We start from the raw sequence: 50,717 nt of genomic DNA on the forward strand, positions 1-50,717 counted from the left end.
TCGAAACCACCTTCGCTACTCTCAAACGCCGCATGCGGCTGACCTGCATCCGCTACGTCGGTCTGATCAAGGCGACCGGACAAGTCCTGCTCGCCTCGATCGCCTTCAACATGAGGCGGTGGGCCACGATCGCCGCGTGAGCCGCCCTCCGAGGGCGACAACTACAGATATTGGCAGGCAATTGCCGCGACCAAGGCCTTCTCTCGTGACGTCTTCAGCCTCAAAAGCCAATAACGCAACAGGCCCACAAGGGGAGAAGGATTGGCAGTGTGCCAGAGGCTAGTTCGGCGAACACATCGCCTACAACACCACCCGCCGCCCCTCTTCCGCGGCCCAATACCCCGCGTAGTTCACCTTGATCGTCTCGTAGGCCAGGGCGAGGTCCGAGAGCGGCTGCCGGCCGGTCGCGGCGCATTCCATGAAATCCTGGATCTCCTGCAAATACCCGCGCGTCCACTCCTCCTCGAGGCAGACATATTGCCAGCCGGTTTTGCGGTCGACCTTTTCGGTGATGTAGACGTTCGCGAGCTTCTCCTCGGAGGTCTGGTAGCTCATCAGATGCGTGTTCGGCGTGATGTTGGCGAACAGCGAGCCGCCCGACGTGTAGGTCTCGACCAGATTGCGCACGCCGCCCATGATCATGTCGCCGGAAAATACGGTGGCCTTGGTGCCGTCGGAGAACGTCGCCGTCAGCGTGCCCCAGTCCTCGACATCGACGGGGTTGGCCTTGATGTAGGTGCGCTCCTCCGGCTTCAGGCTGGCTGTGACGTTGCCGACATCGCCGGTGACGCTGGCGACGCGGATGGTTTCGCCGCGCGCCCTGGCTTCAACCTGTTTCAGATAGAGCACGGCGGAGAGCGGGTGGCAGCCCATGCGGATCAGCGAGCCGCCGCCGGTCATCGCCCATTGCGCGGCATGCGCCGCATGCGAGCCGGAATGGCTCTCCTCGCCCTTCATGAACAGGATCTTGTCCCTGGTCGCCTTGATGATCTCCGCGGTCTTGGTCACCGCGGGCGCGTAGATCCAGTCCTCGGCATACATGAACAGCTTGCCGGTGCGCTCGATCGCGGCGCGCGTCGCGTCCATCTCCTCGAGCACGCGCTCATACATCAGCGCCTTCGGCACGTGCTTGCCGATCGGCTGCTGGTCGCCCTCGCGGCCGAAATAACCGGCAAAGGGCTTCTCGCAGATCACGTGCTTGCCGGCCTGCATGCTGGCAACGATCATCCCTGCGTGGAGATTGGGCGGGGTGCAGATGTCGATGACGTCGAGCTCGCGGTCGGCGATCAGCTCGGCGAAGCTGCGATAGACGCGCGGGATTGCGTGGCGGCCGGCGAATGCGACGACATGGTCGCCGCGCGCGGCCACCGCCGTGACCTCGACGTCCACGCCATAGACGCGCCGGAACGCGTACATGTGCAGCTCCGACACGAAGCCGCAGCCGACGAGTCCCACCCTGATCCTGGCCATAGCGCCCCCTCACCCATGCTTTGGGCGGCACTATAGCGCGCTTGGAGGCCTATTCCACCGAGACGCGCACCACGCCGGCGCTCATCATGCCGAGCGCGCGGGCTGCGGGCACCGAGAGATCGACGATACGGCCGCGGATGAAGGGGCCACGATCATTGACGCGGCACTGGATCGAGCGGCTGCCGTAGGACACCCTCAGCACGGTGCCAAACGGGCGCGTGCGGTGGGCACAGGTCAGCTCGGAACCTTTGCCTTTTCCGTACCCGTAATATGAGGCAAGTCCGCTTTCGGCATGCGCCAGAGAAAATGTGGCAAGGCAAAATAATAAAGTGGTCAGCGCTCGCACGGCACCGCTCCCCGGTTGGCCCTGCCCGTGCTGCAAACGTCGCCTTGTTCCCCGAAGTTCCGGGAACACTGCCGGGTCACCCCGGCAGTGCGATCACACATTGTTACTGTTTGTGAAAGACCAGCGTGCGCAGCTCGATGCTCTCGCGCGGCGGCGCATCGGCGGGCGTGGTCGGATCGACGAAGGCGGTGTGGGGCCCGAAGCGGGTGCGGCCGTCGGTCACCGAGTCGTAGCACTTGAGCAGCAACGCCTCGTCCGGCGTCATCTCCGGGAAGTAGAACCAGCGATGGTTCGGATTGTATTTCACCGAATAGGTCTCGCCGCGGCGGTTGGGATAGATCAGGTCGGAGGCGACAAGATCGTCCGGCGCGACCGTGGTGCCGTCGGCCATCGCGAGCGGCGAGTCGCGCAAGGGACCGCGGATCGGCCGCCACAGATTGATCACCTGCACGCGCCCCTTCAGCAGCTCGTCGGCCTCGTCAGGCAGATGCTCGCGCACGCGGTTGGCGCCGGAGACGGCGGTCTGGTCGACATGGACGCGCGTCGCCGGCTGGCGCGGACCACCATCGCGAATATCGGCAGCGCCCTCGACGCGCTTGCGCACGGTATGGTCAAAAATGAGAACGCGATCGGCCTTCAGCGTCGCCCGCAAGAAGGCCTCGACGGCGGGATAATAGACCGCCCTCACCTCCGCGTCGTCGTAGAAGTCCTTCACCTGGGTTGGATGGCGCACCAGCGCAAAGCCCTCGCGATCGAGCGAGATATTGTTCGCGATCAGCCGCGCGTCGAAGATCGGCACCTGATGCGGTTCCGGCAGCGACGTGCTTTTCGGCTCGCCCGGCGGCGGATCGAAGGCGTAGGTGCGCGGCTTGCCCGGTGTCGGCGCAAGGTAGTTGAGTTCGGCGGTGACGAAGGGAAGCGATTCGATTCTTGTTTCTTGCAGGCCCATGGCCGGTCTCCCGATGTGGTCGTCGGTTTGATTTTTGGCGGGGCGCGCGCGGCTGCAAGGGAGGTGGTGCAAATAGCAATGTCACTGTCGCCGTCAGCGCAAAATGCAGAAGGAACATTCCGAGGATGGTCCTACGCGCACTGCTCCCCTTCTCCCCTTGTGGGAGAAGGTGGCGCGAAGCGCCGGATGAGGGGTATCTATCCGCGAGCTCAACAGGGAGATATGAGTGCGCGGAGAGAGACCCCTCACCCGTCTCGCCGCTATCGCGGCGAGCCACCCTCTCCCACAAGGGGAGAGGGGAAGAAGCAGCGTTTCACGCTGCAGCGCATCCGGGACACGTGAGCGTCGTTACAGCCCCGCCTTTGCGATCGCGTCCGCAAAGGAGCGGTCGACGATCTCGGCCGCATCGAGCTTCTGCTTGATCAGGCCCCAGCGAAAATACAAATCGATCGTGCCCTGCTCGTCCACGACCACGCCGTCATCGATTGGCGCGATGCGGATCTTTGCGCGCGATAGCCAGTTTAGCGGCACGGCGGTCGGGATGTTCATCAGCCTGCCCCAGGTCGCGGCATAGCTGTCGACGTTGTTCAGCGACCAGGCCCGCGCGGCGGTCAGGCGGCGGATGAAGTCGGTCAGTTCGGCGCGCTTGTCGCGGATGGCGTCGGGCCGCGCCACCTGGAAGCTCAGGCCCGGCGTCAAGCCTTCCGAGGTGATGATGCGGCGCGATTTGAACAGAACCTCCTCCTGGCTCACGTAAGGCTCCCAGGTCGACCACGCATCGACCGAGCCTTGCGTGTAGGCGATCTTGGCATCCGATGGCGCCAGGAACGCGATCTGCACGTCGGACGCAGCCCAGCCGTTCTTCTCGAGCGCAGCGAGAATCAACTGATGACCGATCGAGCCGCGGCCGGTCGCGATCTTCTTGCCGCGCAGGTCGGCGAAACTCTTGATCGGCGAGGTCTCCGGCACGAGGATGGCGAGCCCCTCGCGCGTCTGCCGGATCGCAGCGATCGCCTTCACCGGCGCACCGGACGCGGCGGCGAAGGTGAAGGGCGCATCGCCAACGAGCCCGGTCTCGATCGCACCGGCGCTGAGCGCCTCGAGCAGCGGCGCGGCCGCCGGAAACTCTTTCCACTCGATCTTGTAGGGGACATCCTTGAGCACGCCTGCCGCTTCCATCACGGCCTGCGCATTGCCCTTCTGGTCTCCAACGCGGAGCGTGGTCTGCGCTGCCGCCAGTTCAAGCGAACCGAACAGCAGCGCGCCGGCCAGCATGAGGCGGATCATTCCGCGGCCTCGCCGCGGGCGACCTGACGCGCGGCGATCAGCTTGCGCGTCAGCGGGATCAGCTCGCGGCCATATTCGATGGCGTCGATCAGGGGATCGAAGCCGCGGATCAGGAAATGGGTGATGCCGAGGTCGTAATAGTCGCCGAAGACTTCAGCGACCTGCTCGGGCGTGCCGACCAGCGCCGTGGTGTTGCTGTTGGCGCCGGTGAGCTTTGCGATCTCGGTCCAGAGCCGCTTGTCGATCCGGCTGCCCTGGTCGGCGAGCGCGAGCAGGCGCCGTGCGCCGGCGGTGGCATGGCCGTCGGCCGGCTTGCGATATCCGGTCTTATCCTGAAGCGCGGTGGCCCGTGCCAGGATCTCCTCCGCCTTCTCCCAGGCCTGCTTTTCGGTGGGCGCAATGATCGGCCGCACCGAGAGGCTGAAGCGCGGCGTCGGCCGGCCCTGCCGGACCGCGGCGTTGTGAACGCGGGAGGTGACGTCGCGCACCTGGGCATAGGATTCACCCCACAGCGCAAAGGTGTCGGCATGCTTGCCGGCGACTTCGATCGCCGCATCCGAGGCGCCGCCGAAATAAACGCGGATGCCCTCGGGACGATACGGCTTCACCTGCGAGAAGGCATTCTCGACCTGGTAGTACCTGCCCTTGTAGGTGAACGGCTTGTCGCTGGTCCATTCCAGCTTGAGGACATCGAGGAATTCGGAGGTGCGGGCGTAGCGCTCGTCCTTGTCGTCGAGCGTGTTGCCGTCCTGCCGCAACTCGGTGGCATTGCCGCCGGTGATGACGTGGAGCGCGACGCGGCCGCGGGAGAACTGGTCGAGCGCCGCGAACTGCCGCGCCAGCAGCGTCGGCGCGGTGAAGCCGGGCCGCTGCGCGATCAGCACGTTGAGGCGGGAGGTCACGTTGAGCACGTGCTGGGCGACCTGGAGCGCGTCCGGCGTGGTCGAATGAAACGCCAGCAGCGCGCGATCGAACCCGGCATTCTCATGCGCCTTGGCCACCGTCTCGATGTGGGTGGGGTTGAGGACCGGCCCCTCGCGGACGACGGTTTCGGACGAATTGTTGTTGCTGATGAAGCCGATGAACTCGACCGACATGATCGTCTCCCTGATTGTTTTGCGAAAAAGCTAGAGGCCCAATGCGGCACGGCCGAGGCCGATGCGCGTGGAATCGTCCTGCGGCGTGTGCACGCGACCGCACAGCACGTCGCGATAGTGCCGCTCCAGCGGATTGGCGCGGGAGAGGCCGTGATTGCCGGTGAGCGACAGCGCGTCCTCGACGGCGGCCACGGCATTGTTGGTGACGGAGAGCTTGATCACGTTGGACTCGGCCGCCGAAAGCTCGACACCGTCGTCGAAGTCACCGGCAAAGGAGGCGATCAGCCGCGCATTGACCGCGAGCCGGGCCTCGATGGCGCCGACGATCTCCTGCGCGCGGGCTAAGGTCGCAAGCGGCGCGCCGAGGCTGGCGGGAACGCGTTGCTTCAGGAACGAGATCAGCCAGTCGCGCGCGGCGCGGGCGACACCGTCGTAAATCGCGGCAACGAAGATGGTGTGGACGGTCGCCTGCGTGACGTCGGGCGCACGCCAGTCCGCCGGCTTGCGAACATCGACCTCGGCATCGAGCGGGATCACGACGTCGTCGAAAATGACGTCGTGGCTGCCGCTGGCGCGCAGGCCGTGATGGTCCCAGGTCTCGACGATGCGGCTGCCTGGCAGTCCTGCCGGCACCAGGAACTGTCCGACCCGCGGCTCGGCCTCGTCGGTCCGGGCCCAGACCAGATACCATTTCAGGATCGGCGAACCCGTCGAATAGATCTTGTGCCCGGTCAGGCGCCAGCCCGTCTCGGTCCGCCGCGCGATCGTCGCCGGCAGGCCGCCGCGCGCGGGCGAGCCGAGTTCGGGCTCGACGCGCAGCGCATTGACGAGCGCGACGCCTTCGACGGTCTCGCGCGCCAGCTTGCGCGACAGCCGCGCCGGCCAGGTCGGGCTGCGCGCCATGACGAGATGGTTGATGTAGTGCATCGACAGCACCAGCGCGGTGGACGGATCGGCTTTGCCGACGATGCCGATGACGCGCGCGGCGTAGCGTGCGCCGGCGCCGGCCCCACCATGAGCTGCCGGAACCGTCAGCGACAGCAGGCCGGCCTCGGAGAGCTCGCGAAAATTCTCGAACGGAAAGCTGCCGGTGCGATCGTGCTCGGCCGCGCGCGCGGCAAAGGCTTCGGCGAGCGCCTCGGCGCGTGCAAGGTAGTCGGGTTCACTATGAGCCGTGCGGCCTTTGGCTATTGAGGTCACCATGTGGCATCCAATCCCAAAAGGCCGAGGATCTGGCGGCGCAGGTCGGCCAGATACGGATCGCCGCGATGACGCGGATAGGGCCGGTCGACGCGGATGTCGGCCTTCACGCGTGCGGGGCGATCGCTGAAGACGATGACGCGGTTGGCGAGCACCAGGGCCTCCTCGGCATCGTGCGTCACCAGCAGCGTGGTGAACCCCTTGCGCTGCCAGAGCGAGACGAGCTCGGCCTGCATGGTGATGCGGGTGAGCGAGTCGAGCTTGCCGAGCGGTTCGTCGAGGATGAGGATTTTGGGATCGTTGACCAGCGCGCGCGCCAGCGCGACGCGCTGCGCCATGCCGCCGGAGAGCTGGTGCGGATAGGCGTTGCGGAACGACGACAGCCCGACGAGATCGAGCGCATCGTCCACGCGCTGCCGCTGGCTCCTCAGGATGCCCTGGGCCTCGAGGCCCAGGGCGACGTTGTCCCAGACCGACCGCCAGGGAAACAGGGTCGGATCCTGGAACACGACGACGCGGGAGGGATGCGGCCGGGTGATGCGGGCCTCGTCCTCACGCAGCGTCCCTGCCCTGGGCTTGTCGAGACCCGCGACGAGGCGCAGCAAGGTCGACTTGCCGCAGCCGGACGGACCGAGCAGCGCGACGAACTCGCCGGGCTCGACCGCGATGCTGACGTCGCTGAGCACCGGCAGCTCGGCACCGTCGATGTCGAAGGCGTGGCTGACCTGCTCGATGTCGAGCGCCGCGCCGGCGGCGGGATGAGTCGCGACTTCGGCCAGTGCGACTGCCGCTACCATTTCACGGTCCCCTTCTGCCAGACCAGCAGGCGGTCGCGGATCGCGAACAGCAGCGTGATCGCGCCGGAGCAGAGCAGCGACATCACGATCAGCGCTGCGTACATGTTGGCGTAAGCGGCCCAGCCCTGCGCCCATTGCAGGTACCAGCCGAGCCCGGCCTTGACGCCGATCATCTCGGCAACGACCAGCACGGCGAAGGACGAGCCGAGCCCCATGAACAGGCCAACGAAGACATGCGGGAGCGCGGCGGGGATCGCGACCTTCAGCACCAGGAAGGACGGCTTTGCGCCCAGCGTGCGCGCGACGTCGTAATATGCGTTGCTGACGCTCGCGACGCCCGACCAGGTCAGCACGGTGACGGGGAAGCCGGTCGCGAGCGCGATCAGGAAGGTCGAGGCACTCCAGCTCGACGGGAAGGTGAAGAACGCAATCGGCAGCCAGGCGGTCGCCGGCAGCGGGCCGATGAAGCGCAGCACCGGATGTACCCAATAGCCAACCGCGCGCGACCAGCCGATCGAGACGCCGGTCAGGAAGCCGACCGTGGCGCCGATCAGATAACCGCCGAGCTGGAGCTTGACCGAGGCGAACACGCTGTCGAGCAGCTTGGGCAGGTCGTCGGTGTAGACCTCGATGATCGACTGCGGCGGCGGAAAGAACGGCAGCGGCAACCAGGCGAACTTTGCGGTGGCGACTTCCCACAAGGTCAGGAAAACACCGAGCGCGACGAGCCAGGGCGCGCGCTGGTGCAACGCCTTGCCGGCCGAGCCGAGATAGTCGGCACCGACGGTGCCGAACAGTGCGACGGCCGCGATGACGAAGGCGGCAATGCCGAGCGAATGCGTGCGCGACCAGTCGCCGACATCGTCCCACCACAGGCAGGACAGGCCGAAGGCGATCCAGGCGACGCTGGCGAGAACGCCGACGCCGGATTCCCGGACCCAGGTCGCGAGCAGCGGTGCGCGCGAGAGGCGCGGCGCGCTGGAGGCGAGGCCGTCAGACAGCGAATACGTCGACATAGATGCGCTCCGCGAATTTGGCAGTATCGGTGCTCTGCTTGAAGACCTGCACGCTCTTCAGGTCGTCGGCATAGGCCTTGAGCTCGCGCTTCAGCACCTCGCCGACCGGATGATGGTGGTGGGTGTGGTAGCGCACCATGCCCTCGATATCGGCGAGCGTCGCCGTCTTCGGCGCGTAGGGCTGGAACGACTTCGCCGTGACGGACGGATTTTGCGAGGTGAACATCGCGGCGTCGAGCAGCGCCTGCGTGATGGCGCGCGCGACTTGCGGCTCCTCGCGCACCAGGCTGCCGCGCAGGCCGAGGATGCAGCAGCTCTTGTCGCGATATTCGCCGTCGAGATTGGAAGCCACCTCTTTGTACTGGGTGTCCTTGAGCCAGAGATAGCCAAGCGGATCAGACGACAGGAAGGCCTGCACCTCGCCCTTCTCGACCGCGACGTTGAGAAGGTTGCCGGGATAGGCGCGCCAGTCGACGTCCTTGACCGGATCGATGCCGAGCCGGGCGAGCTGGATCGAGAAGAAGTTCTTGTCGGGACCGGCGAGGTCGCCGACCGCGACGATCTTGCCCTTGAGATCGGCGAGCTTGGCGACGCCGGAATCGGTGCGTGTCAGCACGCGCATGCAGCCGCCATGGGTGCCGGCGGCGATCTTGACGTCAAAGCCCTGCTCCAGCGGCTTCAGCCAGCGCAGCGCCATGCCGAGGCCGGCATCGCTCTTGCCGGTCGCGATCGCCTCGAGCAGTTGGTCGGTCGAGCCGGAATAGTTGACGAGCTCGACGTCGAGATTGTGCTTCTGGAAGAAGCCGTGCTCGATGGCGACCGGGACCGGCGCGAGGCACACCGCGCCGGCGTTCCACGACAGTTTCAGCTTGCGCGGCGCGCCGGTGAGCGCTGGGCTATCTGCCGCCGTCCGGCACAGCGGGAACTCCGAGAGGTCGACACCGGGCGCGATCGCCTGTGGCGCAAAGGCCTGCGCGCCGAGAGCACCCAGCGGCGCGGCGAAAGCCGCAGCGAGCCCCGCCTGGAGCAGATGGCGCCGGTCGAGACCCGATCCGGCGCGCTTGTTCTCGTTGTTCATCGGCCCCTGGCTCCTGCGCTGGCACGGCTCCGCCATTCGCGCAACGGATGACGTTGCGCATGTTCCGTGCGGAGCTGCGTTGAGAGAAAGTTCTTCCGTCGGCGCTTCCCGCGCCGCGTTGATGCGATGCGCAAATCATGCGGCGCGCCTGCCGCATCGTCAATGAAATGGAATTTCGAATGTGGCGCGAGGCAAAGTCATTCTCTCCACCGGCGCGTGCAGGAACGATGAAACGATTTCCGCCGATGCATCGCTTGGCAGAGCGCCCTTTGCTACTCCCTCCCTTGCTTCATTCTTGCGCAGCATCGGCCGCGCACGCCGCACGTTCTCGAAAACAACGCTTCACTGAAACGTCGTTGCCTGGCGCAGACACAATACGGACGGCCATTTCATTGACTGCGCGTCGCGCGCTCATAGACTTGATCGTCCCGCTGCATCGTTTGCTCACGTGTCGTGAGCAAACCAACAAGACAGATCACATGAGCATCAACTCCTCTTCTCTCGATCATTCGATCACGCGCCGACTTGCGGCCTCGCTGCTGGCCGCCGCCATCACCTTGTCGACGGCGGCCGCATCACTCGCGGCCGACGCCGTCGTGCTGCGCGTCGGCGACCAGAAGGGCGGCAATCGCTCGCTGCTCGAGATCTCCGGCTACGCGAAGGACCTGCCCTACAAGATCGAATGGTCGGAATTCCCGGCGGCGGCGCCGATCCTGGAAGCACTCAACGCCGGTGCGCTCGACGTCGGCTACACCGGCGATCTGTCCTTCCTGTCGGTCTATGCGGCGGGTGCGCCGATCAAGGCGATCGGCGGCACGCGCTCGGATGCGAAGACGCAGGCGATCCTCGTGCGGCAGGATTCGCCGATCAAGTCGGCGGCCGACCTCAGGGGCAAGCGCCTCGCCGGCACGCGCGGCGGCTGGGGCCAGTTCCTGATCGATGCGACGCTGGAGAAGGCGCAGATCAAGCTGGAGGACGCGACCTTCGCGCCGCTCGGCCCCGTGGATGCCAAGATCGCACTGGTCGCCGGCTCGATCGACGCCTGGGCGGTGTGGGAGCCCTATGTCTCCTTCGCGACGCTGAAGGACAAGGCCCGCGTGATCGCCGACGGCGAAGGCCTGACGCCGACCATCACCTTCATCGTCGCCTCCGACAATGCCATCGCCACCAAGCGCGCGGCCGTGCACGACCTCGTGCAGCGGTTGAACAAGGCACGGCTGTGGTCACTGGATCATGTTGCCGAATACGCCAGGAGCACGGCCGAACTGACCAGGCTGCCGGAGGACGTGCTGCTGTCGGCCTACACCGCGCAGCGCACCAGCCCGATCGTGATCGACGAGAACGTGGTGAAGGAGATCCAGGCAGCTTCCGACCGCTCGACGCGCTACGGCATCCTGCCGAAGAAGCTCGACGTCAACCAAGCCGTCGACCGCAGCTTCACCGCCGCGGCCGCGGGATCGAACTAGAGCGTTTTCGAGCGAAGTGGAGACCGGTTCGCGTGAAGGAAACGCGTCAAAACAAAAAGCTAGAGCCCCGTTCCGATTTATCGGAACGGAATCGGCTCTAGCGCGGAGGCGGCGGGATGCACAGGCTTCGCCTCAAGGCCGGCCCGCTGCATCTCGCCGCGATCGTGCTCGCGCATTTCGCCTGCATGAGCCTGATCGTGTGGCTCTCGCTCTAACCGTCACCAATAGGCGCGGTAGTACGGGCGGTAGTAACCGTAATAGGGCCGATAGTACCGACGATAGCCGTAATAGCGGGGATAGGCTGGCCCATAGCCGTAATAGGCCGGCGCATAACCATAGCCATATCCCGGATAACCATAGCCACCGTAATACGGGCCACCGCCATAATAGCCATAGCCGTAAGGCGCGCTGCTGGCGATGGCGCCGCCGATGATCGCACCGGCCGCGAGACCGCCGAGACCCCATCCCCAGCCGCCGCCACGCCAGTGCACCTGCGTGACGTCGTCGCCGGCCGCGGCCTTCATGGCCGCGACGTTGGTCGGCAGCGGGGCTGCCGCCACCTGCCCGATTTGGCTGGCGATGACCACGCCCGCCAGCGAACAGGCAATTGCCGTTGTCCAGATCCTCATCGTCTTGCTCCTTGTCTGACGTTTCATTTGGAAAAGGAACACTCACCATGATCGGGCATCCCGACGCCAAGTCAAAGCCTCGATTTTGCGTGCGGCGCACAAGAGCCCGAGCATGCCTCAAATGTGATCAGCGGGTCGCCGGGAGGCGGCACGCGGCGCGACGACGCCGACGGCCGATCGCCACGGCAAAGCATTAAGCTTCCCGCGCATTCGCAACCAACAACCTCCTTCCCGATTTACTATTCGTACCGTTACTATCGGTTCCAATGGTGCGCGGCCGAGAGGCATCTCGCGAGGGCTCCGGCTTGCGCCCGAGAAGAGTGGGAGGATGACATGAGTGCCGTCGGAAATGAGCCGCTCGCCCGTCAGGCGCTGGCGTTCGTCCTGGCTGGCGGACGCGGCAGCCGGCTTCTGGAGCTGACCGACCGGCGCGCCAAGCCCGCGGTCTATTTCGGCGGCAAGTCCCGCATCATCGATTTCGCGCTGTCGAACGCGGTGAACTCGGGCATCCGCCGCATCGCGGTCGCAACCCAGTACAAGGCGCACAGCCTGATCCGGCATCTTCAGATGGGCTGGAACTTCTTCCGCCCCGAGCGCAACGAGAGTTTTGACATCCTGCCCGCGAGCCAGCGTGTCTCCGAGAACATGTGGTATGTCGGCACGGCGGACGCGATCTACCAGAACATCGACATCATCGAGTCGCACAACGCCCGCTTCATCGTCGTGCTCGCCGGCGACCACATCTACAAGATGGACTACGAGGTGATGCTGCGCCAGCACGTCGACAGCGGCGCCGACGTCACCGTCGGCTGCCTCGAAATGCCGCGCGCGGAATCCTCCGGCTTCGGCATCATGCATATCGACGAGAACGGCTGGATCCAGGAGTTCCTGGAAAAGCCGAAAGATCCGCCGCCGATGCCGGGCAAGCCGGACGTCTCGCTCGCCAGCATGGGGATCTACGTGTTCGATGCGAAATTCCTGTTCGACCAGCTCAAGCGCGACGCCGAGGATCCGAAGTCCAACCACGATTTCGGCAAGGACATCATTCCCTACATCGTCAAGAACGGCCGCGCGATCGCGCACCAGTTTTCCAGCTCCTGCGTCCGCTCCGGCAGCGATCCCCGCTCCTACTGGCGCGACGTCGGCACGGTCGACGCCTATTGGGCGGCCAATATCGATCTCACCGACGTAGTGCCGGAGCTCGACCTGTTCGACCGGGCCTGGCCGATCTGGTCCTACTCGGAGATCACGCCGCCCGCCAAGTTCGTCCACGACGAGGAGAGCCGGCGCGGCCAGGCCGTCAGCTCGCTGGTCTCGGGCGGCTGCATCATCTCCGGCGCCTCGCTGCGCCGTTCGCTGCTGTTCACCGGCGTGCGCATCAACTCCTACGCCAATGTCGAGAACGCCGTGATCATGCCCTATGTGAACGTCGGGCGCGGCGCGCGGCTGAAGAATGTCGTGATCGACCGCGGCGTCGAGATCCCCGAGGGGCTCGTCATCGGCGAGGATCCCGAACTCGATGCAAAGCGCTTCCGCACCACCGAGCAGGGCATTTCCCTCATCACCCAGCCGATGATCGACAGGCTCAATACATGACGCCTGTTCGCGTCCTCGCGGTCGCCTCTGAAGTCTATCCCATCGTCAAGACCGGCGGCCTCGCGGATGTCGCCGGTGCGCTGCCGATTGCGCTGAAGGCGCATGCCGTCGAGATGCGCACCCTGATGCCGGGCTATCCCGACGTGATGCGGCTGGTTTCCGGCGCAGAGGAAATCCGGCGCTGGCCGGACTATTTCGGCGGGCCGGGCCGGCTGCTCGCCGGCGCGCATGACGGGCTCGACCTGTTCGTGCTCGACGTGCCGCATCTCTATGCGCGGCCAGGCAACCCTTATGTCACGGCCGAAGGCGTCGACTGGCCGGACAATGGCGTGCGCTTTGCGGCGCTGTCGCGCGTGGCGGCCGACATCGGCCACGGCCTCGTGCCGGCCTTCGTGCCCGACATCGTGCACGCCCATGACTGGCAGGCCGGGCTCGCGCCGGCCTATCTGCACTACGACAATCGGCCACGGCCCGGCACCGTGATGACGATCCACAACATGGCCTATCAGGGCAAGTTCGCTCCCGAGCTGATCGGTGCGATCGGCCTGCCGTGGAGCTCCTTCGACGTCAACGGCCTCGAATATTTCGGCGGCATCAGCTTCCTGAAGGCCGGCCTGCAATTCGCCGATCGCATCACGACGGTGTCGCCGACCTATGCGCGGGAGATCCAGAGCGACGAGGGCGGCATGGGGCTCGGCGGCCTCTTGCGCGCTCGCGCGGGCGCATTGAGCGGGATCCTCAACGGCATCGACATCGCGGTGTGGAATCCGCAGGCCGATTCGCACATCGCCTATCGCTTCAGTGCGGAAGATCTCGCATTCCGGGCTGCGAACAAGGCGGTGCTTCAGCAACAATTCAATCTCGATTCCTCGGACGAAGCCCCCCTGCTCGGCGTCATCAGCCGGCTGTCCTGGCAGAAGGGGCTGGATCTCCTGCTCGAGGCCATTCCGACCATTTTGGGCGAAGGCATGCAGCTCGCACTGCTCGGCAGCGGCGACCGCGATCTTCAGGACCGCTACCAGGCGGCAGCGCGCGCCTATCCCGGCCGGATCGGGGTCGTGATCGGCTACGACGAGATTCTCGCTCATCTGATCCAGGCGGGCTCGGACGCGCTCATCGTGCCGTCGCGGTTCGAGCCGTGCGGCCTGACCCAGCTCTACGCGCTGCGCTATGGCGCCGTGCCGATCGTCTCCCGCGTCGGCGGTCTCGAGGATACCATCGTCGACATCGGCGAAGCCGATGCGTCCGGCCGCGATGCCACCGGCTTCAAGTTCGGCCCGGTGACGGCGGATGCCCTCGCCGGCACGCTGCGCAAGGCCAACGCGGCCTTCCACGACAAGCTGACCTGGCGGCGCCTGCAGCGAAACGGCCTTGCGACCGACGTCTCCTGGCGCAACCGCGCCGGCGACTATGCCGCGCTGTACCGGAGCCTGATCGAATCACGCCGCGCCTAGCGCATACCGGCTGAGGGCGCGCCGAATCCATGTTATAGGATCGGCATGGACCCGTTCTTGATCAAGCTGATCGGCTTTGCCGCAGCCTCCTGCACCACCGTCGCCTACGCGCCGCAGTTCATCAAGGTCTGGAAGACCCGCGCGGCGCGCGACATTTCACTCGGCATGTTTCTGGTCATGGTGCTGGGCCTGGCGCTCTGGCTCGTCTACGGCCTGCTCAGCGGCGACGCCCCGCTGATCGCCTCGAACGCCGTCACCATGCTGCTCGCCGGCGGCATTCTGGTGATGAAGCTGAGATACGGGTGAGCTTGCTCGCTCCGCGGATCGTTCTTCAGTCGGAAAAACGAAGCCGCTTGTATTGCAACTTCACCGCACGGTAGCATTCGCAGGTGGCCTTGTTGAGCTCGGCGGCGTTGACGATCTCGATGTGACCGCGGCTGAATCGAATGACGTTCGCTTCCTGGAGAGCATGGGCGACGAACGAGACGCTGTTCCGGCGAACCCCGATCATCTCCGCCATCAATTCCTGCGTGAGCTTGAAGCGGTCGCTGCCGGATAGATCCCGAACACGCAAGAGCCATCGCGCCAATCTCGCCTCGACGGTGTGGGATGCATTGCAGCCCACGGATTGCTGGGCCTGAACGAACAGGGCCTGACTGTGACGCGTCAGGCCATCCCGGAACTCGACACTCTGCTGTGCGAGAGCGCGAAGGCGGGCCGCTTCGACCTGCAGAGCCACACCCGGCACCAACACGACCGCGTGAACCAGTGCGACGGGCTCTCCCAATACGCCAAAAGTACCCAAAATGCCGTCAGGGCCGACCAACGCCACTTCGATCCGTTCTCCCGCTTCAAGTTCGACAACGAGAGACACGACGGCTGTCAGCGGAAAATGAGCCCACGCAACGGTTTGGCCAAGCTCGATCACCGAAGCCCCCTCCAGAAGCTCGACGGCCTTGAGATGCGGGCGAATGGCCGCGAAGTCGGCTGGCCTCAGCGACTTGAGAAAAGCGTTCCGGAATGGATCCGCCGATACCATCTAATTCTTCGGAAAATTCGCATAGCAATAGACACAACCATAGCGCGAAAATGAATCGAGCGAAACGGACAGAAATGGCCCGCATAAGCACTTTGGCGTGTGCATGAGCCGTTTTCTGCCGACGGCGCGATGCCCCTACTCAACTATCCCGAAGGACAATCTGGAACTTTCCGCCGATTTCACTTGCGGACGCGCGATTCAAGGCTGGCCGCCGAACATGTACGACGCCATCGCGACGTTTGCGACCTCGTCGACGAAGACGCGGTGGCCGACGTCGCTGCCGGCGGCGCCGGCCGCAACCATCAGCGGCAGCAGATGGTCCTCGCGCGGATGCGCCAGGCGCGCGCTCGGCGCGTTCTCCCAATCGACCAGCATCGCGTTGCGGCGCGCCGCATCCGGCGCGCTGATCGCCTCGTTCAGATAGGCCTCGAAATCGTAGGAGACCGGCCTGGACTCCGGCCGGTTGAAGCCGCGCATGTTGTGATAGGTGAGCCCGCTGCCGACGATCAGAATGCCTTCGTCCCGGAGCGAGGCGATCGCCTGCCCGACCTTGATGTGCTCGGCCGCATCGTAGGTCGATTTCAGCGACAAGAGCACGATCGGCATGTCGGCGTTCGGATACATCAGGCCGAGCGGCACGAAGGTGCCGTGATCAAAACCCTGATTGGCATCTTCGCGGCAATCGAGGCCGGTACCCGCGAGCAGCGCCTTCACCCTAGCTGCAAGCTCGGGCTTGCCCGGCGCCGGATATTTGAGGTGATAGGTATGCTCGGGGAAACCGTAATAGTCGTACACCATCGGCGGATGCGCCGAGGTCGACACGGTGAAGGCGTCGGCCTCCCAATGTCCGGTGATGACGAGCACGGCCTTTGGTCTTTCGGGGAGAAGCTGCGGCAGCCGCCCGAACTCCTCGGCGGTCCTGGCATATTGCACCCGTCGGTCCTCCATGAACGGCCAGGGGCCGCCGCCATGGGACAGGAACAGGGTCGGAAATCGCGTCATGGGCGAAAGCTCGTCTCGTTGACAACATGCGCGTGCGAACTGGCCGCACGATCGGCGGCGAGCATAGGCAAACCCCTATGGTTAGCAAGCCGTTAACGATTTGCCTTTCAAAATCCCCGCCATGGCCGAAGGAGTCGGCCAGAAGACGAGGACGTGAAATGAGGAAGTTTGCGCTGGGGGACGTCGTCAACAGTGACAAGGGCCGCCGCGGCGTCGTTCGCGCCGCCTTCAAGTCGCGGGAAGGCCAGCAGTTCTATGCCGTCGAGAAGGACGGCGCGATGGACTATCTGGAGGAAGACCGGCTGAGCCCGGCACCGCGCGTCGAGCTCGCGGCCTAAGTCCAGCTCATTTTCTGCTCTCACTTGCGAGCCGGTCGAGACGTTCCGCGAAGGGATCGTCTCCACTCGCGATGCGATCATTCGTGATCAGCAGCAGGCGATCGCCGCCTGCCGCCGCGTCCCAGCGTGGCAGGTCGGGACCATTGGGATCGCCGCTCCTGGCGAAGTTGATCCAGTAGCTGCGCATGCGGCTTGCGAGCTCGCGATCGCGCCGCGAGAAGATGCCGGCACCGGGTACGCCTTCCACGCCGAAGATGAACTGCAATTCCCGCCCGTGACCGCCCTCCGGATTGGTGCGCCGGGCCTCCGGCACGTAGGCGAAACGATAGCGGAAGGTCAGCGCGCCGCTTGCGGCGTGCAGACGAGCCAGCAGTCTCACCGGCTCGGAGAAGACCTTGTCGGTATAAAACCTTGCCGCAAGGTCCGAAGCTCTGGCGAGGTCGGGATAGAGCTTGGGCAGGTCATCGCTGGTGATGCCAGACGATGCTAGCGCCTCCGCGATGTCAGCTTCGCTGTCGAAATCCGTCTCGTCATCGTTGGAGCCGACGATCAGGGGAATCCGCCCTTCATGCCCGGCCGCAAAACCTGCGGCGATATCTTCCGTCACGAGGCGTCCATCGATCGTCGGCGCAAAGCCGTGCGGGAATTTCGCGAGCAGCTTCGTTTCGGCGGCAAGCAGCCGTTTGGCCTGGATCGTACGCGCGTTGATCTCCTTGCCATCAGGGCCGAGCGTCGCGACGAATTGCCGGCCCCAGGCCTCCGCCTCCTGCCGCGAGCGCAGGCGCGCCCGGCCAGGCACCGATTGCAGGATGGCTTTCTGAAACAGATCACGCACCTCGTTGCACAGCATCAACAGCGCGATCGACGTCGCGCCCGCGCCACTACCGAACAGGGTGACGTTCCCGGGATCGCCGCCGAACGCCGCGATGTTGTCGTGGACCCAATGCAACGCCGCGATCTGGTCCATCAGTCCGTAGTTTCCGGAGCCGCCTTCCGACAGCGCCGGATGCGCGAGCCAGCCGAGCGCGCCGAGGCGGAAATTCACGGTCACCACGATCAGGCCGGCCTGCGCGAGTTTCGCGCCGTCGAACATCGGATCGTTCGCAGTGCCGCCGACGAAGGCACCGTCATGAATGAACACCATCACCGGCAGCGGGCCATCGACGCCGAAGGGACGGAACACGTTGAGCGTGAGGCAATCTTCGCTCGCCTTCGGCAGCGACGGCTGGAGGCAGGGCGCGCCGTACTCATAAGCGGTGCGCATCTCGGAGCTCTCGGCCGTTGCCTCCGGCGGGCGCCAGCGCAGCGGGCCGACCGGCGGCGCTGCATAAGCGAGCCCCTTGAAGAAGGCCACCTCGCCTTCGACGCCACCGAGCATCTGGCCCTCGCGCGTCAGCGCGAATGGAAACTGTCCGACCGATTGGGCCATGGCCGAACCCGCGAGGCAAAGGAATCCGGAAACCACTGTGAGCGCAAGCAGGGACCGCATCTTTGGGGGATCTCAATGCGCGGAGAAGCTCCCCGGAAGGTTACGTCTACGACTGACGGAGAAGCAAGCTCCGGCCTTGCTTCTCCCCGCATCCGCCTTCGCCCGAAGGCGGGCTTCGGCGGACAAGAGTGCGGGGCGAGGGAGCGCACTGCGGCCAGAGCCCAACTTCATCGCAACAGCGGCTAGCCGCCCTTGCCGATGAGCTCCGCCAGCGCGCGCCGCGCGACGATGCCGAGCTCACCAAGAGTGGAGTGTCCCGCTTGCGCCGCCTCGATCAGGCGCTCTGCGATGAATCTGCGGCTGTCGTGATCGCCGCCGTGCGGCAATTGGCGGCACGTCTCCTCCAGGACGACGTCCATGTTCGCTTTCGTCCGCTCACTCAACTCTGTCATGTCGCCCGGTCGGTACGCGTGGCTTGTAACCGCAAGCATACACAGGCGGATCGTGCCTGATTAGACCGGTAAATCACGGCGATTGTGCATCGCGGTGCGTGCATTGAGGTAACCTTCGCGCGGCCACGATGACGCCGCAAACAGCTACCGAAGATTGCACTTGTTCTGATGACAAGCCCGGCCTGTGGCGATAGCGTGCCGGCAAAACAAAAGGACGGGAGGAATGCATGCCTGACGCAATGGTTGCTGCGCGTGCCTCTGACGCGGCGCGTGGAACACCCCGGCAGGTCGACGTTGCCGTGGTCGGCGCCGGATTTGCCGGCCTTTATCTTCTCCATTGCCTGCGCAAGGCCGGCTTCACGACCGTCGCCCTCGAAGAGGCCGGCGATGTCGGCGGCACCTGGTACTGGAACCGCTATCCCGGCGCGCGCTGCGATATCCAGACCATCGATTACAGCTACACTTTCGATCCGGAACTCGAGACGGCCTGGACCTGGTCGGAGAAATACGCGACCCAGCCCGAGATCCTGCGCTATCTCGGCTTCGTCGCCGACCGCTATGAGCTGCGCCGCGACATCCGCTTCGGGACCAAGGTCACGGAAGCCAAATGGGACGAGGCGACCGAGCGCTGGCAGCTCACCACCGACAATGGCGCGCCGGTCTCCTGTCGCCATTACATCATGGCGACCGGCTGCCTCTCCGCGCCAAAGCCGCCGGAGATCGACGGCGTCAAGGATTTCAAAGGCGAGGTCTATTTCACCGGCCGCTGGCCGCATGACGGCGTCAATCTCGCGGGAAAGCGCGTCGCCGTGATCGGCACGGGCTCGTCGGGCGTCCAGTCGATTCCGCTGATCGCCGAACAGGCCGCGCATCTGACCGTGTTCCAGCGCACGCCGAATTTCGCGCTGCCGGCGCACAACGGCCCCGCGCCCTCGGACCGCATGAGCCTGCTGCAAGGCGACCGCGCGGCCTATCGCGAGCAGGCGCGCCAGTCGATGGCCGGCGTGCCCTATCCGCAGCAGACGGCCGTGAGCTGGCAACTCAGCGACGCCGAGCGCCGGGCGCGGTTCGAGGAGGCGTGGGGCAAGGGCGATCTCGTCTATATCCTGACGCAACTCTGGGCCGACCAGGCGGTCGATGTCGACGGCAACAAGCTGATCTGCGATCTCATTCGCGAGAAGATCGCCGCCGTCGTGAAGGATCCCGAGACGGCGGCGGCACTGATGCCATACGACCATCCGTTCGGTGCGAAACGCCCCTGCCTCGACACCAACTATTACGCGACCTACAACCGGTCGAACGTCACGCTGGTCAATCTGCGCCAGGAGCCGATCAAGGCGATCACCGCAAGCAGCATCACCACGGCCAGGCGCAGCGTCGACGTCGACGTCATCGTGTTCGCGACCGGCTTCGACGCCATGACCGGCGCGATCCGCGCGGTGCATCCGATCACCGGGCGCGGCGGCAAGTCGCTGTCGGATGTCTGGGCACACGGGCCACAGACCTATCTCGGGCTCACGGTCGAGGGCTTCCCGAACTTCTTCATGATCACCGGTCCCGGCAGCCCCTCGGTGCTGTCGAACATGGCGGTGTCGATCGAGCAGCATGTCGACTGGGTCGTCGACCGCCTTGCCGCGCTGCGCGATGCCGGCTTCACCACGATCGAGCCGACCGAGGCGGCGCAGGCCGGCTGGGGCCGGCACATGGCCGACTGCTCGACGCTGACGCTGCACCGGCTCGCCAACACCTGGTACACGGGCGCGAACGTGCCCGGCAAGGTGCAGGGCCTGATGCCCTATACCGGCGGTGTCGGCCCCTATCGCAGCATCTGCGACGAGGTCGTCAGCCGCGGCATGCTCGGCTTCAGGCTCACCGGCCCCCACGTCGCCGCGCAGTGCAATGACGGCGAGGCGGTGCGGCTGCAACCGGATGTGCGGCTGGTGCTGAACCTGCTGGCAACGCTGAACCTGCCGCCGATCGAATCGATGGGCGCGCTCGGCGCCCGCGCCTTCGTCAACGAGTTCAACAAGGGCCGCCCGGCGGGACGGCCGATCGGCGATGTCGAGGACGGCACGCTGCCGGGCACCGACGGCCCGCTTCCCTATCGTGTCTACAAGCCCGCAGCGCCCGGGCCGCATCCGGTCGTGGTCTATTTCCACGGCGGCGGCTGGGTGCTCGGCGACGAGCAGTCGGACGATCCGTTCTGCCGCGACATGGTGCGCCGGACCGGGATGATGTTCGTCAGCGTCGGCTACCGCCACGCGCCGGAGCATCGCTTCCCGACCGCGGCTGAGGACGGCTATGCGGCGACGCGCTGGATCGCCGAGCACGCCGCCGAGCTCGGCGGCAAGCCGGGCCCGGTGCTGGTCGCCGGCTGGAGTGCCGGCGGCAACATCGCCGCCGTCACCTGCCAGCTCGCGCGCGACCGCGGCGGGCCAGACATTGCCGGCCAGCTCCTTGTGTGCCCGGTCACCGACTGCGACTTCGATCGTCCCTCCTACAACGACAATGCGACCGGCTACTTCCTGACGCGCTCGCTGATGGACTGGTTCTGGGACCTCTACTGCTCGCCGGCCGACCGAATTGACCCGCGCGTCTCGCCGCTCCGCGGCAAGGTCGCGGGCCTGCCGCCCGCCTTCGTCGTCACCTGCGAGTTCGATCCGCTGCGCGACGAGGGCATCGCTTATGCCGAAGCGATGGCCGCTGCCGGCGTGCCGGTCGAGCAGCTCAAGGCGCGCGGCCATTTCCACTCGTCCTTCACGATGGTGGACGTGGTGATCACCGGCGCGCCGGGCCGGGTGCAGATGGCCGAGGCCCTGCGGCGCTTTGCCGGGCTTCCGCCGGAGGTCAGCCTCGGCGACGAGCACAGCCACGGTCATACCAGCCCGGGGCACAGGATCGCGGCGGCCGCCAGTTGACAACAATAAGGCAGCCGGGAACCTTTTCCCGACTGCCGCGTTGTGTGCTCGTAGCATTGAGATGCAGCGTTTGGATGTAGGCCCCGGCGCGCAGATTTGCGTGCTGGGGTTCTTTTTTGCGTGAGGCCGGGCGATGGGGGACGTGGTTACGGATTCAAAGGTCGACTTCAGCGCCCGCGCCGCGCTGTATAAATGGCCGTCACTTGCCAACCAGCGCCGGCCGGACCGCGAGTCCTACCAGGTGAGCGAGGGCACGCTCGACGAATGCATCTCGGCGTTCATGGAGAAGCCGGCAGCGACCAGGCATCTCTACGAGATTCGCACGGCGGCGCAGCCGCCGCTGGTCACGGATATCCTCTCGCCCGAGCACATCATCGAGCTCTCGCGCTTGAGAGAATTTCTCTGACGGCGTGCAGACGCCATAGCTGCACATGCACGACAAGCTTCATCGACACCCATAGGAACCTTCTTCCGGTTTTTCCCGTTAACGGGGATCGGAAGCCAAGGCGTGAGTGTCCAAGATGCTTAGAGCTGACGTGCCATCTCCGGTCGTGCCCTATGGCGCAGACCAGACCCTGTTCGTGGTGATCGACCGCCGCGACGAGGCGACTGAAATCCGCATCGAGCGGAACGATCTCGAAGTCACGATCAATGAGCTCGTCGCCGGCTGCTTCAACGATCCGATCAAGGTGATCTCGTTCAACACGCTCGAGCACTGGGTGAAGGATATCTCGCCCGAGATCGCCGCCGAAATCCGGGCGCGCTGTGATATCGACCGCATCACGCTTCCCGATTATCTCAGCGATTTCGTCGAGAGCCACACCTGACCGCGCATCGTTCTCGTCGACGCGCTGCAAAGCGCAGGCAACAAGCGCCGCTCTCGCAGCGTTCGTGGAGGATTAAGCGCGCCGATATCTGCCGGCGATGACCTTGATCTCGCGGCGGCGTTCGTCGGCGAAGGCCAGGAGCCTTTCGATCGTCAGCGTATCCGTGATCCGTTTGGCGAGCCGCTCGGCACGCGCGGCCTGATCTTCGAGATACTGGATCGTATTCAAGCGTCCGCCTCCCCAAAAGCCCCGAATTGTTGGGCATCCATGGTGCGTGAGAAGCGGCTAACAGGCGGTTAAGTGGCCGTGCCTTGCAGCAACGAATCGTCCCTTACCGCACGACGTCGAGCCTGACATTGGCGAGGCCCTTGTCCACCATGCCGAGCGCCTCGGCCGCGGACGGCGAGATGTCGACCACGCGCCCGCGAACGTAGGGTCCGCGATCGTTGACCCTGACGGTCACGAAGCGGCCGGAGGAAACATCGGTGACGCGCAGCTTCGTGCCGAACGGCAGGCTGGGATGGGCTGCGGTCAGCTCGTTCTTGTCGAACCTCTCGCCGCTCGCAGTCTCCGTATCCGAATAGAAACTGGCAATGCCATGCGAGCCTGTCCGCGTGCTGCTCACCGCATCACCGGACGGACGTGCCCGGTTGGTCGGCCGTGGATACAGCGCCGCCACTCTGTGCGGCCGCTCGGCCGTGGCCTGCCGGCTGGTGCCGGCGAGATCGGCCTTCTGGCGGCCGACCGGAGATTGCGCGCAGGCCGCGAGCGAGGCCGCGGCAACGATGGCGAGCAGCAGCCGGAACGAGGTTGCGGGGGAAATCCGGGCACTTTCGGCACGTGCAAAGCGAGACATGATACGCCCCTCCGAACGGCCTCAAGTTTCGGCGGGCAATGAGGGCAGAACCTTGTCGGAAGAAAAGCGGGCCTGAGGCCAGGTTTTTTTCGCACCCGGCTGTGACGATTCCACCACACTGGCGTGTCCTGAATCGGGACAAATCAGCGAATATCAGCCTGATACGATGCGCCAGACCATCGGGCGCGCCTCCGGTTGAGCATCGCTCGCCTCGGCGCCCCCCTTCAGCAGCCGCGCCAGCTCAAGCCGATAGAGCCTTCGCCAGCCGGTTTTCAGGCTGGCGAGAAAGTCGAGCTCCCGTTGTGTCAGTGTGCCCATGAACCCGATCCGGTTTCGAGAGGCGCCGTCAGCCGACGAGGCCTGGCATCGGTTTGACGTCGGCGCTGCCGGGGAAGACCGTCTCGGCGAGCACCTTTTCCTCCACGCGCAGATGATCCCTGAGCAGACCCTTCAGCACGGCGCGCAAGTCGGTGGTCGGCTTGAGATCGCGGTCCTCGAACAGCTGCGCCGGCTTCAGGCCCGGCCAGTCCGCGATCACGCGGCCACCGGCGAGCCCGCCACCGATGAGGAAGGCGACCGTGCCCGTGCCGTGGTCGGTGCCCTGCGTGCCGTTGATGCGCGCGGTGCGGCCGAACTCGGTGACGACGGCGACCACTGTCTCGCCCCAGGCTTCGCCCGTGTTGGTCTCGATCGCGGCGAAGGCGCCGTCGAGCGCACCGAGCAGATTGTAGAGCTGGCCCGAGGCCGCGCCTTCGGCGATGTGCGTGTCCCATCCGACGAAGCCCATGGCGCCGACGCGCGGGCCGTCGGGCTTTGCAAGATAGCGCGCGGCGGTGCCGGCCGCTTCGGCGAAATAGGCGCGCACACGTGCGATGCCGGGAGGCGCCAGCGTCGGATCGTCCGACATCGGATCGCCGGTCCCCACCGCTCCGTCGAGCGAGGCGAGCTTCATGCGCGCCTGAAGCACGCTCGCAAGCTTCGGGTCGGTGTGCTGGTAGAGATCGAGCAGGCGATTCTGCGTGTCCTGGCTTGCCGGCAACAGTTTCTGCGGCACCCATGTCATGACCGGTGCGGAGCCGCGCACCACCAGCGGCGTCACCGAGCCGATGCCGAGCGCGCGACTGCCGCGCGGATCGACGCGCCCGCCGGATTCCAGTGCGACCAGCGCGCGGTTGAGCCATCCCGATGCGGTCACGCCGGGTCTGGTGAACCCGCTCTCGAGCACGTCCTGGCCGTCGAAATGCGAACGCTCGCGATAGGGCGTCGCAGTGGCGTGGACGATCGAGGCCTTGCCGCTCTTGTAGAGCCTGTGCAGGTTCGGCATCGCCGGATTGAGCGCGAAGAAGGCATCGAGCGGCAGCGCCGGCGGCTTGCCATCCAGCACCAGCGCACGATCGCCGCACAAGGAGATCCAGTCGGGATCGCCGACCGGCGCGACCGCACCGAGACCATCGAGTGCGCCGCGCAGGACGATGACGAGCAGGCGTGGATCGCGCCCTTCGGCGCGCGCGATCCGCGGCATCTGACTCCAGGCGAACAGGGTACCGGAGCCGATCAGAAGCTCGCGCCGCGTGGGCAAATGATTGTCCGAGCCCATGGTCACCTCCTCTGGAAATCCGCCGACATGAACAGCAGCGCGAGCGCCTGCTGCCGGCTTTCGGCGCGGCCGACCGCCTGCTTCACCTCGGGCGCGATCTCGGATCCGAAGACGTCTTCGATGATGACTTGCGGATCGGCCGTGCCGGTGACGCGTTCGGCAAAATAATTGGCGACGTCGAGCCGTCGGCCGACCCCGTCGATCCAGCTCGCCTCGTCGTCCGGATAGCCTTTCGGCGCCGGCGGGCGCCACAGCGCCTCGCCGAGAAGTTCCTGGCCGCCGGTGTAGCGGACAGGATCGACGCTCGTGATGCCGGTTGCGCGGACCATGCCGACCACCCATTCGCCGGGACGCTTCAGTTTTAACGGCGGCCCGCGCCAGGCCTCGTCCGACGACACCATGGCGATCGCGACCTGCTTGAGATCGCCCTCGGTGTCGCGAAAGGCCTTCGCCATCTGCGCGACCAGCGCCGGCGGCGGCTCGTCGGCGACGAAATGGCGCGCGAGCTTCGTTGCGACATGGGTCGCCGTCGCCGGATGCGCGGCGAGATCGCGCAGCACGGCGCGGCCCTGCTCGGCATCCTCCTGCTCATAGCGCTTGCCGAGCACTGTCTGTCCGCCGGGCTCGTGCAGCCGCGGATTGAAGGTGAACTCGCCGCCGTGCTCGGGATTGTCGCCGGGCGGAACGAGCGTCCATCCCGTCATGACATTGGCAAAGCTGATCACGTCGTCCTGGGTATAGCCGGTGCGCACACCTAGCGTGTGCAGCTCCATGATCTCTCGGGCGATGTTCTCGTTGAGGCCGCGGCTGCGGTTGATGCCGGCGGTCGAGTTCGCGCCCATCGAGGCGAGATTGTCGAGATAGAACAGCATCGCCGGATGCCCCTCGACGGCCAGCAGGAGATCGACGAAGCGGCCGAGCGTGTTGGCGCGAACGGCTTCGCGCTCATAGGCGCCGGACATGCTCTGGATCTTGTTGGCCGAAACGCAGAAATGGTTGGACCAGAACCACACCAGCCGCTCGGCGAAGCCGATGTCGGCTGCGAGCGCAGCCTCGGTGCGCAGCATGGCTTCCTGCAAATAGATCGGACGCCCGGGATCGGGAATGGCCTCGGCCGCTTGTTTGGCCGCCATCTCGGCGGCGTCCTTGTCGGCACTCTGTCCCTGTGCCTGTCCTTGCGTCTGATCTTCGGACATGAGGGGCGTCGCAGCCATCTGCTGCTTCTTCGCCTGCTGCTGCGCCTGTTTGGCGCGGGCCGTGCGCCGCGCATTGGCGTCGGCCACGGTGCGGTACGCCTTTGCGCTGCTGGGAAGCGCGGCCGCGGCGGTCAGCAGCAGCGGCCTGTCGAGTTCGGCGATCAGCGCGCCGCGCGGGTCGGTGCCGACGGCGGCGATCGATCCCGGTCGCGGCCCCATCCCGAAGCGATGAAGCGCGAGCACAGAACCGGCCTTTGCGGAATTGCTCATGGCGAACGCCCAATTCTTTCGCGCCAGCCGGTGGCACCTTGCTAGGCTACGATCCGTAATGCTACGGAACGTAGCATTGGCGATGCCGGCCGACAAGCGGAGATTGAGGCACTGCCATCAAGAACTCGGGAGCCGCCGGTCTGACGGACGGGCGGCTCCAACAATCCTAGAAGCTGGGCCCGAGCGCGATCTTGGTGATCGTGCCGTTCCTGACGCCGATGCGCCACTCCGCCGAGCCGTTCGCGAACTGGGCGATGTAGATGTCGCTGTCGAGCGCGGTGACGCCGCGGAACGAGATCGCGCGCAAGGCACCGAGGCGCGCCAGGATCGCCTGGTCGAACGGAAGCTGCTGGCGCGCGATGTTGGCGACCTCGGTCGTCATATGGTCGTAGTCCGGCTGTCCCTTGCCGATGCCGTCGAGATATTGCCGCAGCATCGCCTCGCTATTGGCGATCGGAACGGCGCGACGCGCGGCGCGCCCCGGCCGGGCCCCGACGTTCGCGGCCTCGACATTGTGGTAACGCGTCTGCCGCCCCGGCACCAGGATCTCCATGCATTTTCCCGACTTGTCGGCAATGACCCACGGATTGTTCACGGTGGTCAGCGCGACCCAGGTCATGTCTGACCCGACGAAGCTCTGCGCCTTGCGCTCGCCGTTCGCATCGAGATTGAAGACCTGAATGTCGTCGCCCATCTCGTTGTAGACCATGATCCGGATCGGCGAAGTGCCGGCGTGGCCGCGCACATTCGCTTCCTCCGCGCAAGGCACGATGCCCCCGAGCTCGTCATTGCCGTCGGCGCGGAAGATGACGTCGCCGGCCTTGCCGTCGGGCTCGAGCAGCAGGCGGAATTCCGCCGTGCCGTTCTCGAACTTGGCGCCATAGATGTCGTAGCCGCCAGGCCCGACGCCGCGGAAGAACAGCGACTCCACCGGGCCGAGAGCGACGAACGTCGCGTGCAATTCGTCGACCTGACGGTGGACCTTGGCGGCGAGCGGCGCGCTCATCCGATCGTAATTCGGCGTGCCATGGCGCAGATCTTCGATCCCGCGCAGGATCATCTCCTTGCCGCCGGCGACCGGGACCTGCTCGCGGAAGCGATCCGGCACTTCGGTGACACGGCGCGCGAAGTCGGCCTCGATCGCCTGCGCCACAGCCGCGTCGATCCGCGGCGCGAGACGGGCGCCGAACACCGCGTCCTGGACCAGCACGCGCGAGACCTTGGCCTGGTCGTCGCGCAGGAAGACCAGGAGATTGTCGCCATGGATCGAGAAGACGTCGGCACCTTCGGCGAGGAGCGCCGCCCGGCCCTTCACGGTTTCCTGCGCCTGGAGCCGATCCCCGTCGCGGCGCACGGTGAGCACGCGGTTCGGCGCGACCCTGTACCAGCCGACATATTGGTCGAGCGATACGGAATCGGTGGCCGCCGTCGGCACCTCGGCGACGCGAGTTGCGCGAATGTCGCGGCCGTTCATGCGCAGCATCAGCTCCGCGGAGCGGCGCTCCGCGTCGAGCGGAAACGTGATCTCGCCGGACGAGGCGGCGTAGGAGGCGGTGCCGTCATTGCCCACCGCCAGGCGCAGTTTGCGCTGCCCGGTGAGCTGGCCATAGAGTTCGTCGCCCTCGCGGAAGATCGCGAACACCGAGGCCGGGCCCATCGCGTAGAAATTGACGAACGGGCGGTAATGCTGGGCCGGCACGTCGCCGAGACCCGCCGCGACGGGCGCGGGATCCGGCGTGCGATAGGCGATCATGCCGGCGGACACGATCACGACCGGAACGATCGCGGCCGCGATCCACAGCCGCTTGCGCCAGCCGACCGCGACAGGCATCGCGGCAGCCGCGATGATGCGCTCGATGCGGGCGCGCACGGTGGAGGCCCGCGCCATCGCGAGCTCCATCGGCCGCGGCTTCACGCCGGTTGCGACATCAAGCAGGATTTCGGCATAGGACAGCCGGTCGTCGATCACCGCGATCGCCTGGGCATCGCTGATGATCTCGGCAAGCTCGGCAAGGCGCGCAAGCTGCCACCACGAGAACGGGCTGAACCAGAACACCGCGCGGTTGAGGGACGCGAGCAGGAGGACGTAGAAATCGCGGTTGGCGACATGCGCGCCCTCATGGGCGAGCACCGCGAGGCGCTTCTTCGCATCCCAGCCGGCAAATTGCGGCGGCACCAGAATGGTCGAGCCGAACGTCACGGGGCCGCCGACGTCGCGGCTAACGCGCACGTCGGCGTCGATCAGGTGCACACCCTTCACCGGCTTCGCCGCGCGCGCCAGGCGCCAGGTCAGGCCGAGGCCGATCGCGAGCCGCAGCAGCAACAGGCTGGCGACGCCGGCATAGACCACCGTGGCTGCCAGCCGCCAGTCTATCGACGCAACGCTTTTCACCGGCGGCGCAATGGCCGCACCGTGCGCAATCGGCAACGCCGGCTGCGGCGTCTCCAGCATCGACATGTCGGCCGGCCACAATTCGTCCGGCACCGGCACGGACAAGGGCAGCCGGTCGATGGTGAGCGTCGGCCAATGCATCACGAATGGCATCGCGAGCGAGGCCAGCAGCACGACGACCCACGCCGTCATGTGGACGTGCGGATTGCGCACGCGAAACAGGTTGAGACCGAACCAGACGACGCCTCCCAGCACGAAGGAGCGCAGCGCCGCCTCAGCCAGAGTTGCGATCATTCTTTCTTCACTCCCCTCGCCTTCTTCGCCTTGGCCACCTGGTCGGCCAGCGTGCGCAATTGCTGCTGGTCGAGCATCGCATTGTCCACCATGCCGACGAGGACCTCTTCCATCGAGCCATTGCAGAACCAGTCGACGATGCGCTGCACCGCCTTGGCGGCAACCCGCGAGCGCTCTTCGGCCGCGTGGTAGACATAGGTGCGTCCGTCCACGGTGTGGTGAGCATAGCCCTTTTCCTCGAGCCGGCGCAGCACCGTGCGGACGGTGGATTCCTTCAGACGCCGCGACAGCCGCTCGCGCACGACCTCGGCCGTAACGGGACCATGGGCCCAAACCAATTGCATGACCTCGTGCTCGAGGTCGCCCAGTTCGGGCATACGATCGTCCATGGCATCTGACCTTGCGGATTGAGTTCTTCTTGTAATGCTACAGAGCGTCGCATATAGGGCCGCGCCGCGCAACGGCGATTCCACCTGAAATGGTGGCGGCGGCTGACCTAACCGGCGGCCAGGCTGGGCGAGAGCATGAGAGGCCGTCATGCCCGGGCTTGTCCCGGGCATCCACGTTCGTCGTCCCGCGCGGTAAGGCGTGGATGGCCGGGACATAGGCGAGCGGAAGCGACGCCGTCCTTCGGACGGCTAAGCCCGGCCATGACGACGTGGAAGCATTCAGTACTTCGGCTCGTACATCTGCGACTGGACCAGGGCCTTCACGTCGTTGGGCGCGGGGCCGTCGGCGAGCCCGCGCTGATAGGCGACGTCTGCCACCGCGGCGGCAATGCGGGCCGAGACCTCGCGGATGCGGGGGAGCGCCGGATAGAGGCTGCCCTGCGCGAGGTCATCCTTGCCGACGCAATCGGCGAGCGAATGCGCGGCGGCCATGAACATCTCGTCGGTGACGAGACGCGAGCGGGTGGCGATGACGCCGAGGCCGACGCCGGGGAAGATGTAGGAGTTGTTGCCCTGGCGCGGCACGAAGGTGCGGCCGTTGAGCGTCACCGGATCATACGGGCTGCCGCAGGCGAACAGCGCGCGGCCATCGGTGTAGCGATAGGCATCCTCCGCCGAGCATTCGGCCTTCGAGGTCGGATTGGAGAGCGCGAACACGATCGGATGTTCGTTGAGTTCGGCCATCGCCTTGAGCACGTCGGGCGTGAAGGCGCCGCCGACCGCGGCGACGCCGATGATCGCCGTCGGCTTCAGCGTCTTGATCGCGGTGAGGAAGTCGGTGATCGGCGCCTGGTCGGCATGCGCATAGCGGAGCTTGTGACCGGACAGGCCATTCCGACCGCTGACGACGAGGCCGCGGGAATCCACCAGCCAGTTGCGGCGGAGCGCCTCGGCCTCGGTGGCGCCCTCGGCCATCATGGCGGAGACCACGAGATCGGCGATGCCGGTCGCCGCCTCGCCCGCGCCGAGGAACAGGATTTTCTGATCCTTCAGCTTGCCGCCGGAGACGCGCAGACCTGAGAACAGGCCGGCAAGCGCCACCGCCGCGGTGCCCTGGATGTCGTCGTTGAAGACGCAGGCTTCGTCGCGATATTTGTGCAGCAGCTTGAACGCCGCGTGATTGGCGAAATCCTCGAACTGGATCAGCACGCCCGGGAACGTCTTTTGCGCGGCGACCATGAACTCGTCGACGAAGCTGTCATAGGCCTCGCCCGTGAGCCGGCGCTCGCGCAAACCGAGGTAATAGGGATCCTTGAGCAGCTCTTCATTGTTGGTGCCGACGTCGAGCACAACAGGCAGGCAGTGCTCGGGATGCACGCCGGCGCAGGCCGAATAGAGCGAGAGCTTGCCGACCGGAATACCCATGCCGTTGGCGCCGAGATCGCCGAGGCCCAGGATGCGCTCGCCGTCGGTCACGACGATCAGCCTGGCCGGATAGGGCCAGTTCTTCAGGATCTCCGCGATCTGGCCGCGATCGCGCGAGGAGATGAACATGCCGCGCGGCCGCTGGAAGATCAGGCCGTATTTCTGGCAGGCGAGCCCGACCGTCGGCGTGTAGATGATCGGCTGGATCTCGTCGATATTGTCGACCACGACGCGGAAGAACAGCGCCTCGTTGCGGTCATGCAGCGCATTCAGCGCGACATATTTTTCGAGATCGGTCGGCAGCGTGCGCAGATTGGTGAGCACGCGATCGGCCTGCGTCTCCATCGTCAGCACGCAAGGCGGCAAGAGGCCGCGCAGGCCGAGCGCCGCGCGCTCCGCCTCCGTGAAGGCGGTACCCTTGTTGAGCAAGGGATCGCGCAGCAGCGCCATGCCGTGCGATTGATCGGACGATGACGACTGGGCCGCGACCCGGGCAGGTCTATTCACGAATTCCCCCAAGGAGTTTCTTATTGAACCGTAGTCATTGTCGGCCAGCGCTCCCCAGAGATCAAGGACATAGGACTCATGTGTCGATGATGATCTCGCACCGCAGCGAGAATTTTAGTGCAGATCGCAGATCACGCGCGAGGCAAGGGTTAACGTCGCAACGCTCCTGTTCCTCATGGTGAGGGATTGAGAGCGGCCCCTCTCTCCCCTCGTCATTCCGGGGCGCGCGTCAGCGCGAGCCCGGAATCCATTGCACGGCCGTCTCTGCGGCCCGATGGATTCTCAGGTGCGCAATTGCGCACCATAGCTCGCGACTTCGTCGCGCCCCGGAATGACGAGAAGCCTCACAATCTGTCAGGATGAGGGAGTGTCATGCGGCTGCAGCACTATTCAGGCTTGATATCGGCGGCCTTCACGATCGGCCACCATTTCTCGGTCTCGGCCTTCTGGAAGGCGGCGAGCGCCGCAGGCGATTGCTGGTCCGGCGGCGGAATCTCCTGCCCCAATTCGCCGAAGCGCTGCTTGACCGAGGGATCAGCGAGCACGGCGGCGATGGCCGTGTTGAGCCTTGTGACGATGTCCTTCGGCGTGTTCTTCGGTGCCCAGATGCCGTGCCAGTAGGAGATGTAGAGGCCGGGCAGCCCCGCCTCGTCGACCGTCGGAATATCAGGCGCGGATGCAAGCCTTGTCGGCGAGGTCACGGCGAACGCCTTGATCGCACCATTCTTGTATTGCGGCAGCGAGTTCGAGGCCTGGTCGAACATGATGTCGATCTGGCCGGCCACGAGATCGATCATGGCGGGCCCCGCGCCGCGATAGGGCACGAACTGGAAGTCGGTCCCGGTCTTCGCCTTGAAGAAAACGCCGGCGACATGGGCGCCGGTGCCGGCGCCGGCCGTCCCGGCGGTGGCCTTGCCGGGGTTGGCCTTCAGCCACGTGATCATCTCTTTCAGACTGCTGGCCTCGAGCGACTTCCGGCCGACGATGAGCTGCGTCCCCATCGCAATTGTCGCGACCGGCTCGAAATCGGCTATGACGTCGTAGGGCAGCTTGAAGATCGCACCATTGAGCACATGCGTGCCCCAATGTCCGATGGTGATCGTCGTGCCGTCAGGGGTTGCGCGCGCGACGCGGGCGCCGGCGATGCTGCCGGAGGCGCCCGCGACGTTCTCGACCACCACCGTCGTGTGCAGCTCGGCAGCGATTCGTTCGGACAGGATTCGCGCCAGCGTGTCGGTCGGCCCGCCCGCCGCAAACGGCACCACGAGCGTAATGGGGCGCGATGGAAAGGGCTGGGCGCCCGCCGGCGCGGTCCCTGCCGCGCATCCGATCAACACGCCTATGACGATCAGATGACCGCGTAGTCCGCCCCACAGCCCCCGCATCGTTCTCCCCTACCCTTTTTGCCGCCCGCATGTTGTCAGCGGGCTGAAGCCGGAGTGAACGCCGCCGCGTAAGCGGAGGCAAGGGAGAAGTTCGTCGAGCCTCTATCCGGCCGCCCGCCGCGGGGTCAGGGTGGCCGCGTTGTCTGCCGGCGGCGCGATCTGCATCAGGATGGTCTGGGTCGCGGACGCGACCTCGATGCCGTTCTGCTGGAAGCGCTGCTTCATGCGGCGGTTGAACTCGCGCTGGACCGGCCAGCGGCCGGCCTCGGTGCAGCGGATCTGGCCGACGATCGACACCATCGCACCATCGACCTTGTCGACGCCCCAGAGCTCGAGGTCGCCGCGGATCAGCGCGCGGAAGTCACCCTCGCGGCGCATCTCGTCGACGATGTCCTTGAGGATCTGACCGGCGCGGTCGGTGTCCTCCTTGTAGGCCACGTTGACGCTGACGGAGGCGTTGCCGGCACCGCGACTGGCATTGGTGATGGTCGTGACCGCGCTGAACGGCACGATGTGCACGGCACCGTCGCCCGCGCGCAGGCGGATGGTGCGGATCGAGACGTTCTCGACGACGCCTGACAGCCCCGACACGCTGACGTTGTCGCCCACCTGCACCGTGTTCTCCAGCAGCAGGAACAGGCCGGTGATGAGATCCTGCACCAGTTTTTGCGAACCGAAACCGATGGCGATGCCGACGATGCCGGCGCCTGCCAGCAGCGGGGCGACATTGACGCCGATCTCACTGAGCGCCGTGAGGCCGACGACGGCGGCGATCACGCAGAGCAGCGCGGTGCGCAGCATCGGCTGGAAGGTCCGCAGGCGCGCGGCGCGGGCGTAGTGCCCGTCGCGGGACAGCGCATTGATCTGGCGATCCAGCAGCGCGTTGCTGATTTCCCAGATCGCCGCAGCGACGAATACGGCGACGCCGATCGTCGCCACGGCCGAGATCAGCCGGCTGCCGATCTGGCCGCCATAGAACCAGACGATGGCGTCCACGCCCCAGACTTCGAGCACGGCCACGAAGCCGATGAAGGCGATCACGCCAGATACGATCTTGCGCAGCAGCGGCAGATAGCGGTTGGCCCGGATTTCCAGCCCCGGAAAGCGCTGGAGGATCTCCGGCTTGATGCGGAAGCCGCGGTCGATCAGGCCCAGCGTCAGCATGATGGCGACGCGCGTGATCAGCGCCACCACGATCGTGCCGACGAAATACTGCAGCAGCAGCGCATAGCCGTTGCGGATGTTCAGCGCCCACACGGCCCACAGTGCAAGATCGAGCGCGATCGCGAGATAGTGCCAGCCACCGGCGATGCGGTTGCGCAGGCGCGCCGCGATCCCCGGCCGCTCGGCGGGCGCGCGAATGGCCTCGGCGACCTGGCGGCGGCATTGCAGGATGATGACGACGATGAAGAGATGCACCACCAGCATCACCATGCGCAGCAGCGCGGCGTACCCGGCGCGATGCAGACCGAGCAGCAGCGCCACATTGGCGAAAGCGATGCCGGAGACGCCGACGCCGACGATGCGTCGTGCCCAGATCTCGATATAGGCCGCGGTCTCGGCCCGAACCGGAAGCAGGCCGAACGGCCCCACCAGCGCGCGAACCACGCAGATGAGCCCGCGCGAGAACGCATAGGCGTTGCCGACCGCGAGGATCACGAGGCGGACGGTCGTGGGCTCGCCGATCTCCGTTCCGAGCAGCGCGGTGGCAATGCCCACGAAAACGAACACGGGAAGCAATTCGAGCACCAGGCGCCCCAGCACGAACGGCAACCGCAGCAGGACTTGCCAGATCCGCATCAGACTGTGGCGACGCTTGTGCAGTTCGGGCGCCGGGGTGACATCGGCCACCGATGACGGTGGATCGGCGACGAGCGTCGCGTGCGCCGGCAGATGCGCGGTCTGGGGCACGCGTCCTTCCAGGAACGCGACCGGACGGCGGATCAGACGAAAGATCACCCATTCGGCGGAGAGGGCGCAGCCGAGCACCAGCGCGAGCTTCCAGGCGATCTCGATCAGGAGATTGTAGGCCGCGGGATCGTTCGCGGTTCGCACGATCCAGTAGTAGAAGGCCGGGAAGTGTGTGAGCGTCCGCGCCACGCTGGCGATCTCGCCCGAGATCTCGCCGATCTGCTCCGATACCGTGAGCAGGAGCTGCGCACCGAGGCCGTCGGCCGAAAGCGGGATCGGCGATTTCTGTTCGGGCGCGGACGACGCAGGCTGCTGCTGACCGGATACATTCGCGATCGCGCGTAGCGTGTCGATCATCTGAGCGCGTTTCTGGTCGTCCTGCAGCGTCTCCAGCGCGCGCCTGGCCTCGTCCGGCGACAGCGTGGCCGCACCATTGGTCGCCGGCGCACGCTGCTCGGCGTGGGCGCCGGCGAGAGACGAGATGGCGAGGAAGAGCGCTGCGAGGAGCGCCGAGGCAAGCTTATGCGACACGAGGATTCCTTGAAAAAATGAATGCGCCCGCGGCGACGGGGCCGTCACCGCCGAAGCACGTGCGTCATGTCGGATGGTTGTTATTCGCCCCGCCGCTGTGTCGGAAGTTGGCCAAGGAGGCGACATTCTCTTGGCATTTGCCGCGATGCAAGAAACAGAAACCCGCTCCCGACACGGCGAAATGCCGGCTCGCGGCCGTGCATCGATACAACTACACTCACGCCAAAACCTCTCCCGTCATTCCGGAACGGCTCCGGAACGACGGCGAGGAGGAGGAGGAGGAGAAATCAAGTGTGATGCTGTTCGCTCCGCGCGACCTCGACTGGATGTATGCGAGAGCGTGCAAAGCACAGCGCCGGGCAGGTAGGGGCCTTGCCTCACTGATGGAGCCCGCTAAACCTTGACCCGGCGTGCCGTTCGCGGTTTTTGCCGCTATGCGATAGTCCGAACGAGCCCCATCGCACTTAACGCGGCTGGATCTGCGGAGGTGGTGTCATAGACCTCCCCTTGCTCATGATGTGGACGTTGCGCGTCGCGTATTCGCGACCACGATCATGCTCCTCCCGTGACATAGGACTGTCAAGCGGGATCGCGGGCTTTGAAATCACATTTGAGGCAGCGTTCCAGGTAGTTCCCGCGACAGATTGGCTGCATGCGGCGGCGGAATAAATCCCTCATAGCAGCGTTTGTGTCGAAGAGAATATCCGCGTCGCCCCTCGTTCTTTTCCAGAAAGCCAGAGATGAAAGCATTCATTTGCATCGCCGTTCTTGCGGCCCTCGCGACCGGATCAGCGTTCGCGCAAACCCCGCCGCAGACCTCCACCAGGAAGGTGGACGGCACCGACAACGTCTACATCTTCCGCTATGGCGGCCATCAGTCGATGTTCGTGGTGACGCCGAAGGGCGTGATCGCGACCGACCCGATCTCCTACTTGCGGCCCGCGAAGCCCTATATCGACGCGATCAAGGCGGTCACCGACAAGCCGATCAAATACGTCGTCTACAGCCATCATCACTACGACCACATCGCCGGCGGCCAGCCATTCAAGGAACTCGGCGCCACCTTCATCGCACATCGGCGGACCAAGGAGCGTCTGCTCGAGCTGAAGAAGCAGAATGCGCTGCTCGCCGACGTCGTGATGCCGGATCAGGTGGTGGACGACAAGAAGAGCATCACGCTCGGCGGCACCACGCTGGAGCTGAACTATGTCGGCCGCAACCATTCCGACAATTCGCTGGTGATGCGGCTGCCGAAGGAGAAGATCGTGTTCGTGGTCGATTTCGCGCCGATCGAGTCCGTCCAGTTCCGCAACATCCCCGACAATGCCTCGCCGCTGGAATATATCGCCTCGCTGAAGAAGCTGGCGTCACTCGACTGGGAGCAGATGATCCCCGGCCACCCCAACGCCGGCGGGCGGCTCGGCACCAAGAAGGACGTCGAGGACGACGTCGCCTACATGGAGGACCTCTCCGCCGAGGTGAAGAAGGCGGCTGACGCCGGCAAATGCTTCGACACCGCCATGAAGGAGGTGAAGCTGCCGAAATACGAGAAGTGGGCGAATTACGAGACCGCCCTGCCCGCCAATGTCGAGCGCTTCTGCTACTGGTGGGGACGCGGGTACTAAGGGACGGCGTACTCGGACGCGACGAGCTTCGCTCGCGCTGGGATCGCAGGGTGGGCAAGGCGCGTCAGCGCCGTGCCCACCACCTCTATCCAGGCGAAGATCGGTGGGCACGCTTCGCTTTGCCCAGCCTACGAGATCAGAGATCGCGGCTACGAACTACGGCAGACACCTCGCTTGTGCCCACCCGGCTCGGTCCACGGCGATGGTGGCATCATGCCCCTGTCTTGCCCGACGAGTCAAACGCGTTTCGTAAAATCCGCAACGAGCGGGACCCATTGCCAAGCCATTGATTCCGCGGGCACCGGCTACTGTGCATGGGGTTGTTTTCGCGCTTTTTGTCGATGGCCGGCTCAGCGGCCTAGAGAAACATGCCTGCCAGGTCGACCGTCGAGGACTTTCCGATCTGGTCGAAGTTTCGCGCCAGCCAGCTTCGCGCCGCCTCGCGGCCCTCGTCGCGCAGGCGACACAACAGGCTCCATTCGGGGTGGAACTGCGTGGCCGTGCCGAGCTGCGACATCAACTGGTCGTTGCCGATCCAGTGCATGTACATACGGCTATGCCTGTCGCTGTCGAGCTCGCCGTCGTCGATCAGCCGCGTGGCGAACGCGATCGCGCGCATCTCGCGCATCAGCGACGAATTGAAGCTGATCTCGTTGATGCGGTGGAGGACATCGGCTGCACTGGTCGGCAGCTCGTCGCGCCGGATCGCCGTGACCTGCACGATGATGACGTCGTGACTGCCCTTGCGGTAGATCAGCGGATAGATCGCGGGATTGCCGAGATAACCACCATCCCAGTAATGCTCGCCGTCGATCTCGACGGCCTGGAAATAGGGCGGCAGGCAGGCCGAGGCGAGCACGGTTTCCGCCGTGAGAAGCGGGCTCTGGAACACCTTGATCTTGCCGGTGCGGACGTTGGTGGCGTTGAGAAACAGCTGCGGCGCCTCGGGCGAGGAATTGAGCCGGTCGAAATCGACCACGCGCTCAAGCAGCGCGCGAAGCGGATTGAAATGAAAGGGATTGAGCAGGTTCGGCGGCAGCGTGTGCGTCAGCGTGTGGATGACGGCGTGGACCGGATGATATTCCGGCGGCAGCCGCAAGGCCTGGATCCACTGGTTGAGCGGCGAGAGCAGGTCGTACGTCATGTCCATGCGCGACACTTCGTACCAGAATGCATGCAGGCTCTCTCGCGCGGCCTCCGCGCCTCCGTGCGCCATGCCGGAGGCCATCGCGACCGCATTCATGGCGCCGGCACTCGTAGCGCTGATCGCCTCGATCGCGAGCCTGCCGTCTTCGAGCACCTGGTCGAGCACGCCCCAGACGAAGGCGCCGTGCGCGCCGCCGCCCTGGAGCGCGAAGTTGACCGTCTTGCGGTCCGCGGTCCGGTTGGCTGTCACTTTGCTTGCTTCTTGCCTCCCGTCCCCTCCTTCTCCAGCGCCTTGCGCACCTCCTTGAACTCTTCCAGCGAGGCCTTGTCGGCACGGGGGAAGCGCAAGTCGAGCTTTTCGAGCGCGGCATTGATCACCGAGCCGATCACGACGCGGGCGAACCATTTGTGATCGGCCGGCACCACGTACCACGGCGCATGGGCGGTCGCCGTGTGGCGGACGATGTCCTGATAGACGGCCTGGTAGCGCGGCCACAGCGCGCGCTCCTTGATGTCGTCCATCGAGAATTTCCACTGCTTGGCGGGATCCTCCAGCCGGTCGAGAAAGCGCTGACGCTGCTCGTCCTTGGACAGGTTGAGAAAGAACTTCAGCACCACGGTGCCGTTGCGGGAGAGGTAGCGCTCGAAGGCGGAAATGTCCTCGAACCGCTCCTTCCAGATGTTCTTGGTGACGAGCTTCTGCGGCAGCTTCTCCTTGGCGAGGATCTCCGGATGCACGCGCGTCACCAGGCACTCCTCGTAATGCGAGCGGTTGAAGATGCCGATATGGCCGCGCTCGGGCAGCGCGATGACGTGACGCCAGAGGAAATCGTGGTCGAGCTCCTTGCTGCTCGGCGCCTTGAAGGCTTGGACATTGCAGCCCTGCGGATTGATGCCCTCGAAGATCGCCTTGATCGCGGAATCCTTGCCGGCCGCGTCCATGGCCTGGAACACGATCAACAGGGACCAACGGTCCTGGGCGTAGAGTTTCTCCTGGAACTCGATCAGCCGCTTCTTGTTGGCGTCGAGAATTTCCTGCGCCTTCTCCTTGTCGAGATCGCCCTTCTCGTTGGTCTTGTGCGCCTTGAGGTGAAACTTGCCCGAGCCATCGTAGCGGAATGGCGTGATGTAGCGGTCAAGTTCCTGGGCGAGCGATCTGGACGGCTTCTTGTTCATGAGCGCGGGGCCCCTTGCGTTGCGGCTTCAGTCGGTCGAGCACGCTACCAAGGATGCCCTTGGGAAGGAATATGATGAAGAGCACCAGCAGCACGCCGTAGACGAGATTGTCCCAGCCGACCGCCTTGGTGCCGAAGCCGATGCGCAAGGTTTCCGCCAGCAGGATCGTGATGACGGCCCCGAAGGTCGGACCGAGCGAGACGAACAGGCCGCCGACGATGGCGGCAAACACCATCTGCAGCGACACCGCGATGCCGCTGACCGTGTCCGGCGTGATGAACATCTGGTACTGGCAGTAGATGGCGCCCGCGAGCGCCGTCATCAGCGCGCTGAGCAGGGTGATCTTCAGCTTCTCGGCGGTGACGTCGACGCCGGCGGCCGCCGCGGCGTCCTCGTCCTCCGAGATCGCCTCCAGCGCGTAGCGGCTCATGCTGCGGTCGACCCAGTGCCAGACCACGATGCCGAAAAGCCAGACCCCGAGCGCGATCAGGTACCAGGTCGTCTTGTCGTCGAATTGCAGCGCCAGCAGCTTGTTGCCCGAGGCCCGGTTCGGCGTGTAGCCGAGCGAGCCGCCGGTATAGTCACGTGTCGCGGTGATGACCTGGAGCACGATGCCTGACAGCGCCAGCGTCACCAGCACGAAATAGTGGCCGGTGATGCGGAAGCGGAAGCAGGGATAGCCGACGATCAGCGCCAGCGCACCCGCCGCAACCATGCTGATGGGAATGCCGATCCAGGGCGACCAGCCCAGATGATTCCACAGCAGCGCGGTGACATAGGCCCCGATGCCCATGAAGCCGCCGTGGCCGAGCGAGACCAGACCGAACCGTCCCATCATCGACCAGGACGTGTAGGCGAACGACCAGATCAGGATCAGCACCAGGATGTGCAGATGATAGGGATCGCGATAGACGAAGGGCAGCGCGACCAGCGCCGCCAGTCCCACCGCCCATGCTGCAAGCCGCCCCTGCCCCGTCATCGGCGCCTCGCAAGCAGGCCCGCGGGCCGGATGAACATCATGACGATGAAGAAGGCGAAGGCGAGCACATAACCCCATTCAAGGTCAGAGAACAGCCCGCCGAGCGAGATGATCTCGGCGAACACGAAGGCGGCGATGAAGCCTCCGATGAAATTGCCCAGGCCCCCGAGCACGCAGATCAGGAAGGTGATCGGCCCGAAGGAAAGGCCGACGAAGGGATGCACGTCGTATTGCAGCACCAGCAGGCAGGCGGCGAGGCCTGCGAGCGCGCCGCCGAGCGCCGAGGTGATGAGATACATTCTCTTCGTGTCGACGCCCATCAGCGCCATGATCTGCCGGTCTTGCGAGATGGCGCGGATCGCCGTGCCGGTGAAGGTGCGCGTCATGAACAAATAGACGGCGACCATGCCGACCAGCGCAGCGAGAAATGACAGAAGTCGTGCGTAACTGAAGTTCATGTCGCCGAAGGCGAGCACCGGCAGGCGGATGCCGAGATTGCGGAAGTCGATGCCGAAGGCGACGGTGGCAAAGCTCTGGAGCACGAACAGCACCCCGCCTGTCGCCAGCAGCTGATTGATCGGCGGCGCGGTGAGCAGCGGTGCGATCACGAGGTAGTGCAGCGCGGCGCCGAGGATCGCGACGAGCAAAATGGTGAACGGCGCCGCGATGAAGTAGCTGAGGCCGTAATACTGCACGATGAAATACATGGCGTACATGCCGATCATCACGAGCTCGGCGTAGCAGATCCAGGTCACATCGATGACGCCGAAGATCAGATTGAGCCCGAGGGCGAGGAGCGCCAGCACGCCGCCGAGCAGGATGCCGTTGATCACGGCCTCCAGCAGGTAGATGTCGAAAATGTCCAGGAATGCCTGCATGCCCCTGCCCGCCCCTCACACCCCGAGATACGCTTCCTTGACCGTGTCGCTCGCGAGCATCTCGGCCGAGGTGCCGGACGCCCGGATCGTGCCCGCCTCGATCAGATAGGCACGGTCGACCACGCGCAGCACCTGCTGCACGTTCTGCTCGACGATCAGCACCGTCAGCCCGCGGGCGCGGATCCGCTTCACCAGCTCGAACACCTGCTGCACCACGACCGGCGCAAGTCCCGCGGAGGGTTCATCGAGCAGCAGCAGTTTCGGATTGGACATCAGCGCGCGCCCGATCGCGCACATCTGCTGCTCGCCGCCGGACATGGTGCCGGCCATCTGGTGGCGGCGCTCCTTCAGGCGCGGAAACAGGTCGAACACCACCTCCAGACGCTCGCCATAGTGGCCGCGCGCCTCCTTCATGAAGGCGCCCATCTTCAGATTGTCGTCCACCGTGAGCTGTGGAAACAGCCGCCGGTTCTCCGGCACATGGGCAATGCCGAGGCTGACGATCTTGTGCGGCGGCGTCGCCACGACGTCGACGCCTTCCATCCTGATCGACCCGCGCGAGGGACGGATCAGGCCGGAGATGACGCGCATCAGGGTGGTCTTGCCGGCGCCGTTCGGGCCGATGACGCCGACGGCCTCGCCCGCCTTCACGTCGAGATCGACGTCGAACAGCGCCTGGAACGTGCCGTAGCCGGCGTTGACGGACCGCAGCTCCAGCATCGGCTAGCCTCCCGCGCGGCGGCGCGCTTCGGCGGCCGCGGCCTGCGTGGTCTCGGCATCGGTGCCGAGATAGACCTCGATGACGCGGGGATCGCCTGCGACCGCGCTCGGCAGCCCTTCCGAGATCTTCTCGCCGTGATCGAGCACCATGACGCGATCGACCACCCGCATCAGCACGCCCATGATGTGCTCGACCCAAATGATGGTGATGCCGAGCTCGTCGCGGATGTTGCGCAGCATGTCGGCGGCCTGGTCCATCTCGGTTTCGTCAAGGCCGCCGAGGCTTTCGTCGGCGAGCAGCAGTTTCGGCGCGGTGGCGAGCGCTTTCGCCAGTTCTAGCTTCTTCAACCCGGCAGCGCCGAGGCCATCGACGCTGGCATGGCGGTCGGTCGGCAGGCCGACCATGGCCAGCGACCGCTCGGCCGCTTCCTCGGCCTTGATGCGGCTGTGGCGGCCCTGGCCGTAGAAGCCGGCGAGCGCGACGTTCTCGAACATGGACAGGCGGCGGAAGGGGCGCGGAATCTGGAAGGTGCGGCCGATGCCGCGGTTGATGATCCGGTGCGGCGCGAGGCCCGCGATCTCGTGCCCGGCGAACAGGATCGATCCGGAGGTCGGCGCCAGCGTGCCGGAGAGCATGTTGAAGATCGTGCTCTTGCCCGAGCCGTTGGGCCCGATCAGGCCAAGGATCTCGCCCTGATCGACTTTGAACGACACGTTGTTCACGGCGGTGAAGCCGCCAAACCGCTTCACCAGCCCGCTGACTTCCAACACCAAAGTTCTCCGTTTCCTCGAATGTTGCGCTACTGGTTGCTGTAGGTGGTGCCCTTCGGCAGTGGCAGCACGGCCTCGCGCTGCGCCTGGCTCTTCGGCCACACCACAGAGGACTTGTCGTCGATATACTGGATCACGACGGGAAACGAGCGCTCGTTCTGGCCGGCCATGGGCGTGCCCTCGCCGTAGAATTTCACGCCGAAGCCGAGCATGGTGCCGCCTTCGGGGATGTCGGTGTCGAGCGCCGCCTTGCGCAGCGCGTCGGGATCGACCCCGCCATACTTTTTGATCGCGCGCGGCAGCACGTCGCTCATGAACACATAAGTGTTGGACGCGCCGATGCCGACATGGGCGGAGCGGATGGCGACGCCGGGCCTGATCTTGTCGAACTCCTCACCAACCATCTTGATCACGGGCGCAAGCTTCGGATCCATGGTTTTCTGGTTGGCGAGCCAGATCGAGATCGGGTCGGCGTTGAAGATGTAGGCGGCGTCCGCGCCCATGCCCTCCTTCAGCTTCTCATAGACGCCGTAGCCGGCGCCATGCCCCATCAGCGCGCCGAACTTCAGCCCCTGCTCGCGGGCCTGCCGCAGCAACAGCGTGATGTCGGGGTTGTAGCCGGTGTGGAAGATCACGTCCGGCTTGGCGCGCTTCAGCTTGGTCACCAGCGCGGAGAGATCCGGCGCGGTCGCCGAATAGCCTTCCTTCATCACGACGTTGAAGCCGGCCTTCTTCGCGCCCGCCTCGTTACCCCTGGAAACGTCGACGCCATAGGCGCCGTCCTCATGGATGATGGCGACGCGCAGATCCTTCGGCTCCTTGTCGAACTTGGCCTTGGCATTCTGGGCGATGAAATCCATCGTCATCATGCCGAACTGGTCGCCGCTCGCCTGCGGACGGAACACGTATTTGTAGCCCTTCTCGTTGAACACGGCCGACGAGATGCAGGTCGTCATCCACATGAACTTCTTGAGCTGCTCGACACGCGCGGCCACGGGCACGCATTGCGCCGATGAGAAGAAGCCGAGCACCATGTCGACCTTCTCCTGCTCGAGCAGGCGGACGGATTCGTTGATGGCGATGTCGGGCTTGCTCTGCGCGTCGGCGTAGACCGCTTCGATCTTGTAGCCTTCGACGCCGGTCTTGGCGAAATGGTCGAGGACGATCTTTGCGCCGACATAGTTGAGCTCGGAGCCGCCGCCCGCAAGGGGCCCGGTCAGGTCAAAAACGACGCCGATCTTGATCTTCTTGTCCTGAGCCTGGGCGGAGACTGCCAAGCCCGTCGCTGATATCGCGACCAACAGCCCCCGTACCAAGCGGGCAGCCATGCGCAGGCGCATCAAAACCTCCCTGGACTTTTGTGCATCGCATTCTTCTTGCTTTTGCTTTTTTGCCCATCACATGGGCTGCGCGCAGCGATGTCAAGCCTCGCGCGTCAGCGCGAGGCGAACTGCTGCGCGACGAAGGCCGTGACAAATCGCGGCATGGTCGGCGTGAGGTCATTCATCCCGCGCACGAGATGAATGGCCGACAATTCAGGTTCACTCTCGCGCGCGAGATTGGCTTCGATCCGGGCACGGATCGCCTCGCCCGGCACATCTAGGTTGAGGACCTGAATCATTGCAATCGAATGCCCGCTGACCACGCAGTGCCAGTCCGTTTCCGCGGCGTAGTCGGCCGCGGTCAGGCCAGTCTCCTCGGCGAGCTCGCGGACGACGCTGCCGGGAATATCGAGCACACCGTCCCTGACGTCGTCGAGATCGGGCGTGCCGGAGGGGAAATAGATGCGGCCGGCATTGGCGGTATGCTGCGCCATCTCGCCCATCACGAAGGCACCGTCGGAGGCGCGTAGCGCGCCCATGCCGAAGCCGTTGAACACGGCGGCGTCAGGGAAGCCCCAGTCGCGCCAGGCGAGGAAGCTCGCGAAATCGGTCTCGAAATAGGTCGCGGCGAGATGACCGTCCGTGAACACGGCATCGCGCCCGAGCAGGACGCGGCCGTTCCAGATCTTCGGCCGCTCGCGCTGCTTCTCGGCAAAGTGTGCCGCGATCTCGGCGCGCCGTTCCTCGGCGAACAGCCAGACAATCGGCCGCACGGCGAGATCAAGCGTCGTGACGCGATGAATGACCGGGGATGTCATGACGGATCGGTTACCACGCCTTCGCGTCAGTTATTTGGCGCTCCCCGTGGTCTTCTTGGCCTGCTCGACATACTTGTTGGTAAAGGTCTTGCTGACGTCGATCTTGGCGTTGGCGACCTCCGGCGAGCCGACGCTGAACACGGCGAGCACGGCGTCCGCGCCCTTCGGGTCCATCTTGCCGGTCTCGGAGAACATCGGGATCGTGTTCTTCAGCGCGGCGAGATAGAGGTCCTTGTTCTTGCCGACCGTCTCTTCCGGCATCTTCGCCATGATTTCCTCGGGCGAGTGCGAGTGAATCCAGGCCAGCGTGGCGAGGATCGCATTGGTGAGCGCCTGCGTCTCCTTCTGGTGGCCGTTGACCCAGGCCGCGGTCGAATACAGCGCGCCGCCCGGATACTCGCCGCCGAATGTCTCGAGCGTGTCCTTCTGGGTGCGGGTGTCGCTGAGAATGCGCAGATCCTTGTGGCTGCCCTGGAGCACGGTGACGGAGGGATCGAGCATCACGGCCGCATCAATCTGCCCCTGCTCCATCGCGGCGACGGCGGTCGCGCCGAGGCCGACGCCGATCACGGCAGTGCCGGCGGGATCGAGGCCATTCTTCTTGAGCATGTATTTGAGGAAGAAGTCGGTGGAGGAGCCGGGTGCGCTGACACCGACCTTCTTGCCGGCGAGATCCTTGATCGACTTGATTTCGTTCGTATGCGCGGGCGAAACCACCAGCACGAGGCCGGGATAGCGGTCATAGACCACGAAGGACTGGAGCTCCTGCTTCTTGGCCGCCAGGTTGACGCAATGGTCGAAATAGCCGGAGACCACGTCGGCGCTGCCGCCGAGCACGGCCTTGAGCGCGTCCGAGCCGCCCTTGAGGTCGACCAGCTCGACATTGAGGCCGGCCTTGTCGTATTCGCCGAGCTGCTTGGCCAGCACCGTCGGCAGATAGCACAGGCAGGAGCCGCCGCCGACCGCGATGGTCACCTTGCTTTGCGCCGCGGCAAGCGAGGTGGTGAGCGTCAGCGCGAGCAGCGCGCCGGCGAGCCTGGCAATCGTGTTCTTCATTGGTTTCCTCCGTTCGGCTGGCGGCACCATAGAGCAGCGGGACTGGCTTGAGAAGCACTGCCTAAGTGCGACTCGCCATCGGCCTTTCGGCGCAATAGCATGCCCAATCAAGAATAATTCCTGATGGGGAGGATCATCCATGAATCGCCTTGCTGCCGGACTGTCGATCGCCGCCGCCTTTGCCGCCGGATGCGGCGCAAACCAGTTGCTCCGGCCGGCACTGGCCGCCGAGAACATCACCGCGCAGATCATCCACACCGGCGAGATGGAAGGCGACGCCCTCGGGCCCGCCAACAATGTCGGCTTTCGCTCAAAAATGTTCGCAAGCGCCGACGGTGCCACCATCTCGATCCAGGTCGGCAATGTGCCCAAGCACCTGCATCCCAACACCAACGAGATCCAGTACATCCTGGACGGGACCGGGACGATCTGGCTCGGCGACAAGGAGGTCACGGTGAAGCCGGGCGACCTCGTCATCATCCCCAAGGGCACGCCGCATGGCGGCACCAAGCCGATCAGCGGCCAGGTCAAGGCGATCGCGATCAAGACGCCGCCGCAGGCGCCTGACGATACCAAGCTTCTGGATTAGGCTTTCACACTAACGGGGGCTCGCACGATGCGCGGGCCCCCTTATTGCGACTAGCCGCGCCCGTCCACGGTCGGCCGCCAGACCAACAGCCGCCGCTCGACGAGCGTCACCCCGTAGTCGATCAGGATGACGAAGGCCGACAGCACGAACATGCCGGCGAACACGCCGGCGACGTCGAACACGCCTTCGGCCTGCTGGATCAGATAGCCGAGGCCGGCCGCCGATCCCAGATATTCGCCGACGACGGCGCCGACCACGGCGAAGCCGACCGAGGTGTGCAGCGAGGAGAACATCCAGGACAGCGCCGACGGCCAATAGACGTGCTGCATCAATTGCCGCTCGCTCATGCCGAGCATGCGGCCATTGTCGAGCACGGTGCGGCTGACCTCCTTGACGCCCTGATAGACGTTGAAGAACACGATGAAGAACACCAGCGTCACGCCGAGCGCGACCTTGGACCAGATGCCGAGGCCGAGCCACAGCGCGAAGATCGGCGCCAACACCACGCGCGGCAGGGCGTTGACCATTTTCACGTAGGGGTCGAACACCGCGGCGACCAGCGGCTGGCGCGCGAACCAGAAGCCGACCAGGACGCCGCCGAGCGATCCGATCACGAAGGCGAGGATCGATTCCGCGAGCGTGATGCCGAGGTGCTTCCAGATCACGCCGGAAGCGAACCACTTCACGATCTGGCTGAACACGTCGAACGGGTTGGAGAAGAAGAAGGGTGGCAGCAGGATCTTGCCGAACACGGGCACAGTCGACAGCAATTGCCACAGCACAATGCAGACGACTGCGACCAGGACTTGCAGCGCAAGCAGCGTCGGGCGCGACATCAGACCGCCTCCGCCGCTTGAGTGGACTGCGCGTAGCCCTTCATCACCTCGTCCTTGAGCACACTCCATATCTCGCGGTGGAGCGCATGGAACTCCTTGTCCAGCCGCACTTCGAAGATGTCGCGCGGGCGCGGCAAGCTCACCCGCCAGTCGCCGATGATGCGCGAGGACGGCCCGGCCGACATGATCACGACGCGGTCGGCGAGCGCGATCGCCTCTTCGAGGTCATGGGTCACGAACAGCACGGCCTTGCGGTCGGCATTCCAGAGATCGAGCAGCAGATTGCCCATCACCTGGCGGGTCTGGGCATCGAGCGGCCCGAACGGCTCGTCCATCAGCAGGATCTTGGGATCGCGGATCAGGACCTGCGCCAGCGCCACGCGCTTGCGCTGGCCGCCCGAGAGCATGTGCGGATAGCGATTGGCGAAGGCGCCGAGGCCGACCGAGGTCAGCCATTTCTGCGCCCGCGGCAGCGCCTCGGCCCGCGGCGTGCCCTTGATCTCGAGCCCGATCGCGACGTTGTCGAGCGCGGTCTTCCAGGGGAACAGCGCGTCGGCCTGGAACAGATAGCCGGCATCCCGGTTCAGCCCCGCGAGCGGCCGGTCGAAGATCTTGACGCTTCCGGCGGCAGGCCTCAGCAGGCCGGCTGCGACGTTGAGCAGCGTCGATTTCCCGCACCCGGTCGGGCCGACGATGGCGACGAACTCGCCCTGCGCGACCGCAAGATGCGCCTTCTCCACCGCCGTATAGACCCGTCCGTCCCCCAGCCGGAACGCGACCTTGGCATCTTCCAGCGCCACTGCCGTGGGCGTTGTCATGTGTTCCCTCCGAATTTGGTCCGATGCCTTAACCGCTCGCGCGGCCAAGTTCAATCAACCCGCCAAGCGTGCTACGCATAGGTCTTGTCATCCCCTCCCTCCATGGGCGGGTCAGCGAAGTGAGCCCGCCCGATGCCGTCCCGGCCGATGATTGGCTATGCACACGTCACCAAAAGCTTCGGCTCCCTCAGGGCCGTGGACGATGTGTCGCTCGACATCGCCGAGGGCGAGTTTGTGGCCATTGTCGGCGGCTCGGGCTCGGGCAAGACCACGCTGCTGCGGCTCGCCAACCGGCTGATCGAGGCGGATGGCGGCACCATCACGGTCGAGGGCGAGGACGTGCAAAACGTCGATCCGGTCGCGCTGCGGCGCCGGATCGGCTACGTCTTCCAGAGCGGCGGGCTATTCCCGCACTTGAGCGTCGCCGACAATGTCGGGATCACACCGAAGCTGCTGGGCGAGCCGGGAGCGGCAATCGCAGCACGCGTCGACGAGCTGCTGGAGCTCGTGCAGCTCGACCGCGTCGCGCATCGCGACCGGTTGCCCGAGGCACTCTCAGGCGGCCAGCGCCAGCGCGTCGGCGTGGCGCGGGCGCTCGCGGCAAAACCCCGCATCGTGCTGATGGACGAGCCGTTCGGCGCGCTCGATCCCCTCACCCGCGATGCGCTCGGTGACGACTATCGTTCGCTGCATCGCAAGCTCGGCCTGACCACCGTCATGATCACGCATGACATGACTGAGGCGATCCTGCTCGCCGACCGCATCGCGGTGATGCACAGCGGCAAGCTGCTCGCGCAGGGCACGCCCGCGGAGCTCTCGAACAGCACCGACGCCTATGTGCTGGAACTGCTGCGCACACCGCGCCGTCAGGTCGAACGGCTGAACGCGCTGCTGTCACAGAGCGGTGCGGCATGAGCCTCTTCACCGATCCGCGCTGGAGCGACGCGCTGTCGCATCTTCCCGACTATCTCGGCAACCACGTGCGGGTGAGCTTGGCCGCGCTGGCGCTAGGCCTCGCCGTCAGCCTGCCGCTGGCGATCCTGACGCGCAACCGCCCGGCGCCGCGCGGCATCCTGCTCGCGCTCGCCAGCATCGTGCAGACCGTGCCAGGACTGGCGCTGCTCGCGCTGTTCTATCCGTTGTTGCTGGCGGCGGCGGCCCTGACGCTCGCCTGGTTCGGAATCTCCTTCTCGGCGTTCGGCTTCCTGCCGGCGATGCTGGCGCTGGCGCTGTATTCGATGCTGCCGGTGCTGCGCAACGGCATCACCGGGCTGAACGGCATCGACCCGGCGCTGATCGAAGCCGCTGAGGGCGTCGGCATGACGGCGCGGCAGTCGCTGGTCCTGGTCGAGCTGCCGCTGGCGCTGCCGGTGATGATGGCGGGCATCCGCACCGCCGCGGTCTGGGTGATCGGCACCGCGACACTCTCGACCCCGATCGGGCAGACCAGCCTCGGCAACTACATCTTTGCCGGGCTCCAGACCCAGAACTGGGTGTTCGTGCTGTTCGGCTGCCTTGCCTCCGCCCTGCTGGCGCTCGCGGTCGATCAGCTGCTCGGCCTGATCGAGGGCGGCCTGCGGCGCCGCAGCCGCCTGCGCACCGGGCTCGGCGCGGTCGGGATCGCGGCACTGGTCGCCGCGACGCTGGTGCCGACGATGGGCCGCTCGTCGCAGGGCTATGTCGTCGGCGCCAAGACCTTCGCCGAGCAATATGTGCTGTCGGCCCTGCTCAGGGATCGCCTCCAGGCGGCTGGCCTCTCGGCCACGGCGCGCTCGGGCCTCGGCTCGAGCGTGATCTTCGGGGCGCTGAAGGCCGGCGACATCGATCTCTACATCGACTATTCCGGCACGCTCTGGGCCAACCAGCTGCATCGCACCGACATCAAGCCGCGCGCCGAGCTGATCGCGGAACTGAAGACGGCACTCGCGAAGGAGAATATCACCCTGCTCGGCGAGCTCGGCTTCGAGAATGCCTATGCGCTGGTGATCCCGAAAAAGCGCGCCGAGGCGCTTGGCATCCGCACCATCACCGATCTCGCCGCGCACGCATCGACGCTGTCGATTGCCGCCGACTACGAGTTCTTCTCGCGGCCCGAATGGGCGGCGCTGCAAAAGGCCTACGGCCTTCAATTCCGCGCCCAGCGCCAGATGCAGCCGGACTTCATGTATGCAGCGGTCGCCAGCGGCGAGGTCGACGTCATCGCCGGCTACACCAGCGACGGGCTGATCGCGAAATACGAGCTCGTTGCGCTCGATGATCCCAGGCAGGCGATCCCGCCCTACGATGCGATCCTGCTGCTCGCACCCAAGCGCGCAGGCGACGAGCGGCTCAAGACGGCGCTGAACCCGCTGCTCGGCAAGATCGACATCGCCACGATGCAGGAAGCGAATTTGCGCGCCGCCGGCAACGACGCGGCCTCGTCGCCGGATGTGGTGGCGAAGTGGCTGTGGGAGAAGGTGGGCAGGCAGTAGGTCCCGCCATTTACTCGGTGTCGTCCTGGCGAACGCCAGGACCCATTACCCCAAGGCTTGGTTATGTTGACGGTACTAGCAGCTCACTCCACTTGATAGGTCACGCGGTATGGGTCCCCTGAGTTCACAAACGAAGTGCAACACTTCCAACTGGAGGTGTTGCCATGGGGCGGACTTACAAACAGCTCTCCCTTGACGATCGATGCGAGATTGCCCGCCTTTCGGCCAATGGCAACTCGGTCGGGCAAATCGCGGCAGCTTTGGATCGCCCGCCATCAACGATCTCTCGGGAGCTGAGGCGGAACCGTGGCAGGCAGGTCGGCTACAAGCCAAGCTATGCTCAGCAGCAGACCCGGGCGCGGCGCTGGA

49 protein-coding genes are annotated in these 50,717 nt (G+C 65.4%); 14 read left to right on the forward strand and 35 right to left on the reverse strand.

Features of this window, described 5'->3' with window-relative positions:
• On the forward strand, nt 1-140 hold a 140-nt coding region (locus tag A3M7_RS49120), incomplete at its 5' end, for a transposase (RefSeq protein WP_198033861.1).
• Nucleotides 141-300: 160 nt separating this feature from the next.
• On the opposite strand, the gene A3M7_RS0133730 is transcribed toward A3M7_RS49120, so the two are convergent.
• From A3M7_RS0133730 to A3M7_RS0133770, 9 genes are all read right to left on the reverse strand, one after another.
• Nucleotides 301-1,470, reverse strand: a complete 1,170-nt coding sequence (locus tag A3M7_RS0133730) for a Gfo/Idh/MocA family protein (RefSeq protein WP_027547859.1) — start codon at nt 1,468-1,470, stop codon at nt 301-303.
• 49 nt (nt 1,471-1,519) lie between these two features.
• Nucleotides 1,520-1,816, reverse strand: a complete 297-nt coding sequence (locus A3M7_RS0133735) for a septal ring lytic transglycosylase RlpA family protein (RefSeq protein ID WP_027547860.1) — start codon at nt 1,814-1,816, stop codon at nt 1,520-1,522.
• A 103-nt stretch (nt 1,817-1,919) separates the two neighbouring features.
• A complete protein-coding gene (locus A3M7_RS0133740) occupies nt 1,920-2,765 on the reverse strand; it encodes a CmcJ/NvfI family oxidoreductase (RefSeq protein ID WP_027547861.1) in 846 nt (281 codons plus the stop codon).
• A gap of 348 nt (nt 2,766-3,113) precedes the next feature.
• On the reverse strand, nt 3,114-4,052 hold the full coding sequence (locus tag A3M7_RS0133745) for an ABC transporter substrate-binding protein (protein ID WP_027547862.1): 939 nt from the start codon (nt 4,050-4,052) through the stop codon (nt 3,114-3,116).
• Entirely contained in the window at nt 4,049-5,149 is a 1,101-nt protein-coding gene (locus A3M7_RS0133750; RefSeq protein WP_027547863.1) for an LLM class flavin-dependent oxidoreductase, read from the reverse strand. Before A3M7_RS0133750 ends, A3M7_RS0133745 begins: the two co-directional genes overlap by 4 nt.
• A 30-nt stretch (nt 5,150-5,179) precedes the next feature.
• Nucleotides 5,180-6,352 carry an acyl-CoA dehydrogenase family protein gene (locus tag A3M7_RS0133755; RefSeq protein WP_027547864.1) on the reverse strand — a complete coding sequence of 391 codons (1,173 nt, stop codon included), beginning with the start codon at nt 6,350-6,352 and terminating at the stop codon, nt 5,180-5,182.
• Complete coding sequence (locus tag A3M7_RS0133760) at nt 6,346-7,146, reverse strand: ABC transporter ATP-binding protein (RefSeq protein ID WP_027547865.1); 801 nt, start codon at nt 7,144-7,146, stop codon at nt 6,346-6,348. The genes A3M7_RS0133755 and A3M7_RS0133760 overlap by 7 nt, the downstream gene beginning before the upstream one ends.
• Nucleotides 7,140-8,162: an ABC transporter permease gene (locus A3M7_RS0133765; RefSeq protein ID WP_027547866.1), complete on the reverse strand. Its 1,023-nt coding sequence runs from the start codon at nt 8,160-8,162 to the stop codon at nt 7,140-7,142. Before A3M7_RS0133765 ends, A3M7_RS0133760 begins: the two co-directional genes overlap by 7 nt.
• Complete coding sequence (locus A3M7_RS0133770; RefSeq protein WP_027547867.1) at nt 8,140-9,240, reverse strand: ABC transporter substrate-binding protein; 1,101 nt, start codon at nt 9,238-9,240, stop codon at nt 8,140-8,142. The genes A3M7_RS0133765 and A3M7_RS0133770 overlap by 23 nt, the downstream gene beginning before the upstream one ends.
• 479 nt (nt 9,241-9,719) lie before the next feature.
• On the opposite strand from A3M7_RS0133770, the gene A3M7_RS0133775 reads away from it, so the two are divergent.
• Entirely contained in the window at nt 9,720-10,706 is a 987-nt protein-coding gene (locus tag A3M7_RS0133775) for an ABC transporter substrate-binding protein (RefSeq protein ID WP_027547868.1), read from the forward strand.
• 218 nt (nt 10,707-10,924) lie between these two features.
• On the opposite strand, the gene A3M7_RS0133785 is transcribed toward A3M7_RS0133775, so the two are convergent.
• A complete protein-coding gene (locus A3M7_RS0133785) occupies nt 10,925-11,335 on the reverse strand; it encodes a hypothetical protein (protein ID WP_027547869.1) in 411 nt (136 codons plus the stop codon).
• A 333-nt stretch (nt 11,336-11,668) separates the two neighbouring features.
• On the opposite strand from A3M7_RS0133785, the gene glgC reads away from it, so the two are divergent.
• From glgC to A3M7_RS0133800, 3 genes are read left to right on the forward strand one after another with little or no spacing between them, the layout of a single operon-like run.
• Nucleotides 11,669-12,931, forward strand: coding sequence for a glucose-1-phosphate adenylyltransferase (glgC, locus tag A3M7_RS0133790; protein WP_027547870.1), 1,263 nt, complete (start codon nt 11,669-11,671; stop codon nt 12,929-12,931).
• Nucleotides 12,928-14,385 (forward strand): glycogen synthase GlgA, encoded by a 1,458-nt coding sequence (gene glgA, locus A3M7_RS0133795; RefSeq protein WP_027547871.1) that lies wholly within the window; start codon nt 12,928-12,930, stop codon nt 14,383-14,385. Before glgC ends, glgA begins: the two co-directional genes overlap by 4 nt.
• A gap of 45 nt (nt 14,386-14,430) precedes the next feature.
• Nucleotides 14,431-14,691: a SemiSWEET transporter gene (locus tag A3M7_RS0133800; RefSeq protein ID WP_027547872.1), complete on the forward strand. Its 261-nt coding sequence runs from the start codon at nt 14,431-14,433 to the stop codon at nt 14,689-14,691.
• A gap of 25 nt (nt 14,692-14,716) precedes the next feature.
• Here the strand turns inward: A3M7_RS0133800 and A3M7_RS0133805 are convergent, their stop codons facing one another.
• Both A3M7_RS0133805 and A3M7_RS0133810 read right to left on the reverse strand, forming a co-directional pair.
• On the reverse strand, nt 14,717-15,424 hold the full coding sequence (locus A3M7_RS0133805) for a Crp/Fnr family transcriptional regulator (protein WP_027547873.1): 708 nt from the start codon (nt 15,422-15,424) through the stop codon (nt 14,717-14,719).
• 198 nt (nt 15,425-15,622) lie between these two features.
• Nucleotides 15,623-16,426, reverse strand: coding sequence for a class III extradiol ring-cleavage dioxygenase (locus A3M7_RS0133810; protein WP_027547874.1), 804 nt, complete (start codon nt 16,424-16,426; stop codon nt 15,623-15,625).
• Nucleotides 16,427-16,584: 158 nt separating this feature from the next.
• On the opposite strand from A3M7_RS0133810, the gene A3M7_RS0133815 reads away from it, so the two are divergent.
• Nucleotides 16,585-16,764, forward strand: a complete 180-nt coding sequence (locus tag A3M7_RS0133815; protein WP_027547875.1) for a hypothetical protein — start codon at nt 16,585-16,587, stop codon at nt 16,762-16,764.
• A gap of 7 nt (nt 16,765-16,771) precedes the next feature.
• On the opposite strand, the gene A3M7_RS0133820 is transcribed toward A3M7_RS0133815, so the two are convergent.
• Complete coding sequence (locus tag A3M7_RS0133820; protein ID WP_027547876.1) at nt 16,772-18,253, reverse strand: carboxylesterase/lipase family protein; 1,482 nt, start codon at nt 18,251-18,253, stop codon at nt 16,772-16,774.
• Between the two features lie 182 nt (nt 18,254-18,435).
• Nucleotides 18,436-18,684, reverse strand: a complete 249-nt coding sequence (locus A3M7_RS0133825; RefSeq protein ID WP_027547877.1) for a hypothetical protein — start codon at nt 18,682-18,684, stop codon at nt 18,436-18,438.
• A gap of 188 nt (nt 18,685-18,872) precedes the next feature.
• Here A3M7_RS0133825 and A3M7_RS0133830 point away from each other — a divergent pair, with 188 nt between their 5' ends.
• The 3 genes from A3M7_RS0133830 to A3M7_RS50005 all read left to right on the forward strand — a co-directional run bounded on the left by A3M7_RS0133830 (nt 18,873) and on the right by A3M7_RS50005 (nt 22,390).
• Entirely contained in the window at nt 18,873-21,563 is a 2,691-nt protein-coding gene (locus A3M7_RS0133830) for an alpha/beta hydrolase fold domain-containing protein (RefSeq protein WP_027547878.1), read from the forward strand.
• A gap of 133 nt (nt 21,564-21,696) precedes the next feature.
• Complete coding sequence (locus A3M7_RS0133835) at nt 21,697-21,969, forward strand: hypothetical protein (RefSeq protein WP_027547879.1); 273 nt, start codon at nt 21,697-21,699, stop codon at nt 21,967-21,969.
• A 115-nt stretch (nt 21,970-22,084) separates the two neighbouring features.
• Nucleotides 22,085-22,390 (forward strand): hypothetical protein, encoded by a 306-nt coding sequence (locus A3M7_RS50005; protein WP_027547880.1) that lies wholly within the window; start codon nt 22,085-22,087, stop codon nt 22,388-22,390.
• Between the two features lie 72 nt (nt 22,391-22,462).
• On the opposite strand, the gene A3M7_RS50010 is transcribed toward A3M7_RS50005, so the two are convergent.
• The 10 genes from A3M7_RS50010 to A3M7_RS0133890 all read right to left on the reverse strand — a co-directional run bounded on the left by A3M7_RS50010 (nt 22,463) and on the right by A3M7_RS0133890 (nt 35,143).
• Nucleotides 22,463-22,618 carry a hypothetical protein gene (locus A3M7_RS50010; protein ID WP_198033862.1) on the reverse strand — a complete coding sequence of 52 codons (156 nt, stop codon included), beginning with the start codon at nt 22,616-22,618 and terminating at the stop codon, nt 22,463-22,465.
• Between the two features lie 103 nt (nt 22,619-22,721).
• Nucleotides 22,722-23,246, reverse strand: a complete 525-nt coding sequence (locus tag A3M7_RS0133850) for a septal ring lytic transglycosylase RlpA family protein (protein WP_027547881.1) — start codon at nt 23,244-23,246, stop codon at nt 22,722-22,724.
• Nucleotides 23,247-23,399: 153 nt separating this feature from the next.
• A complete protein-coding gene (locus A3M7_RS50015) occupies nt 23,400-23,564 on the reverse strand; it encodes a hypothetical protein (protein ID WP_198033863.1) in 165 nt (54 codons plus the stop codon).
• Between the two features lie 28 nt (nt 23,565-23,592).
• Complete coding sequence (locus A3M7_RS0133860) at nt 23,593-24,843, reverse strand: DUF1501 domain-containing protein (RefSeq protein ID WP_027547882.1); 1,251 nt, start codon at nt 24,841-24,843, stop codon at nt 23,593-23,595.
• Between the two features lie 2 nt (nt 24,844-24,845).
• Nucleotides 24,846-26,309 carry a DUF1800 family protein gene (locus A3M7_RS0133865; RefSeq protein ID WP_027547883.1) on the reverse strand — a complete coding sequence of 488 codons (1,464 nt, stop codon included), beginning with the start codon at nt 26,307-26,309 and terminating at the stop codon, nt 24,846-24,848.
• A 166-nt stretch (nt 26,310-26,475) separates the two neighbouring features.
• On the reverse strand, nt 26,476-28,995 hold the full coding sequence (locus A3M7_RS0133870; protein ID WP_027547884.1) for a M56 family metallopeptidase: 2,520 nt from the start codon (nt 28,993-28,995) through the stop codon (nt 26,476-26,478).
• Nucleotides 28,992-29,384 carry a BlaI/MecI/CopY family transcriptional regulator gene (locus tag A3M7_RS0133875; protein WP_027547885.1) on the reverse strand — a complete coding sequence of 131 codons (393 nt, stop codon included), beginning with the start codon at nt 29,382-29,384 and terminating at the stop codon, nt 28,992-28,994. Before A3M7_RS0133875 ends, A3M7_RS0133870 begins: the two co-directional genes overlap by 4 nt.
• A 279-nt stretch (nt 29,385-29,663) precedes the next feature.
• Nucleotides 29,664-31,316: an NAD-dependent malic enzyme gene (locus A3M7_RS0133880; protein ID WP_084302764.1), complete on the reverse strand. Its 1,653-nt coding sequence runs from the start codon at nt 31,314-31,316 to the stop codon at nt 29,664-29,666.
• Between the two features lie 386 nt (nt 31,317-31,702).
• On the reverse strand, nt 31,703-32,701 hold the full coding sequence (locus A3M7_RS0133885) for a tripartite tricarboxylate transporter substrate binding protein (protein WP_027547887.1): 999 nt from the start codon (nt 32,699-32,701) through the stop codon (nt 31,703-31,705).
• Between the two features lie 102 nt (nt 32,702-32,803).
• A complete protein-coding gene (locus tag A3M7_RS0133890) occupies nt 32,804-35,143 on the reverse strand; it encodes a mechanosensitive ion channel domain-containing protein (RefSeq protein WP_027547888.1) in 2,340 nt (779 codons plus the stop codon).
• Between the two features lie 740 nt (nt 35,144-35,883).
• Here A3M7_RS0133890 and A3M7_RS0133900 point away from each other — a divergent pair.
• Nucleotides 35,884-36,768, forward strand: coding sequence for an MBL fold metallo-hydrolase (locus A3M7_RS0133900; protein WP_027547890.1), 885 nt, complete (start codon nt 35,884-35,886; stop codon nt 36,766-36,768).
• A gap of 358 nt (nt 36,769-37,126) precedes the next feature.
• Here A3M7_RS0133900 and A3M7_RS0133905 read toward each other — a convergent pair whose 3' ends face one another.
• The 9 genes from A3M7_RS0133905 to A3M7_RS0133945 form a co-directional block, all read right to left on the reverse strand.
• Complete coding sequence (locus A3M7_RS0133905; protein ID WP_027547891.1) at nt 37,127-38,164, reverse strand: patatin-like phospholipase family protein; 1,038 nt, start codon at nt 38,162-38,164, stop codon at nt 37,127-37,129.
• A complete protein-coding gene (locus tag A3M7_RS0133910) occupies nt 38,161-39,090 on the reverse strand; it encodes a polyphosphate kinase 2 family protein (protein ID WP_027547892.1) in 930 nt (309 codons plus the stop codon). The genes A3M7_RS0133905 and A3M7_RS0133910 overlap by 4 nt, the downstream gene beginning before the upstream one ends.
• Nucleotides 39,050-40,069, reverse strand: a complete 1,020-nt coding sequence (locus tag A3M7_RS0133915) for a branched-chain amino acid ABC transporter permease (RefSeq protein WP_027547893.1) — start codon at nt 40,067-40,069, stop codon at nt 39,050-39,052. The genes A3M7_RS0133910 and A3M7_RS0133915 overlap by 41 nt, the downstream gene beginning before the upstream one ends.
• Nucleotides 40,066-40,947, reverse strand: coding sequence for a branched-chain amino acid ABC transporter permease (locus tag A3M7_RS0133920; protein WP_027547894.1), 882 nt, complete (start codon nt 40,945-40,947; stop codon nt 40,066-40,068). Before A3M7_RS0133920 ends, A3M7_RS0133915 begins: the two co-directional genes overlap by 4 nt.
• A gap of 15 nt (nt 40,948-40,962) precedes the next feature.
• A complete protein-coding gene (locus tag A3M7_RS0133925) occupies nt 40,963-41,667 on the reverse strand; it encodes an ABC transporter ATP-binding protein (protein WP_027547895.1) in 705 nt (234 codons plus the stop codon).
• Nucleotides 41,668-41,670: 3 nt separating this feature from the next.
• Nucleotides 41,671-42,438: an ABC transporter ATP-binding protein gene (locus A3M7_RS0133930; RefSeq protein ID WP_027547896.1), complete on the reverse strand. Its 768-nt coding sequence runs from the start codon at nt 42,436-42,438 to the stop codon at nt 41,671-41,673.
• Nucleotides 42,439-42,467: 29 nt separating this feature from the next.
• Entirely contained in the window at nt 42,468-43,778 is a 1,311-nt protein-coding gene (locus tag A3M7_RS0133935; protein ID WP_027547897.1) for an ABC transporter substrate-binding protein, read from the reverse strand.
• Between the two features lie 95 nt (nt 43,779-43,873).
• Nucleotides 43,874-44,578: a hypothetical protein gene (locus A3M7_RS0133940; RefSeq protein WP_027547898.1), complete on the reverse strand. Its 705-nt coding sequence runs from the start codon at nt 44,576-44,578 to the stop codon at nt 43,874-43,876.
• Between the two features lie 30 nt (nt 44,579-44,608).
• Entirely contained in the window at nt 44,609-45,634 is a 1,026-nt protein-coding gene (locus A3M7_RS0133945; protein WP_027547899.1) for an ABC transporter substrate-binding protein, read from the reverse strand.
• A 139-nt stretch (nt 45,635-45,773) separates the two neighbouring features.
• On the opposite strand from A3M7_RS0133945, the gene A3M7_RS0133950 reads away from it, so the two are divergent.
• The gene (locus A3M7_RS0133950) at nt 45,774-46,223 is read left to right on the forward strand and encodes a cupin domain-containing protein (protein WP_027547900.1); all 450 of its coding nucleotides are present in this window, start codon (nt 45,774-45,776) and stop codon (nt 46,221-46,223) included.
• Nucleotides 46,224-46,273: 50 nt separating this feature from the next.
• Here the strand turns inward: A3M7_RS0133950 and A3M7_RS0133955 are convergent, their stop codons facing one another.
• Nucleotides 46,274-47,059, reverse strand: coding sequence for an ABC transporter permease (locus A3M7_RS0133955; protein ID WP_027547901.1), 786 nt, complete (start codon nt 47,057-47,059; stop codon nt 46,274-46,276).
• Nucleotides 47,059-47,877, reverse strand: coding sequence for an ABC transporter ATP-binding protein (locus A3M7_RS0133960; RefSeq protein ID WP_027547902.1), 819 nt, complete (start codon nt 47,875-47,877; stop codon nt 47,059-47,061). Before A3M7_RS0133960 ends, A3M7_RS0133955 begins: the two co-directional genes overlap by 1 nt.
• Before the next feature lie 132 nt (nt 47,878-48,009).
• On the opposite strand from A3M7_RS0133960, the gene A3M7_RS0133965 reads away from it, so the two are divergent.
• The 3 genes from A3M7_RS0133965 to A3M7_RS47560 all read left to right on the forward strand — a co-directional run.
• On the forward strand, nt 48,010-48,792 hold the full coding sequence (locus A3M7_RS0133965) for an ABC transporter ATP-binding protein (protein WP_027547903.1): 783 nt from the start codon (nt 48,010-48,012) through the stop codon (nt 48,790-48,792).
• Nucleotides 48,789-50,348 (forward strand): ABC transporter permease/substrate-binding protein, encoded by a 1,560-nt coding sequence (locus A3M7_RS0133970; RefSeq protein ID WP_027547904.1) that lies wholly within the window; start codon nt 48,789-48,791, stop codon nt 50,346-50,348. Before A3M7_RS0133965 ends, A3M7_RS0133970 begins: the two co-directional genes overlap by 4 nt.
• Nucleotides 50,349-50,512: 164 nt before the next feature.
• A partial coding sequence (locus A3M7_RS47560) for a helix-turn-helix domain-containing protein (protein ID WP_156937059.1) occupies nt 50,513-50,717 on the forward strand: 205 nt, incomplete at its 3' end.

The sequence above is a fragment of the Bradyrhizobium sp. WSM2254 genome (assembly GCF_000472645.1).
GTDB lineage: Bacteria > Pseudomonadota > Alphaproteobacteria > Rhizobiales > Xanthobacteraceae > Bradyrhizobium > Bradyrhizobium niftali.

Bases quoted from the DNA above. Each gene is read 5' to 3' on its own strand.
- A3M7_RS0133730 (WP_027547859.1), bottom strand. From the start codon at position 1,470: ATGGCCAGGATCAGGGTGGGACTCGTCGGCTGCGGCTTCGTGTCGGAG.
- A3M7_RS0133740 (WP_027547861.1), bottom strand. From the start codon at position 2,765: ATGGGCCTGCAAGAAACAAGAATCGAATCGCTTCCCTTCGTCACCGCC.
- A3M7_RS0133745 (WP_027547862.1), bottom strand. From the start codon at position 4,052: ATGATCCGCCTCATGCTGGCCGGCGCGCTGCTGTTCGGTTCGCTTGAA.
- A3M7_RS0133750 (WP_027547863.1), bottom strand. From the start codon at position 5,149: ATGTCGGTCGAGTTCATCGGCTTCATCAGCAACAACAATTCGTCCGAA.
- A3M7_RS0133755 (WP_027547864.1), bottom strand. From the start codon at position 6,352: ATGGTGACCTCAATAGCCAAAGGCCGCACGGCTCATAGTGAACCCGAC.
- A3M7_RS0133760 (WP_027547865.1), bottom strand. From the start codon at position 7,146: ATGGTAGCGGCAGTCGCACTGGCCGAAGTCGCGACTCATCCCGCCGCC.
- A3M7_RS0133765 (WP_027547866.1), bottom strand. From the start codon at position 8,162: ATGTCGACGTATTCGCTGTCTGACGGCCTCGCCTCCAGCGCGCCGCGC.
- A3M7_RS0133770 (WP_027547867.1), bottom strand. From the start codon at position 9,240: ATGAACAACGAGAACAAGCGCGCCGGATCGGGTCTCGACCGGCGCCAT.
- A3M7_RS0133775 (WP_027547868.1), top strand. From the start codon at position 9,720: ATGAGCATCAACTCCTCTTCTCTCGATCATTCGATCACGCGCCGACTT.
- A3M7_RS0133785 (WP_027547869.1), bottom strand. From the start codon at position 11,335: ATGAGGATCTGGACAACGGCAATTGCCTGTTCGCTGGCGGGCGTGGTC.
- glgC (WP_027547870.1), top strand. From the start codon at position 11,669: ATGAGTGCCGTCGGAAATGAGCCGCTCGCCCGTCAGGCGCTGGCGTTC.
- glgA (WP_027547871.1), top strand. From the start codon at position 12,928: ATGACGCCTGTTCGCGTCCTCGCGGTCGCCTCTGAAGTCTATCCCATC.
- A3M7_RS0133800 (WP_027547872.1), top strand. From the start codon at position 14,431: ATGGACCCGTTCTTGATCAAGCTGATCGGCTTTGCCGCAGCCTCCTGC.
- A3M7_RS0133805 (WP_027547873.1), bottom strand. From the start codon at position 15,424: ATGGTATCGGCGGATCCATTCCGGAACGCTTTTCTCAAGTCGCTGAGG.
- A3M7_RS0133810 (WP_027547874.1), bottom strand. From the start codon at position 16,426: ATGACGCGATTTCCGACCCTGTTCCTGTCCCATGGCGGCGGCCCCTGG.
- A3M7_RS0133815 (WP_027547875.1), top strand. From the start codon at position 16,585: ATGAGGAAGTTTGCGCTGGGGGACGTCGTCAACAGTGACAAGGGCCGC.
- A3M7_RS0133820 (WP_027547876.1), bottom strand. From the start codon at position 18,253: ATGCGGTCCCTGCTTGCGCTCACAGTGGTTTCCGGATTCCTTTGCCTC.
- A3M7_RS0133825 (WP_027547877.1), bottom strand. From the start codon at position 18,684: ATGCTTGCGGTTACAAGCCACGCGTACCGACCGGGCGACATGACAGAG.
- A3M7_RS0133830 (WP_027547878.1), top strand. From the start codon at position 18,873: ATGCCTGACGCAATGGTTGCTGCGCGTGCCTCTGACGCGGCGCGTGGA.
- A3M7_RS0133835 (WP_027547879.1), top strand. From the start codon at position 21,697: ATGGGGGACGTGGTTACGGATTCAAAGGTCGACTTCAGCGCCCGCGCC.
- A3M7_RS50005 (WP_027547880.1), top strand. From the start codon at position 22,085: ATGCTTAGAGCTGACGTGCCATCTCCGGTCGTGCCCTATGGCGCAGAC.
- A3M7_RS0133850 (WP_027547881.1), bottom strand. From the start codon at position 23,246: ATGTCTCGCTTTGCACGTGCCGAAAGTGCCCGGATTTCCCCCGCAACC.
- A3M7_RS50015 (WP_198033863.1), bottom strand. From the start codon at position 23,564: ATGGGCACACTGACACAACGGGAGCTCGACTTTCTCGCCAGCCTGAAA.
- A3M7_RS0133860 (WP_027547882.1), bottom strand. From the start codon at position 24,843: ATGGGCTCGGACAATCATTTGCCCACGCGGCGCGAGCTTCTGATCGGC.
- A3M7_RS0133865 (WP_027547883.1), bottom strand. From the start codon at position 26,309: ATGAGCAATTCCGCAAAGGCCGGTTCTGTGCTCGCGCTTCATCGCTTC.
- A3M7_RS0133870 (WP_027547884.1), bottom strand. From the start codon at position 28,995: ATGATCGCAACTCTGGCTGAGGCGGCGCTGCGCTCCTTCGTGCTGGGA.
- A3M7_RS0133875 (WP_027547885.1), bottom strand. From the start codon at position 29,384: ATGGACGATCGTATGCCCGAACTGGGCGACCTCGAGCACGAGGTCATG.
- A3M7_RS0133885 (WP_027547887.1), bottom strand. From the start codon at position 32,701: ATGCGGGGGCTGTGGGGCGGACTACGCGGTCATCTGATCGTCATAGGC.
- A3M7_RS0133900 (WP_027547890.1), top strand. From the start codon at position 35,884: ATGAAAGCATTCATTTGCATCGCCGTTCTTGCGGCCCTCGCGACCGGA.
- A3M7_RS0133910 (WP_027547892.1), bottom strand. From the start codon at position 39,090: ATGAACAAGAAGCCGTCCAGATCGCTCGCCCAGGAACTTGACCGCTAC.
- A3M7_RS0133915 (WP_027547893.1), bottom strand. From the start codon at position 40,069: ATGACGGGGCAGGGGCGGCTTGCAGCATGGGCGGTGGGACTGGCGGCG.
- A3M7_RS0133920 (WP_027547894.1), bottom strand. From the start codon at position 40,947: ATGCAGGCATTCCTGGACATTTTCGACATCTACCTGCTGGAGGCCGTG.
- A3M7_RS0133925 (WP_027547895.1), bottom strand. From the start codon at position 41,667: ATGCTGGAGCTGCGGTCCGTCAACGCCGGCTACGGCACGTTCCAGGCG.
- A3M7_RS0133935 (WP_027547897.1), bottom strand. From the start codon at position 43,778: ATGCGCCTGCGCATGGCTGCCCGCTTGGTACGGGGGCTGTTGGTCGCG.
- A3M7_RS0133940 (WP_027547898.1), bottom strand. From the start codon at position 44,578: ATGACATCCCCGGTCATTCATCGCGTCACGACGCTTGATCTCGCCGTG.
- A3M7_RS0133945 (WP_027547899.1), bottom strand. From the start codon at position 45,634: ATGAAGAACACGATTGCCAGGCTCGCCGGCGCGCTGCTCGCGCTGACG.
- A3M7_RS0133950 (WP_027547900.1), top strand. From the start codon at position 45,774: ATGAATCGCCTTGCTGCCGGACTGTCGATCGCCGCCGCCTTTGCCGCC.
- A3M7_RS0133955 (WP_027547901.1), bottom strand. From the start codon at position 47,059: ATGTCGCGCCCGACGCTGCTTGCGCTGCAAGTCCTGGTCGCAGTCGTC.
- A3M7_RS0133960 (WP_027547902.1), bottom strand. From the start codon at position 47,877: ATGACAACGCCCACGGCAGTGGCGCTGGAAGATGCCAAGGTCGCGTTC.
- A3M7_RS0133965 (WP_027547903.1), top strand. From the start codon at position 48,010: ATGCCGTCCCGGCCGATGATTGGCTATGCACACGTCACCAAAAGCTTC.
- A3M7_RS0133970 (WP_027547904.1), top strand. From the start codon at position 48,789: ATGAGCCTCTTCACCGATCCGCGCTGGAGCGACGCGCTGTCGCATCTT.